The organism is uncultured Azohydromonas sp., from assembly GCF_937926365.1.
Taxonomy (GTDB): domain Bacteria; phylum Pseudomonadota; class Gammaproteobacteria; order Burkholderiales; family Burkholderiaceae_C; genus Azohydromonas.
Window position 1 is genome coordinate 1 of sequence record NZ_CALAOH010000216.1, and the last position, 52,169, is coordinate 52,169.

Sequence of the window (52,169 nt, forward strand, 5' to 3'; positions counted from 1 at the left end):
GCGGGCCCGGCCCGCGCGCCGCAGGCGCAGCCGCCGGAGTTCACCAGCGGCACCATCCGCTACAGCGGCCAGTTCGCGCTGCACGAGGGCGCCGACGGCAAGCCGCCGACCTACTCCGGACAGGGCCGGTTGACCTGGCCCAACGGCGACGTCTACGAGGGCCTGCTGGTGCACGGCCTGCGCCATGGCCAGGGCCGCTTCACCTGGGCCAACGGCCAGCACTACGAGGGCGAATGGGTGCAGGACCGCGCGCAGGGGCGCGGCCAGGTGAAGTTCCCCAACGGCGACCGCTACGAGGGCCAGGTGGTGGACGGCGTGCCCGAGGGCCAGGGCCGCATGGCCTACGCCAGCGGCGACAGCTACAGCGGCCAGTTCGCGCGTGGCGTACCCGCCGGGCGCGGCGAGTACGTCTGGCGCAACGGCCAGCGCTACGAGGGGCCCTGGAAGGACCAGCAGCCCCATGGCGTGGGCCAGCTGCGCTTCGTCAACGGCGACCTCTACGAGGGCGCGCTCGCCGCGGGCATCCCGCACGGCGAGGGCCGCATGCGCTACGCCAACGGCGACGACTACAGCGGCGTGTTCGTCAGCGGCATGCCCGAAGGGCAAGGCCGCTACGACTGGAAGAACGGCGACCACTACATCGGCGCCTTCAAGGAAGGCCGCAAGCAGGGCCGCGGCACACTGGTGCGCGCCAACGGCGAGCGCATGGAAGGCGAGTTCGACGAGGACGAGGAGTTCCGCTCGCTCGCCGCCACGCCCGCCGCAACCGTGGCCGTGGCCGACCCTGTGCCGGCACCGGCATCCAAGGCGGCGGGCGGCGGGGAGCGCAAGCGCGGCCGCTGACGCGGCCTCTCCGGCCCCAGGCAATTCCCGGTGCCCCACATGCAGGACGGCACAGGGGTTGCGCGCTTGCCGCGGCGCCATGCGCGAGAGTGCAATGGTTCCTGGGCACGCGCCGCCATGTCGCGCGCCGCGTGCCCAGCCACAGAGCCATCGCTCAAGGGGTGCGCGCATGAAGACCTTCCCTCGCACGAGGATGTCCATGAGCCTGCAGGACCGGCGGGCGTTGCCCGCGATGGAGTCCCAGGCCCGCTCTCCTGAACCCGCGACACGCCTGCGACAACGGCTGCAGCAGGCCGGCCTGTGCGCCGCCATGCTGACCGCATCGGCCCTGCACGCGGCCCCGGCCGGCGATGGCGCGGACCTGCCACCGCCGATCCGCGGCGTCGCGCCCGTTGCGGCGGCCCCCGCCGTGCCGGCGGCCCCGGAAACGGCCCCAGCTGAGGCAGCCACGGCGCCGGAAGCCGGCGGCGACTGCCTGGCGTTGACCGACCTCGCCATGGAGGCCGAGCTCAGCGCCGCCGGCGCGCAGGCGCAGGATCCGCTGCAGGAGGTCGAGCTCCTTGATGCCACCGCGCGCGCCTGGCAGGCCGCGGCCACGCGCTGCGAAGGCCGGGCACGCGCACGCGCGCTGCGCAACCTGGAGGAAAGCCGCAAGGCGGTCGCGGCTGCGCAGGAACGCCTGGGTGCCGGCCAGCCCTGCAACGCGGCGCAGGAGAACGCCCAGGCGCTGCAGGCGCTGGCGCAGCAGGCCGCCAAGGAGCAGCGCTGGAGCGACGCGGCGCGCCTGTTCCACAAGACCGAGGGCATGTGGGAGGAAGCGGTCGACCGCTGCCGCGGCGAGCAGCAGCAACTGGCGCTGACGCAGCGCACGCAGGCCAGCGCCGCCAGTCACAACGCCCAGTTCTGCATGCCGCGCCTGGAGCGTGCGCGCGCCCAGACCGAGCAGCTGAACAACGCCCCGGCCCGCCAGGCGCCGGCACAGCGCCAGCAGCTGTACCTGAACGCGGAATCGCTGTGGCGCCTGGCCGCATCGCAGTGCCGCGGCGCCGAGCAGGCCCAGGCGCTGGCCCAGGCCGAAGCCATCGTGCAGGAACGCGGTCCGCTCCTGGTCGAAATGCCGGCCGCCGCGGCCACGCCCGCCACCCTGCCCGCCCCGCCGGCCGAGCCCACAGCCGCTGCCGCCCCGCCCGTAGCCGACGCCGCGTCGGTACCGGCCGTGGCGCCCGCGACCGTTCCGACGCAGTCGCCGGCGCGGGCAGCGCCCATGGCTTCTCCCCCCCTGGCCACGCCGACGCCGTCCGTCACGCCCACGGCAACGCCGCCCGCGCCGGGCGCGAGCGCGGCATCGCTGGCACCCAGCGCCGCGATTCCCGGCGCCCCTGCGCGCACCGCGGCGGGCGCCGTCCCGGGCAGCCCGAAGGCCAGCGCCGGCGGCACCGAGGCCGCCGCCGTGGAAGACGCGGTGGTCACGCCGGTCACCGTGGACCTCGGCGGCATGCTGCTGGCGGGCCGCTTCACGCACGATCCCGGCTCCGGCAAGCCCGGCACCTGGTCCGGCCAGGGCCGCGTGACATGGAGCAACGGTGACGTCTACGAAGGCAGCCTGGCGCGCAACCAGCGCCAGGGCCAGGGCCGCTTCAGCAGCGCGAAGGGGCTGCGCTACGAAGGCGAGTGGGCGCAGGACCGGCCCCACGGCCGCGGCACGCTGAAGTTCCCCGACGGCAACGTGTACGAAGGCCAGGTCGCCAACGGCATGCCCGAAGGCACCGGGCGCATGGTCTACGCCAGCGGCGACAGCTACAGCGGCCAGTTCGAGCGCGGCGTGCCCGCGGGGCGCGGCCAGTACGTGTGGCGCAACGGACAGCGCTACGAAGGCGGCTTCCAGGGCCAGCGCCCGCACGGCACCGGCACCATGCGCTTCGCCAACGGCGACCACTACGAGGGCCCGCTGGTGGCGGGCCAGCCACACGGCGTGGGCCGCATGCGCTACGCCCGCGGCGACGTCTACACCGGCCCCTTCGTGGCCGGGCTGCCCGAAGGCCAGGGCCGCTACCAGTGGAAGAACGGCGACCACTATGTCGGTGCCTTCAAGGCCGGCCGCAAGCAGGGCCGCGGCACGCTGACCTGGAGCAACGGCGACCGCTGGGAAGGCGAGTTCGACAACGACGAGCAGTACGACGCGGGCACCTTCACCGCCGCCGGCACGCCGTCGGCCGGTGCCGTGGCGGCCACCGCCACGGTCGGCGCGGGCACCGGGCACCCGGCAGCCGCGGCCGACATGGCGCCGGGCGTGATGGGCAGGCCCACGCCGGCCGTGGGGCTGATCGATCCGGCGGCGGGAGCGCCGGCCAAGCCCTGAGCGACCCAGGGGCTGTGCGGCGGGGGGTCCCTAGAATCGGTGCATGGCCAAACCCGAGTTCAACTGCAGCGTCAAGGTGCAGTTCCTGCCGGAGCAGTCCCAAGGCGGCCAGCACGCCTGGGCCTACACCATCACCATCACCAACCGCGGCGACATCACGGCCCAGCTCGTGGCGCGGCGCTGGCTCATCACCGATGCCACCGGCCGCGTGGAGGAAGTACGCGGACTGGCCGTGGTAGGGCACCAGCCGGTGCTCAAGCCCGGCGAGTCCTTCGAGTACACGAGCTGGACCAGCCTGCCCACCCCGCAGGGCACCATGCGCGGCACCTTCTACTGCATGACCGAGGAGGCCCGCCCCTTCGAGGCCGAGGTGCCCGAGTTCATGCTGGCCCATCCGGGCGCGCTGCACTGATGCCGCGCCGCCCCAGCCCGCGCCAGCGGGTACCGCGCTGAGCATCGGCATGGCCGGTGCCCAGCCCACCTCGGCCTGGGACCTGACGGGGCTGCTCTCCGCGGCCGACCCGCGCGCGCCGCTGGCCGAGCGCCATCTCTGGCTGGTGCGGCTGCTGGAGTGGCTGCGCCACGACCCGCCGCGCCGTCTCGCCCCGGACGCCACCCCGGCCCCGCTGCTGCGGCTGCGCCACCTGCTCAACGTGCTGGAGCAGCATCCGCAGCACCGCGCGGCGGTGCAGGGGCTGATCCAGCGCTTCTGGCACGAGGTCGATGCCGCGGCGCTGTTCGCCGACTTCGGCTTCCCGCACCGCGTGCACCTGACCGGCGAGCTGCTGCGCCGGCTGCGCGAGCGGTTGCTGCCCGGCACGCCCGACACCACCGACCTCGCCGAGCTGTTCCCGCTGCTGTTCGAGGAAAGCGATGCGCAGTGGATCGAGGCCATCGACGCCGACACGCTGCAGCGCCTGGCCGTGCTCATGGCGCCGCGCGGCGGGGACGATCCCGCCGCCACGGACGGCACCCTGGACGAGGATGGCATCGCCGCCACGCCGCTGTCCGCGCCGCGCTGGCGCGACACCATGGCCGACGCCGTCACGCTGCTGGTGGGCGCGGTGCATGGCGCGGGCCTGTCGCCGCCGCTGCGCCGGCGCATGAGCCCGGCGCTGCTGGTGGAGGAGCCCTTCCGCCAGCTCACGCGCGCCAGCGAGCGGCTGCGCGACGCCGAGCTCGCCGGCGACCAGGCCGCGCTGCTGCGCGAGGCGCTGTACCTGCGCGCGCTGCTGGACGCCTGCCGGCGCGCGGCCGACAGCATCGGCGAGCACCTGGAGGAGTTCGGCGTCTCGGTGGACATCGTCTACGAGACCGAGCAGCTGCGCCTGCGCACGCTGCGCATCGAGCGGCTGCTGGATTGCCTGGTCAGCCCCGAGCCCGCGCGCGAGCTGCAGCTGTTGACGCTGCAACTGGTGCAAGGCCTGCGCGAGCGCGAGGGCGTGCGCTCGCTGCTGGCGGCGCAGTACGGGCAGCTCGCCCGCAAGATGACCGAGCGCAGCGCCGAGACCGGCGAGCACTACATCACCCGCGACCGCGCCGAGTACGCCGAGATGTTCCGCCGCGCGGCCGGCGGCGGCATGGTGATGGCGGGCACCACCTTCGTGAAGTTCGCCATCACCGGGCTGGGGCTGACGGCGTTCTGGAGCGGGCTGCTGGCGGGGATGAACTACGCCACCAGCTTCGTGATCATCATGCTGCTGCACTTCACGGTGGCCACCAAGCAGCCGGCGATGACGGCGCCGGCCATGGCGGCGCGGCTGCGCGGCAGCCACCGCGACGAGGAAGGCTTCGTGGACGAGGTGGTGCACCTCATCCGCTCGCAGTCCGCGGGCATCCTGGGCAACCTGGCGCTGGTGGCGCCGGTGGTGGTGGCGCTGCAGGCCCTGGCGTGGTGGCTGATGGACGCGCCGCTGGTGGATGCCAAGCAGGCCGTGTACGCGCTCAAGAGCCTCTCGCTGCTGGGCCCCACGCCGCTGTACGCGGCCTTCACCGGGGTACTGCTGTTCGCCAGCTCGGTGATCGCGGGCTGGGTGGAGAACTGGTTCGTCTTCAACCGGCTCGACAGCGCCATCGCCTGGAACCCGCGCATCGTGGCGCGGTTGGGGTCGGCGCGCGCGGCGCGCTGGGCGGCGTGGGCGCGGGCCAACGTCTCGGGGCTGGCGGCCAACGTCTCGCTGGGACTGATGCTGGGGCTCACGCCCGCGGTGGCGGGCTTCTTCGCGCTGCCGCTGGACGTGCGCCACGTCACCCTGTCCACCGGCCAGCTGGCCGCGGCGGCCGGCGCGCTGGGCTGGGGACTGCTGGGCGAGCCCGCTTTCTGGTGGTGCGTGGCGGGCATCGCCGTCACGGGGCTGCTCAACGTGGGCGTGAGCTTCTACCTGGCGTTCCGCCTGGCGCTGCGCGCGCGCGGGCTGCAGCACAAGGACCGCGCGCACCTGGCCGCGGCGATCCGCCGCCGCATCCGCCGCCACCCGCTGAGCCTGCTGGTGCCGGAGAGGTGATCCGGGGCCACGGCCTGGTTCACCCCTCCGGCGGAAGGCGTTTTTGCATGTCCGGCAAGCACGAGGCGAAAGAGACTCCGGCAATCATTCCTCGTCGCGCTCATGACGCTCGCCACGCTTGCGTCCGCTGAACATGGTCCACCAGACGATGAACACCAGCAGCGCCAGCGCCGCCAGCGCCTCCAGAAGCAGCAGTCCCATGGAGTAGTCTCGATCGGGAAGAGAGGCCGGCGCCTTCGCACCGGGCGGTCCGGCACATTGCATCACGTCGGGAGCGCCCTCATGGAAAGCCTCGCGCTGGTCGATCGCTTCACGCTGTACTTCGACGCTGCGCCGGCGCGCGACGCCGATGCCCGGCGCGAGGTGCTGCAGTTGCGCCACGCCGTGTACTGCGAGGAGCTGGGCTACGAGCCGCCGCGCCCCGACGGGATGGAGAGCGACGACTGCGACCCGCACTCGATGTTCGCGCTGGTGCGCCACCGCGCCAGCGGCCGTCCCGCGGGCTGCGTGCGGCTGATCACGCACCCGCACCAGCCCCCCGGCTGGCGCTTCCCTTTCGAGCGCGCCTGCGGCCAGCGGCTGTACCCGCATTACCTGGAGCCCGACCCGCAGCGCCACGACGCGGCCGTGGAGGTGTCGCGCCTGGCGGTGCACCACGACTTCAGGCGCCGCCGCGGCGACTTCCACAACCCCGTGGGCGGCAGCGCCGATGCCGCGGACAGCACCGACCGCCACTACCCGCTCATCGCCATGGGGCTGTTCCTGGCGGCTTCGGCGCTGCTGCTGCTGAATGGCATCGAGCAGACCTACGTGATGATGGAACCGCGCCTGGCGCGGCTGCTGCACAGCTGCGGGCTGCATTTCACGCGCGTGGGCGACCTGGTCGAGCACCATGGACAGCGCGCGCCCTACCGCATCCTGCGCCCGGAGCTGCGGCAGGACCTGCGTCCCGAAGGGCGCGCGCTGCAGGACTTCCTGCTGCAGACGTTGCGCTGAGCGCCGCCGCGGCCTGCGCGCGCCGCCAAAATCGCGCCATGGCTTTCTCCCTTGCCCTTCGCTCCGGGCGGCGCGGCGGCGCCGCCTCCCTCGCGCTGGCCGTAGCGGCCCTGCTGGCGGGCTGCGCCGGCGTGCCGCTGCACCCGAGCGCTCCCGCCACTCCCCCGGCCCCGGCCGGCGGGCCCGATATCGTGGCCGTGCCCTCGGCGCCCGGTGCGGCGCTGCTGCGTCCGCGCGCGCGCTGGCAGCCGGTGGACTGGTCCGAGCTTCCGGGCTGGAACGGCGACCGCGTGCTGGAGGCCTGGAGCGCGCTCAACCGCAGCTGCGAGCGGCCCAGCGCCGGCTGGGCCGCCACCTGCGCCGATGCGCTGCTCAACGCGCCTTCCGACGAGGCGTCCGCGCGCGCGTGGCTGCAATCACGGCTGCAGCCCTACCGCGTGGAAAGCCCCGAAGGCGCCGCCGAGGGCCTGATCACGGGCTACTTCGAGCCGCTGATCGAGGCCAGCCGCGTGCCGCGCGGCGGCTACGCCGTGCCGCTGCACCGCCCGCCCACGGACCTGGGCGCGCGCAAGCCCTACTGGACGCGCCAGCAGCTCGACACGCTGCCCGCGGCGCAGGCGGCGCTGCGCGGGCGCGAGATCGCCTTCGTCGCCGACCCGCTGGACGCGCTGGTGCTGCAAATCCAGGGGTCGGGCCGGCTGCGCATCACCGAGGCCGACGGCAGCCAGCGCACCGTGCGCCTGGCCTTCGCCGGCCACAACGACCAGCCCTACAAGTCCGTCGGGCGCTGGCTGATCGAACGCGGCGAGCTCCGCGCCGAGCAGGCTTCCTGGCCCGGCATCAAGGCCTGGGCCCGCGCCAACCCGCAGCGCGTGCAGGAACTGCTGTGGAGCAACCCGCGCGTGGTGTTCTTCCGCGAGGAGCCGCTGCCCGATCCGCAGCTGGGCCCGCGCGGCGCGCAGGGCGTGGCGCTCACGCCGGGGCGCTCCATCGCCGTCGATCCGCAGAGCATTCCCTACGGCACGCCGGTGTGGCTGGCCAGCACCGAGCCGCTGAGCTCGCAGGCGCTGCAGCGCCTGGTGGTGGCGCAGGACACGGGCAGCGCCATCGTCGGCGCGGTGCGCGCGGACTTCTTCTGGGGCTGGGGCGAGCAGGCCGAGCAGCAGGCCGGACGCATGAAGCAGCCGCTGCGCCTGTGGGTGCTGTGGCCGCGCGGCCAGCGGAGTTGATGCCGGGGTTGCGCGAACCGGGCTTCGCCGGGCCACGCTTATGATCCAGCGGCGCGGCAGGCCAAGTCCCTGCCGCCTGACGAGGGCCTCCCGCACCACGGTGCCGGGCTCCGCGGCTGCAGAGGGAAGCGCATGGCTGAACCGGAACACCGCAGGAGATGCTGCCGCGCAGCGCTGACGCTGGCGCTGGCCGTGGGTGCAGTCCAGGCCCAGACGCCGCCGCAGCGGCTGTCGGAATTGAGCCTGGAGGAACTGGGCGACATCGAGGTGACCTCGGTGTCGCGCCGCGCGGAGCGGCTGTCGGAGGCGCCCGCCTCGGTGTTCGTGATCACGGCGGAGGACATCCGCCGCAGCGGCGCCACCTCGCTGCCCGAAGCGCTGCGCCTGGCGCCCAGCCTGCACGTGGCGCAGCTGAGCGCCTCCTACCACGCCGTGGGCAGCCGCGGTTTCAACAGCAACACCGCCAACAAGCTGCTGGTGCTCATCGACGGACGCTCGGTGTACACGCCGCTCTTCGGCGGCGTGTTCTGGGACGCGCAACAGCTGCCGATGCAGGAGGTGGAGCGCATCGAGGTCATCAGCGGCCCGGCCGGCACGCTGTGGGGTGTCAACGCCGTCAATGGCGTCATCAACGTCATCACCCGCTCGGCCACGCAGGCGCCACGGGGCACCGAGCTGGCGCTGGGCGCGGGCAACCGCGAACGCAACTTCATGCTGCGCCAGGGCGTGACGCTGGGCGACAACAACCCGCGCCCGCTGCAGCTGTGGGCGCGCCACGTGCGCTACGAGGGCACCCGCACCGCCGCCGGCGCGGACGCGGGCGATGCCGGCACCCTCGCGCAGCTCGGCGCCCGCAGCGACTGGGAGAGCGGACGCGACCGCGCCATGGTGCAGGCCCAGCTCTATCGCGGCCGCCGCGAGCCGCCCATTCCCGGCGCGGTGGAGATCCCCGGCGTGCCCATCGAGGTCGGCCGCACCCGCTACGACGGTGGTCACCTGCTCGCGCGCTGGGAGCGCCAGCTCGGCGACGGCAGCACGCTTTCGGCCCAGGGCTACTGGGACCACACCGAGCGCCACCTGGGCTTCCGCGAAACCCTGGACACGCTGGACCTGCAACTGCAGCACGCGCTGCGCCCCGGCGCGCGGCACGCGGTGGTGTGGGGCCTGCAGTTGCGCCAGGACCGCGACCGCATGGTGGACGGCCGCGCGGTGGTGCTGCCCGAGCGCGAGCACCGCTTCAGCTACAGCCTGTTCGCGCAGGACGAGCTGACGCTGCGCGAGGGCCTGCGCCTGACGCTGGGCGCGCGCGCCGAGCACGACGGCTACACCGGCATGGAGCTGCTGCCCAGCGCGCGGCTGGCCTGGCGCGCGGCGCCGGGGCAGCTGGTGTGGGGCGCGCTGTCGCGCACCGTGCGCTCACCCACGCGGCTGGACCGCGGGCTGCTCAACCCCGGCCTGCCGCCCTCGGCCGAGGCGCCCGGCGGCGTTCCCACGGTGCGCGGCAGCACGGACTTCCGCAGCGAGGTCGCGCGCGTGGCCGAGCTGGGCTGGCGCGGCCAGCCGCGGAACGGCACCAGCGCCTCGGCCACCGTCTTCCATGCCGACTACGAGCGGCTGCGCTCGCTGGAGCTGCGCGGCTCGGAGCTGGTGTTCGGCAACGGGCTGGAGGGCAGCGTTTCCGGGCTGGAGCTGTGGGGCAGCTGGCAGGCGCGGCCCGGCTGGCGGCTGCACGGCGGCTTCTCGCGGCTGTGGCAGAACCTGCGCGTGAGCCCCGGCAGCCTGGACATGGGCAGCGTCGCGCGCACCGAGGGCGCCAACCCGGCGCGGCAGTGGGTCCTGCGCTCGCAGCTGGACCTGCCGCGCCGCGCCGAGTTCGATCTCATGCTGCGCGGCGTCTCGGCACTGGCCGACCCGGCGGTGCCGGCCTACGTGGCGCTGGACCTGCGGCTGGGTTGGCGGCCGAACGCGCGCGTGGAGTGGTCGCTGCTGCTGCAGAACGCGCTCGATCGCGGCCACGGCGAGTTCGGCAACGTGCGCACCCGCACCGAGGTGGGCCGCGCCGCCTACTTGCAGCTGGTGCTGCGGCACGAGGCGCCGTAGGCAATGGCCCGGCAGTACGGCGGCCACGCGCACGCCCCGGTCCAGACCCCGCGGCGGCGCGGGCTGTGGCGGCTGTCGGGGCTGGCGCTGCTGCTGGTGCTGCTGAGCCTGCCGGCGCCGCGCGCGCAGCCCGCGAGCGCGACCGAGTACCAGGTCAAGGCCGCGTACCTGCTCAAGTTCGGCAGCTACGTGGAGTGGCCGCCGCAGGCCTTCGAGCAGCACGACAGTCCCTTCGTCATCGGCGTACTGGCTGCCGACCCGGTGGCCGAGGAGGTGGAGCGCGCGGCCGTGGCGGCGGTGGTGGAAGGACGTCCGGTACGGGTGCGGCGCCTGGAGCAGTCCGATGCCGGCACCGCCGGCACGCACATGCTGTTCATCGACCGCTCGCGCAGCGGCCAGCTCGCCGATACGCTGGCCCTGACGCGCGGACGACCGCTGCTGACAGTGACGGAATCGGAGCAGGCGCTCGCGCACGGCGGCATGATCAATTTCGTGATCGTGGAGAACAAGGTCCGCTTCGACATCGCCCTGGCGCCGGCGGAGGCCAGCCAGCTCAAGATCAGTGCGCGGCTGCTGTCGGTGGCTCGTCGCGTGCTGAAAGGCTGAGCCATGTGGCGCGCGTCCCTGCGCTTGAAGTCGCTGGCGGTCATGCTGCTGACCACGCTGGTGTCGGTGGTGGTGGCGCTGGGTGCGATGGTGCTGTACGACCTGCAGGCCTACCACCAGGGCTGGGTGGAGGACGCCACCGCCCAGGCCGAGCTGCTGGGCACCACCAGCGCCCCGGCGCTGAGCTTCGACGACCCGCGCATGGCCCAGGAGAACCTGGACCTGCTGCGCGTGCAGCCCCGGGTGCGCGCCGCGGCGCTGTACACCGCGCAGGGCCGGCTCTTCGCCAGCTATGGCATCGGCGGGGGTGCCCCGCGCGTGCCCGCGGCACCCGAAGCCGAGGGTTCGCGCGAGGAAGACGGCGAGCTGCTGGTGTTCAAGCCCGTGCGCGACAACGGCCAGGTCGTGGGCACGGTGTTCCTGCGCACGCGCTACGAGCTGCATGACCGGCTGGTCAAGTACGGCGCCATCGCGCTGGGCGTGACGGCAGCGGCGATGCTGGTGGCGCTGGTGCTCTCGTCATGGCTGCAGCACCTGGTGACGCAGCCGGTGCTGGAGATCGCCGCGGTGGCGCAGGACGTCGTGCGCAGCCGCAACTACGCGCGCCGCGCCCGGCGCCTGAGCAGCGACGAGACCGGCGAGCTGGCGCAGGCCTTCAACGAGATGCTGGCCGAGATCGAGCAGCGCACACAGGCGCTGGAAGCCTCCAACCGCGACAAGGCGCGCGAGGTCGAGGACCGGCGTCTGGCGCAGCAGGAAGTGATGCGGCTGAACCAGGAGCTGGAGCAGCGCGTGCAGGAGCGCACGGCGCAGCTGGAAGCGTCCAACCGCGAGCTCGCCGCGGCCAGCGAGGAAGCGCAGCGCGCCAACCGCGCCAAGAGCGAGTTCCTCTCCAACATGAGCCACGAGTTGCGCACGCCGCTCAACGCCATCATCGGCTTCGGCCAGCTGCTGGCGGCCGACACCGCGGCGCCGCCGGAGCGGGTGAAGGTTTTCACCGAGCACATCGTGGGCGCGGGGCGGCACCTGCTCACGCTCATCAACGAGATCCTGAACCTGGCGCAGATCGAGTCCGGGCGGGTGTCGCTGTCGCTGGAGCCGGTGCGCATGGACGAGGTGCTGGCCGAGTGCCGCACCATGATCGAGCCGCTGGCCTCGCGCCGCGGCATCGGGCTGGAGTTCTCCGCGCAGGACGCCAACGCGGTGGTGGCCGATCGCACGCGGCTCAAGCAGGTGCTGCTCAACCTGCTGTCCAACGCCGTCAAGTACAACCGCGACGGCGGCACGGTGTGGGTGCGCTGCATCCCCGCGGGCCCGCTGCTGCGCGTGGCCGTGCGCGACACCGGCGCCGGGCTGCGACCGGAGCAGCTCACCTCCTTGTTCCAGCCCTTCAACCGCCTGGGCCAGGAGCGCGGCACGCAGGAGGGCACCGGCATCGGGCTGGTGGTGACGAAGCGGCTGGTGGAGCTCATGGGCGGGCGCATCGACGTGAGCAGCGAGCCCGGCCAGGGCAGCGAGTTCTGGATCGAGCTGCCGCTGGCGGCGCTGCAGCACCCGGCCGCGCCGGGACCGCTGGCCGACGCCGGCCACGCGCCCACGTTGTCGGAGCTCGCCACCGTACTGTGCGTGGAGGACAACCCCACCAACCTGCAACTGGTGGAGGCCATCCTGATGGCGCGCCCGGGGCTGCGGCTGCTGACGGCGCGCGACGGCGAGACGGGCGTGGCCCTGGCGCGCGCGCACCGGCCGCAGGTGATCCTGATGGACAACCACATGCCCGGCATGAGCGGGCACGATGCGCAGGCGCTGCTGTACCGGGACCCGGCCACCGCCCACATCCCCGTGATCGCCCTCACCGCCGATGCCATGCCCGAGGCGGTGCAGCAGGGGCTGGCGGCGGGCTACTTCCGCTACCTCACCAAGCCCATCGCGCCGGCGGAGCTGCTCAAGGCCGTGGACGAAGCACTGGCGCACGCGCGCTCGCACCAGGCGGCGTGAGCCGCGCGCCGCTCATACGGGCCTCACCAGGTTCTCGAACGCTGAAAGCCCGTTCGTGCTGACCCTTCGATACCTCAGGGCAGGGTGCGCCCTGCGGGCGCATCGAAGTACGAACGGGCGCTGCGGCCTGCCGCGCAGCCGGGGCCGTTCACCCTTCGATACCTCAGGGCGAACGGAATACGGGTTTGAGAGCTTTAAGGTCTCTGATCAAGCCACCGACAGCCGCTCGAACAGCACCACGTGCTCCAGCGCGGGACGGATGCCGATCCACTCGCCGACCTGGTGGTCGTGGTGCGAGGGCACGTGCGCCAGCACCAGTTCGCCGCTGTCCAGCCTCAGCGTGTAGAGGAACTCCGAGCCGCGGAAGGCCTTGCGCTCGATGCGCGCCTTCACGGGGCTGGCGTCGTCGTGCACCACGTCGTCGGCGCGCAGCAGCACCTCGCACTCGCCCGGCCCCGGCATGCCCGTGGCGGCACCGAAGGCGCCCAGCGGGGTCTCCACCCGGGGGCCCTGCGCATCGACCACCACCCGCGCCGGCGCCAGCACGCCCTGGCCGATGAACTGCGCCACGAAGCGGCTGGCCGGACGGTGGTAGAGGCTGTAGGCGTCGCCCCACTGCTCCAGCCGGCCCTGGTTCATCACGCCGATGACGTCGCCCAGCGCAAAGGCCTCCAGCTGGTCGTGCGTGACCACCAGGGCCGTGGTGCCGTTCTGGCGCAGGATCTGGCGCACGTCGTGCGCCAGCCGCTCGCGCAGCTCCACGTCCAGGCTGGAGAAGGGCTCGTCCAGCAGCAACAGCCGCGGCGCGGGCGCCAGGGCGCGCGCCAGGGCCACGCGCTGCTGCTGCCCGCCCGAGAGCTGGTGCGGCGCGCGCTCGGCGGCATGCGCCAGGCCCACCAGCTCCAGCATCTCCTGCACGCGCTCGCGCCGCTGCGCGCGCGGCCGGCCGTGCAGGCCGTAGGCGATGTTCTGCGCCACGCTCAGGTGCGGGAACAGCGCGAAATCCTGGAACACCATGCCGATGCGCCGCTCCTCGGGCGGCACGCTGCGCCCGGTGGCACCGTCGGCCAGCACCTGGCCGTCCATGCTGATGCGCCCCGCCGCCATGCGCTCCAGCCCCGCCACGGCCCGCAGCAGCGAGGTCTTGCCGCAGCCCGAGGGGCCCAGCAGCACGCCGATCTGGCCGGCCTCCAACGCCAACGACACGCCATCGACGGCGGGCCGCGCAGCGTCTCCTCGTTGATAACGGACGCTCACGTCCTGAGCTTGCAGAAACATCCGCCTATCATATCGGCGCAACGTCAATCGAAAATGGTTCTCATTCTTTTCAAGAAAATCTCCCCCGTTGGGATGGGTTGGCCGCGGGGTGGCGGCACCGGAGCCGGGGGAGCCGGTGCGGATTCAGCGAGGGCGCAGCCATGCGAGGGCTGCTGAGCCTGCTGTGCCTGCTGCTGGCGCTGCCGGTGGCTTCCGTGCTGGGCGCCTGGTTCAGCTTCGACCGCCAGGCGCTGGCCGTGCTGGAGCATCAGGCCAGCACGGTGCTGGGCGGCTACGCGCTGGAGTCGCTGTGGCTGGCGCTGGGCGTGGCCGTGGGCGTGACGGTGGTGGGACTGGGCACGGCGGTGGCGGTGGCGCTGTTCCGCTTCCCGGGGCGCCGGGTGTTCGAGTGGGCGCTGCTGTTGCCGCTGGCCATGCCGGCCTACGTGCTGGCCTACGCCTACACCGACGCGCTGCAGTTCAGCGGGCCGGTGCAGACGGCGCTGCGCGAGGCCTTCGGCTGGCAAGGCGCGCTGTGGCCCGACGTGCGCAGCCTCTGGGGCGCGGTGCTGCTGTTCGTGCTGGCGCTCTATCCCTACGTGTACCTGCTCACGCGCGCCGCGCTGGGCGAGCGGGCCGAGCACATGATGGACGCGGCCCAGTTGCTGGGCGCGGGCCTGGGGCGGCGCATCGTCACGGTGGCGCTGCCGCTGGCGCGGCCGGCGGTCATCGCCGGGGCGGCGCTGGCGCTGATGGAGACACTGGCCGACTACGGCGTGGGCGCCTATTTCGGCTTGTCCACCTTCACCACCGGGATCTACCGCGCCTGGCTGTCGATGAACGACGCCACGGCCGCGGCGCAGCTGGCGTCGATGCTGCTGATCGTGGTGGCGGTGCTGCTGACGCTGGAGCGGCGGGCGCAGTCGCGGCTGCGCTTCGCCAACACGCGCGGCGCCGCGCCGCAGGCCGGGCAGGCGCGCTCGCGCACGCTGCACGGCACGGCAGCGCTGGCGGCCATGACGGTGTGCGCGCTGCCGGTGCTGCTGGGCTTCGTGCTGCCCGCGGCGTGGCTGGGCGTGATGCTGTGGCGCGAGGCCACCGGCAGCGAGCTGGGGCTGCCGCTGGCGCGCTTCGCCGAGTGGGCCTGGGCCAGCTTCCGGCTGGCCGCGATGGCAGCCGCGGCGGCCACGGCGCTGGCGCTGGCGCTGGGCTTCGCGATGCGCCAGCGCGGCGGCGGGCGCGGCCCGGACCTGCTGCCCGTGGGCGTGCGCGTGCTGTCGCTGGGCTACGCCGTGCCCGGCGCGGTGGTGGCCATCGGGATCATGCTGCCCGTGGCCTGGGTGCAGTCGCGCTGGCCCGACCTGGGCGCGGCGGCGCTCTTCACCGGCACGGCCGCGGGGCTGCTGTTCGCGTACATGGTGCGCTTCTCCGCCGTGGCGCTGCAGAGCGTGGAGGCGGGCTACACGCGGGTGCCGTTGGCCATCGACGAAACCTCGCGCATGCTGGGCGCGGGACGGCTGCGGCTGTTCCTGCGCGTGCATCTGCCGCTGCTGTCGCGCTCGACCTGGGCGGCGGCGCTGCTGGTGTTCGTGGACGGCATGAAGGAACTGCCCGCGACGCTGGTGTTGCGCCCCTTCGGCAGCGACACGCTGGCGGTGGTGGCCTACAACCTGGCGCGCGACGAGCGGCTGGCCGAGGCCTCGCTGCCCTCGCTGGCGATCGTGGCGGTGGGGCTGCTGCCGGTGATGCTGCTGGCGCGCACCATCGGCCGTCCGGCGGGCGCGCACTGAAAGCCGGCCGCGCACACCGGGCGCGCAGCCGCTCAACGGGTCACTTGTAGCCCACGCGGTCCAGCATCTGCTGGACTTTGGCCTGGTTGGCGCCGATGGCGGCGATGGGCACCGACTCCTGTTTGAAGTCGCCCAGCGCCTCCAGCGCCGGGTTGCCCGGCTTCAGGCTACGCACCGCGGGCCACTCGTTGTTGCCGTTGGCGAAGTAGGCCTGGGCCTCGTCGCCGGCCAGGTACTCCAGGAACTTCACGGCCGCGTCGCGGTTCTTGGCATGCGCCGCGACGGCGCCGCCGGCCACGTTGACGTGCGTGCCCTCGCCCTGCTGGTCGGGAAAGACGACGCCGACCTTCTCCACCACGGCGCGGTCCTCGGGCTTGTCCGAGCGCATCAGGCGCGCGAGGTAGTAGCTGTTGGTCAGCGCCACCTGGCACTCGCCGCTGGCCACGGCCTTGATCTGGTCGGTGTCGCCGCCCTTGGGCGCGCGCGCCATGTTGTCCACCATGCCCTTGAGCCAGGCCTCGGTCTTCTCCGGGCCCATGCGCTCCAGCATCGAGCCGAACAGCGACAGGTTGTACGGATGCGCGCCCGAGCGCGTGCACACGCGGCCCTTGTTCTTGGCTTCGCCCAGCTCGGCGTAGGTGTCCACGTCCTGCTTCTTCACGCTGAGCTTGTTGTAGACCACCACGCGCGCGCGGGTGGAGAAGCCGAACCACGCCGAGCCTTTGCCACTGTCGGCGCCGCGCAGCGTGGCGGGGATGCGCGACTCCAGCAGCTGCGACTTCACCGGCGCGAACAGCCCATCCTGCTCCGCCTTCACCAGCCGCGCCGCGTCCACCAGCAGCACCACGTCGGCCGGGCTGGCGCTGCCCTCGTTCTTCAGCCGCGTCAGCACGCCGGCGTCGTCGCTGTCGATGCGGTTGATGCGGATACCGGTGGCTTTGGTGAAGTTGGCGTACAGCGCCTCGTCCGTCTGGTAATGGCGGGCGCTGTAGAGGTTGAGAACCTTGTCTTCGGCCTGGGCGCCGCCAAAGCCCGCGGCCAGGGCGATCGCGAGCAGGGCGGGACGGGCGAGTTTCTGGAGCTTCATGGTGCAGTTCCGGTGGTTGCGGACATCGGGGCGCGAACGCGCAAACGAGAACGATTCCTGTTCCCAACCGAAGTGTACCCACGGGCCCTGACGCGCGGATTGCCGGCGTGCCGCGCTTCGCCGCGGGCCGCGGCGCCTGGGGTCGCTTAGGACCTCGTTATCCCCGCGCAGGCGGTGGTCCAGGCGTCCCTAAACCGCCGCCTCCCGCACCGCGTACAGCGTGAGTTCCACGTCGTTGCGCACGCCGGTGGCTTCCATGAGCTGTGCGCGGCACTGCGCCACCTCGTGCGGCGGCATCTGCAACTCGGCGCCGATCTCGCTGACGCTGCGGCCGGAGGCCAGCAGGCGGAACACCTCGTACTCGCGCGCCGACAGCCGCTCGCGCAGCGGGGCGCGGCCCCGGCGCGCCAGCGCGCCGTCGAGCTGCGCGCCCACGTCGGGCGGAATGTGCAGCCCGCCGGCCATCACGGTGCGGATGGCCTCCTGGAACTGCGCGCCGTCGCTGCCCTTGCCCAGGCAGCCCGCGGCGCCGAGCTTCAAGCTGCGCACGGCGTATTGCTTGTCGGCAAAGGCCGAGAGCATCAGCACCGGCAGGCGTGGACAGTCGCTGCGCAGCCGCCGCAGCAGGTCCAGCCCGTCGCGGTAGGGCATCTCGATGTCCATGAGCACCACGTCGAAAGGCTGCCCATCGGCCGCGCCCACCAGGCTCAGCACCTCGGCGCCGCTGGCGGCCTCGGCCACCACCTCCGCGCCGGCCTCGGCCAGCACCTGGCGCAGCGCCTGGCGCAGCAGCGGGTGCTCGTCACACAACAGCACGCGGGTCATGACACCCCCTGCGGCAGCGGCAGTTGCAGGCGCACCGTGGTGCCGCCGCCGGGCGCGCTCGCCAGCGTGAGCCGCCCGCCCCAATGCGCCACGCGCTCGCGCAGCGCCAGCAGCCCCCAGCCGTGCGCCAGCGCCGCGGGCTCGAAGCCCACGCCGTCGTCGCCGATCTCCAGCATCACCAGCCCTGCGGGCGGGGCCTCCACGTACAGCCTCACGCGCAGCGTGCTCGCCTGCGCGTGGCGCGCCACGTTGTCCAGCAGCGCCTCGGCACTGCGGTAGACCGCGTCGGCCCAGTCCTGCGCCGAGGGTGGCAGCTCCGCCCCGGCCTGCACGTGCATGCGCACGTCGGCCTGCAGGCCGTGGCGCTGCGCGAAGTCCTGCGCCTGCCACTCCAGCGCCGCCCACAGGCCCGGCCACTCCAGCAGCCGCGGGCGCAGCGAAGTCGCCACGCGGTTGAGGTTCTCCACCGCCGCATCGAGCAGGCCGCCCAGGCTGGCGCACTTGGTCGCCAGGTCGGGCTGCTCCTCCAGGCGGCGCTCGACCCAGCCCAGCTCCAGCTTCACCGCCACCAGCAGCGCGCCCAGCTCGCCATGGAGCTGCTGCGCCAGCCGCGCCTGCGCGCGTGCGTGCTGCGCTTCGGTGTGCTGCAGCAGCCCGCGCAGCCGCGCCAGGGTGTTTCCGTCAGGGTGATGCAGGGCGTTCATGCCAGGGCTCCGGCCGGTTGTCCCGCCGTCGGCACCGCCACGGTGCCCTCGCCCTGCGAACGTGCGGACAGGCGGTCCAGCCCGGTGCGGTGGCGACGGCGCGCTGCGCGCCAGGGATGCCGAGCGTTGCGCTCAGGATGCGGGGAATTGGCAGCAAGGGGAAACATGTGCGTCTTCAGCGCAAGCCCCATGCCAGGGGAAATGCTTAAGCAAATTTGTCAAGCCGGGCGCGCGCCCGAGGCCCGCGGGCCCAGGTGCGACAGCGGCAGCGCCGCGCCGGCCTTGATTTCGCCCAGCGAGAAGCTGGTGTGGATGTCCTTCACGTGGGGCAGGTTCAGCAGCGTGTGGGTGGCGAAGCGCGCGAAGGCGTCGAGGTCGGTGGCCATGACCTGCAGCTCGAAGGTGCCCGCGCCGCTGATGTAGTGGCACGCGGTGACCTCGGGCAGCCGGCGCAGCGCCTCCTCCAGCTCGCGCGTGGCGCTGCCGGTGTTGCGGTCGGCGTCCACGCGCACGAAGGCCAGCACGCCCAGGCCGATGCGGCGACGGTCGATCTCGGCGCGGTAGCCCGTGATCACGCCGCGCTGCTCCAGCGCCTTGACGCGGCGCCAGGTCGGCGCCGCCGACAGCCCGATGCGCTCGGCCAGCTCGGCGTTGGACAGCCGCGCGTCGCGCTGCAGCTCGTCCAGGATCGCCACGTCGTAGCGGTCCAGCCCCGCCACGCCGGCGGCCGTGACCGGCGCCGCCGCGCCCTCCCCGGCCGGCACGGCCGCGGCCCCCGAAAGAGGGTGCGCGACGCCCACGCCGGACGGGCCGCTTGCGCTGCGGGTTTTCCCTGAATTGCTTGTTTTCGAGGCCATCTTTTCTCCAATGAATGCTTCAGAGAAAGATTCTTGCGCAAATCCCCGGCATCCCGGCAAAGAACGCAAGCCCTTGCCGCGCGTCAAAACCTAGACTGCCGCGATTCGATCACCGCCCTTGGAAGGAGCCGCCACGATGAACGCCCCCCTGCCCGAAGCCGTGCGACTGGCCCTGGAGAAAGTCACGCTGGAAGACAAGTACGCGCTGGAGCGCGGACGCGCCTTCATGAGCGGCGTGCAGGCGCTGGTGCGGCTGCCCATGCTGCAGCAGCAGCGCGACGCCATGGCCGGGCTCGACACGGCCGGCTTCGTCAGCGGCTACCGCGGCAGCCCGCTGGGCGGCGTGGACCAGGCGCTGTGGGCCGCCAGGAAGCACCTGGCGGCCCACCAGGTGGTGTTCCAGCCCGGGGTGAACGAGGAACTGGCGGCGACGGCGGTGTGGGGCACGCAGCAGTTGGACCTCTACCCCGACAAGCGCAAGCACGACGGCGTGTTCGGCCTGTGGTACGGCAAGGGGCCGGGGGTGGACCGCAGCGTGGACGTGTTCAAGCACGCCAACCTGGCCGGCACGGCGCGCCACGGCGGCGTGATCGCGGTGGCCGGCGACGACCATGTGGCCAAGAGCTCCACCGCGCCGCACCAGAGCGACCACGTGTTCAAGGCCTGCGGGCTGCCGGTGTTCTTCCCCTCCAGCGTGCAGGACATCCTCGACATGGGCCTGCACGCCTGGGCGCTGAGCCGCTTCTCGGGGCTGTGGGTGGGGATGAAGACGATCCAGGAGGTGGTGGAGTCCAGCACCACGGTGGACATAGCCCCCGAGCGCGTGCGCATCGTGCTGCCCGAGGACTTCGAGATGCCGCCCGGCGGGCTGCACATCCGCTGGCCCGATCCGCCGCTGGTGCAGGAGGCGCGGCTGATGGACTACAAGTGGTACGCGGCCCTGGCCTACGTGCGCGCCAACCGCCTGAACCACGACGTCATTTCCGGGCCCCACGACCGCTTCGGGATCATCGCCAGCGGCAAGGCCTTCAACGACACCTGCCAGGCGCTGTCCGACCTGGGGCTGGACGAGGACAGCTGCCAGCGGCTGGGCATCCGGCTGCACAAGGTCAACGTGGTGTGGCCGCTGGAGGCCAACATCACCCGCGCCTTCGCCCAGGGGCTGCAGGAGATCCTGGTGGTGGAGGAGAAGCGCCAGGTCATCGAGTACCAGCTCAAGGAGGAGCTCTACAACTGGCGCCCCGACGTGCGCCCCAACGTGCTGGGCAAGTTCGACGAGCCCGAAGGGGACCTCAGCGGCGGCGAGTGGAGCCGGCCCAATCCCAGCGACCACTGGCTGCTGCGCGCGCAGGCCGACCTCACGCCGGCCCTCATCGCCAAGGCCATCGCCCGGCGGCTGAGGAAGCTGGGCGTGGACGCCGATACCGCCGCGCGCATGGACGCGCGGCTGGCCGTGATCGAGGCCAAGGAGAAGAGCTTGGCCGCGCTGGCCGCCCCCGACGCGGCGGCGGCGCAGGCCGAGCGCAAGCCGTGGTTCTGCAGCGGCTGCCCGCACAACACCAGCACCCGCGTGCCCGAAGGCTCGCGCGCGGTGGCGGGCATCGGCTGCCACTACATGGTCACGTGGATGGACCGCGCCACCAGCACCTTCACGCAGATGGGCGGCGAAGGCGTGCCCTGGGTGGGCCAGGCGCCCTTCACCACCGAGCCGCACGTGTTCGCCAACCTGGGCGACGGCACCTACCAGCACAGCGGGCTGCTGGCGATCCGCCAGGCCATCGCCGCGGGCGTGAACATCACCTACAAGATCCTGTTCAACGACGCCGTAGCCATGACCGGCGGGCAGCCGGTGGAGGGACAAATGCGCGTGCCGGAGATGACGCAGGAGCTGCGCGCCGAGGGCGTGAAGCGCATCGTCATCGTCACCGACACGCCCGAGGCCTACCGCGCCATGCCGGGCCTGGCCGAGGGCGTCACGGTGCGCGAGCGCACCGAGCTCGACGACGTGCAGCGCGAGCTGCGCGAGGTGGCCGGCTGCACGGTGCTGATCTACGCCCAGACCTGCGCGACTGAAAAACGCCGCCGCCGCAAGCGCGGGACGATGCAGGAGCCGGCCAGGCGCGTGGTGATCAACGAGGCCGTGTGCGAGGGCTGCGGCGACTGCGGCGACAAGAGCAACTGCCTGTCGGTGGAGCCGGTGGAGACCGAATTCGGCCGCAAGCGCCGCATCAACCAGAACAGCTGCAACCTCGACTACTCGTGCACGCAGGGCTTCTGCCCCAGCTTCGTGACGGTGGAAGGCGGCACGCTGAAGAAGCCCAAGCCCGACAAGGCGCAGGACCCCGAGGCGCTGGCGCCCATCCCCGAACCGGCGCTGCCGCCCGCCGCGCAGGCCTGGGGCATCGTGGTGGCGGGCATCGGCGGCACGGGCGTGATCACCATCGGCCAGCTGCTGGGCATGGCGGCGCACCTGGAGGGCAAGGGCATCGTCACGCAGGACGCGGCCGGGCTGGCGCAGAAGGGCGGCGCCACCTGGAGCCACGTGCAGATCGCCGATTCGGCAGCGGCCATCCACACCACCAAGGTGGACATGGCCAAGGCCGACCTCGTGATCGCCTGCGACGCCATCGTCGCGGCGCTGCCGGCGACGCTGGCGGTGATGCACCCGGGCCGCACCGGCGTGGCGCTCAACACCCACGGCGCGCCCACGGCGGCCTTCGTGCACCAGCCCGACTGGCAGTTCCCGCTGGGCCCCTGCCAGGACACGATCGCGCAGCAGGTCGGGCGCGAGCGGCTCCTGGCCTTCGACGCTGAACAAGTGGCGGTGAAGCTGCTGGGCGACTCGATCTACACCAACCCGCTGCTGCTGGGCGTGGCCTGGCAGATGGGGCGCATCCCGCTGCAGCGTGCCTCGCTGCGCCGGGCCATCGAGCTCAACGGCGTGCAAGTGGAGAAGAACCTGCGCGCCTTCGAATGGGGCCGGCGCTGCGCGCACGATCTGGCCGGGGTGCAGGCGCTGTTCCAGGCGGCGCAGGTCATCAGCATCGTGCGCCGGCCGGCGCTGGAGGAGCTGATCCAGCGCCGGGTGGACTTCCTCACCGGCTACCAGGACGCCGCCTATGCGCAGCGCTACCGCGAGTTCGTGCAGCGCGTGCGCGAGGCCGAGCAGCCGCTGGCCAGCACCCGGCTGACCGAGGCCGTGGCGCAGGGCCTGTTCAAGCTCATGGCCTACAAGGACGAGTACGAAGTCGCGCGGCTGCACACCGACCCGGCGTTCGAGCAGCAGCTCGGCGCCTTGTTCGAGGGCGACTTCAAGGTGGTGCACCACATGGCGCCGCCGCTGCTGGCGAAGAAGAACGCGCGCGGCGAGCCGGTCAAGCAGTCCTACGGGCCGTGGATGCGCGGTGCTTTGAAGCTGCTGGCGCGCATGAAGGGGCTGCGCGGCACGGCGCTGGACGTGTTCGGCCGCACGGCCGAGCGGCGCGAGGAGCGCGCGCTGATCGGGCAGTACCGCGCCTGCATCGAGGAGCTGCTGGGCGGGCTGACGGCGCAGAAGCTGCCGCTGGCGCTGCAGATCGCGCGCATCCCGCAGCAGATCCGCGGCTTCGGCCACGTGAAGGCACGCCACCTCGCCGCGGCGCGGCGCGAGTGGGACGCGCTGATGGCGCAGTGGCGCTCGGAAGGGGTGAGGAAGGCGGCTTGACCGGCGCGGCCCCATGAGAAAGGCCCGGAGCCCACTGCGGTGGCTCCGGGCCTTTTCGTTGCGCGGATCAAACCAGTAACCCCGTCACACCCGCGAAGGCGGGTGTCCACGAACACCGGGCGGCGTCCCGAGGCACGTGGATGCCCGCCTTCGCGGGCATGACGGGTTCTTTGGTCGCTATCGCGTGAGCTGAACTTAGGACGAGGTCTTGAGCTGGTTGTCCACCTTGCTCACGCCCTTGACGCCCTTGACCAGCTCGGTGGCATGGCTGCGCGCGGCGCTGTCGGGGGCGGTGCCGGTGAGCTTGACCACGCCGTCCTTGGTGTCCACGTTGATGTCCAGCGCGCTGAGCTTGGCATCGGCGGCCAGCGTGGTCTTGACGCGGGCAGTGACGGCGGCATCGCCGGCCAGGTCCTTGGCGTCGCCGGCCAGTTCGACCGCCTTGTCCTTGGTGGCAGCAGCAGCCGCCGCCACCTTGTCGCCCGCGGCGTCCGCCGCGGCAGCCACCTTGTCACCCGCCGTGTCGGCCGCCGCGGCGGCCTTCTCCCCGGCGGTGTCGGCTGCGGCAGCCGCCTTGTCCTTGGCCTCGCCCGCCGCTTCCTTGATGTTGTCGGCCGCATTGCCCATCGCCGCCGAGGCGGTCGCCGCGGCACCGGAGGCCGTGGTCACCGCGTCCGGCGCGGGCTGATCTCGAACCACCGCCTCGGCGGGCTTGTTGGCGTCGGACTGCGGACTGCAGCCGGTCAACACGCCCACCAGGGCGGCAGCGGCAAAGACAACGGGGCGCAAGCGCAGATCGAGCATCTCGGGACTCCTGGATCGAAGTGACACACAGCCGCTCCAGGCAAGCCGTGCGCCCGCTCAAGCCCGTGGGCCCTGCGCCGGGGCCGCGGCCCAGACCGCCGGACGGCTGGAGGAGCCGGGCGCGCGGGTGCCGATCTGCAGCGTGGGCGCCAGCCGCCCGACCTCGAAGCCGCGCTGGCGCAGTTCGGCCATCAGTGCCGCCCAGGCGTCCGGATCGACCTGCGGCTGGCGCGAGAGCACGCGCTGCAGCGTGCCCTGGCGGTCGCTGACCACGGCGATGCGGTAGCCGGGGTCCAGCGCCACTATCCAGTGGTCCTGCCGCCCCGCGGGCAGCCAGCGCAGCCCAGCCGGCAGCCAGCTCACCTCGAAGCGCCCCGGCCCCTGCGGCCGCGCCAGCCCGCGCACCCGCGCGGGGCTGCCGTCGCTGCGGCGGCAGTGCTGCGTCAGCAGCAACCGCCGGCCCGGCTCGGGCCTCACGTCGGTCACCACGTCAGCCACGCAGCCGCGGCGCCCGGGGTCGCCGGCATGCGCGAGCTCGTACCAGACGCCGCTGTAGCGGCCCAGGTCGAGCACCGGCACGGTGTCTATGGGCCCCGCGGCAGCCGTGGCCGGGTGCAGCCAGACACCGGCCAGCGCCATCAGCAGCGCTGCCAGCAGCAGCAGCCACTGCACACCTCGCGGCACGCGCCGCGAGGACGGAGAGGAAGGGAGAGCGAGGCGCTGCATGGCGTGCTCCTGAAGGCCTGTGCGCCGCGGGCGCTGTGCCCTGCAGCATGGAGCCCACTCTAGGACGGCACACCAAAGCCGGCTGTAGTCAGGGCTCGCCAGCGCTTGTCGGACGCTTCCCACAGCACTGGCAAGCCGCCGGCCCAGTGCTGCCACCGGCCTCGGGAGCCGGCCAGTGCGCCGCGGCGTACACATTCCTTGCGCGCCATCGAGGGACAGCATTCAGCTTTTCTGAAATACAGCCTCAAGCCCACTGAAGCCGGGGGTCTGTGACAGTTTGGATACTGCCGTCATCGCCATCCGCCGCGTACCGCCACCGCCATGCCCGAATCCGCCGTTTCCCGCTACAGCACGCCCGCCGTGGCACTGCACTGGCTGCTGGCCGTGCTGATCACCGGCACCTTCGCGCTGGGCCTGTACATGCACGAGCTGCCGGTGTCGCCGCAGCGGCTCAAGCTCTACAGCTGGCACAAGTGGGCCGGCGTGGTGATCCTGGCGCTGTCGGTGCTGCGGCTGGTGGTGAGGCTGCGCTCGCCGCGCCCGCGCGAGCTGGCCATGTCCGGCTGGCAGCGCAGCGCGGCACACGCCACGCACCATGCGCTGTACCTGCTGTTCTTCGCCGTGCCGCTGGCGGGCTGGGCCTACAGCTCGGCCTCGGGCTTCCCGGTGGTGTTGTTCGGCGTGCTGCCGCTGCCGGACTTCGTGCCGGTGGACAAGGAACTCGCCGCGACGCTCAAAGGTCTGCACAAGACCCTGGCGCTGACGCTGGGCGCGCTCGTGCTGCTGCACCTGGCGGCGGTGTTCAAACATCAACTTATCGACCGCGACGGGCTGCTCGCCCGCATGGGCTTCGGCCGCGCCTGAGCCCGGCCTGCCAACCCCGACCCCCCGAATTCCCGAGGATGCCTTCCATGTCCCTGCGTTCCCTGTCCCTGCTGGCCCTGGCCGCGGCGCTGAGCACCCCCGCCTGGGCCCAGACCGCGCCCAAGCCGGCCGCCAGCCCGAAGCCCGCCGCTGCCACATCCGCCGCGCCCGCGCAGCTGGTGGCTGCGCAGAGCGAGGTCGCCTTCACCAGCCGCCAGATGGGCGTACCGGTGGACGGGCGCTTCCGCCGCTTCGAAGCGCAGGTGCAGTTCGACCCCAAGAAGCCCGAGACCGCGCGCATCGCGCTGAAGGTGGACCTGGCCAGCATCACCATGGGCGCGCCCGAGAGCGAAGCCGAAGTGGTCAAGCCCGAGTGGTTCAACACCGCCAAGTTCCCGCAGGCCACCTTCACCTCCACCGCCGTGAAGGCGCTGGGCGGCAACCGCTACGAGGTCGCGGGCCAGTTCGCGCTCAAGGGCATCACGCGCGACATCGTGGTGCCGGTGACGCTGGCCGCGGCCGGCGCCAACACCGTCGCCACTGGCGGCTTCACGCTCAAGCGGCTGGAGCACCGCATCGGCGAAGGCGAATGGGCCGACACCTCCATGGTCGCCAATGACGTGGCGGTGAAGTTCAAGCTCACCCTCAGCGGCATCGCCCCGCTCTGACCCCCGCAGGCCCGCACCACCGCGGGTCCCGCACCGGTTCTCGCGCGCCGGGCGCTGCCCGCGCGTGCCCCTGCAGTACCTGCGATCCCCCGCAATCCCAACCAGAACCCGCAAGGAGTCCCCATGAAGAAGATCCTCGCCCTGGCCGCTCTGGCCGCCACCACCGCGGCCACCGTGCTGCCCGCGCAGGCCGCCACCTACGCCATCGACCCGACGCACACCTTCGTCACCTTCGAGTTCCCGCACTTCGGCACCTCGACCAACCGCGGGCGCTTCGACAAGAAGGAAGGCACCGTCGAGTTCGACCGCGCCGCGCGCACCGGCCGCGTGGAGCTGACGCTGGAGACGGGTTCCGTCAGCAGCGGCGTCCCCGCCTTCGACAAGCACCTGCGCGCCGACGACTTCTTCGCCTCCGAGCAGTTCCCCACCGCCAAGTTCGTGGCCGACAAGTTCACCTTCGACGGCGACAAGGTCACCGAGGTGGCCGGCCAGCTCACGCTGCGCGGCAAGACCAACCCGGTGGTGCTCAAGGCCAACCGCTTCAACTGCTACCAGAACCCCATGCTCAAGCGCGAGGTCTGCGGCGGCGACTTCGAGACCACGCTGCAGCGCAGCCTCTGGGGCGTGAACTGGGGCCTGAACATGGGCGCGCCCGACAACGTGAAGCTGGTGATCCAGGTCGAGGCCATCAAGCAGTAATGCCTTTTTGGTCCGTGCGCGCCCGCCTCCGCGGGTATGACGGGCTGCATGAAATCGCCGCGCCGTCCCCAGGCTGCGGGGCTTTTTCATGGGCCACCCGGCCTCCCCAAGTTGGTGCCTTAGGTCGAATCGGGGATTGAGGCAAGCCGCGTTCCTTCCTCCGGAATTCGCCACTCACTCGGGGTCCGGCCGGCCGCAAGGTCTGCCTTCACCGCATAAGCTTCCTCGCATGGATTCCTTTGAACTCGGAATGGACCGGAGGACAGAACGATGAGCGACCAAGGTTGGGTGCGATTCGCCGTCGCGTTGGCGGCACTGGGACTGCTGCTGGTGCAATCCCTCACGAACTGACGGACCGGTTCAGGCATTTGCCGAGGGGTCCGGCTTCACGGCCGGACCCCTCGGCGTTTGGGGAGGCTGGCGGGCCGGTATGGCGTCCAGGGCTCGCCGGCCTGACGGCCCGTTCGCACTGAGGTATCGAAGTGCGAATCCGCAAGGCAGAGGTGGCTGCACCCCGACAGGGGCCGTTCATCCTTCGATCCGGCCAACGGCCGGACCCTGCCCTGAGGTATCGAAGGGTCAGGACGAACGGAATACGGGTTTGGAAAATCGATGAACCCCGTACCAAGGACTCAACACGCCGGCTCGGCCCGCCCTTGCCCTTCCTGCGCCGGCGACGGCACCACCACCCCGCCGTCGCGCAGCAGCGCGGCCATGCGCCGCGGCGGCAGCGGGTGCGACAGGCAGAAGCCCTGGAACAGGTCGCAGCCCAGCGCCAGCAGCCGGCAGCGGTCCGCCTCGCGCTCCACGCCCTCGGCCACCACGCGCATGCCCATGGCATGGGCCACCCGCACCATGGTCTCCACCAGCAGCGCGGCATCGGCGCGGTCGGCCACGCCGTCCACGAAGACGCGGTCGATCTTGAGCTTGTCGCAGCGCAGCCGCAGCAGGTAGGCCAGCGAGCTGTAGCCGGTGCCGAAGTCGTCGATCGCCAGCGCGTAGCCGCGCGACTGCAGCGCCCGCACCACGGAGACGGGGCTGTCCAGGTCCTCGAACACCGTGGACTCGGTGAGCTCGAATTCCACCTCCCGCGGCGTCAGCCGCAGGGTGTGCAGCTGCTGCAGGAAGCGCTCGCGCTGCGCCTCCTGGCGGCACTGGTGCGAGCTCAGGTTCAGCGCCACCGGCGGGCAGTGCAGGCCCTCGTCGGCCCAGGCGTCCAGGTCGAGCCGCAGCCGCTTGAGCAGCACCAGCCCCAGCTCGCCCACCAGCCCCGCCTCCTCCAGCACCGGAATGAACTGCCCCGGCGGCACGGGACCGCGCTGCGCGTCCTGCCAGCGCGCCAGCCCTTCCACGCCCTGCAGCCGGCCGTGGCCGTCGAACAGCGGCTGGTAGGCCAGCGTGAATTCCTCGCGCGCCAGCGCCAGGCGCAGCGCCTGCGCCAGCTCGCGGCGCTCGCGCTGCGCCTCGCCCAGCGCCGGGGTGTAGCGGCTCCACGCGCCCTTGCCGGCATGCTTGGCCTGGTACATCGCCATGTCGGCGCAGGCCAGGGCGCCCTCGGCCGTGGCGGCATCCTCGGGCAGCAGCGCCAGGCCCACCGACACCCCCACCTTCAGCGACACGCCCTCGTGCTCGATGCGCCGCGGCAGCACCTCGACGATGCGCTGCGCCACGCTGCTGGCGATGCGCTGGTCCACCGGCGCGCGCAGCAGCAGCGCGAACTCGTCGCCGCCCAGGCGCCCGACCTCGTCGTGCGAGCGCACCAGCGACTGCAGCCGCTGCGCCACCGCGCGCAGCACCGCGTCGCCCGCGGCATGGCCGCGGGTATCGTTGATGAGCTTGAAGTCGTCCACGTCCAGGCACATCAGCGCCGCCGGCGCACCCGAGGCCGCCACGTGCGCCAGCTCGGACGTGAAGCGCTCGCGGTTGGCCAGGCCGGTGAGCACGTCGTGGTGCGCGAGGTAATGCGTGCGCGCGTCGGCCGCGCGCACCCGCGCGCGCTGGCGGCGCGAGGCCAGCGCCACCACGCTCAGCGCCAGGGCCATGATCAGCACCGCCGCCAGCATCACCGAGGCCAGGCCGCGCCACGTCGGCGCCCGGAAGGCCCGCACCCGCAGCTTGCCCACCACCGGACCGTTGTCGCCCGACACCGTCACCTCGGTGGCGAGGGAGCCACCGTGGCGCTCCAGCCAATCGGGCGCCGCGGCGCGGCGAAACTCCGCCAGCGTGTGTCCGTCGCTGCGCAGCAGCTGCGCCGAGGCCACCGCCGGCGCGGCCTCGAAGGCCGCCAGCAGCACGCGCGCCTCGGCCGCGTCATCGAACAGCAGCGCCGCCGCCGTGGTGCGCCCCACCAGCTCGGCCTGCGTGCGCAGCGCCTCCTGCTGGCGGTGGTCGAGCTGCAGGTACTCGAACAGCCCCAGCAGCAGCGCCACGATCAGCATCGCGGCACAGGCCAACAGCGTGTCGCTGCCACGGCGCAGCAGCAGCCCCGGCCCTTTCACCACGGCCTTCAAGGCAAGCCCTCCATGTGCACGAAGCGCGCCAGGCGCAACAGCCGCGCGTTGATCTCCAGCCCCGCGCGGCGCGCCGCCTGCAGATCCACGTCGAAGACGATGCGTCCCTGGAGCGGCTGCAGGTTGAGCGTGACGCCGCGCTCGGACAGGCCGTGGCTGTCGCCCACCCACAGCAGCCCGCGCGGCGCCGGCACGGGCAGCAGCACATCGGCGCCGACGTAGGCGACATGGCAGCCCGCCACGGCCGCAGCCGGCAGCGCCAGGGGGGGCTTCGGCCCGGCCGTCGTGCTTGCGACCGTGCCGCTGCCCGCACCGGCGGTGCCACCCGCGCTGCTCGTGACCACTGCGCGGCGCAGTTCCACGTGCCGCCCGTTGAGCTCGCGGTGCTGCCACTCGCGCAGCTCCTCGGCCAGCGGTCCGGGCGACAGCAGGCACAGCTGCAGCGTCTGCGCGGGGCCGGCCTCGCCCGGCCAATCGACGAACTGCAGCGCGCGCCACAGGATTTGCGCCTTGAGTTCCACCTCCGGCAGCGGCTGCGCCCGCGCCGCCGTCACCGCTGTCACCGCCAGCAGCGACAGCAGCAACAACGGCAGCAGCAGCACGGCCAGGCCCGGAAAGCGGATGGAGGGCAACGGCATGGCAGTGCGGCGCGCGCTCAGAAGGCCTGCTGCCAGTCGATCTCGATGCGCCGGCGCTCGCGCGGGAAACGCGCCAGCGCCACATCCGGCGCGGCCGGGTCCCAGGTCCGGGCATCGAAGAGGTTGAGCACGCGCAGCGCCAGCGTGTTGTCCGGGCGCGGCTGCCAGCGCAGCACCGCGTCCAGCGTGGTCAGCGAGGGCACGTTGGACGCGCGCCGGCCCAGTGCCTGCCACTGCAGCGCGGCGGACCAGGCCGGCCGCGGCAGCGGCAGCAGCAGGTGGCCCTTGAAGATCCAGCGCGGCGAGTTGCCGAGCGCGCCCTGCGCCGATTTCGCCTTCTGCAGCGACACCGAGGTGCGCCACTGCACGCTCGCGCCGAGCAGCCCTTGCGCCTCCAGGTCCAGGCCGTGGCTGTGCACGTGCGACAGGTTCCGGTACTGCGACGCCTGGTCGCTCACAGGCACGAAGTCGATGAGCTCGCTGAACCGGTCGCGGTAGAGGTGCAGCGCCACGCGGCTGCGCGTGCCCACGGCGCGCTCCCAGGCCAGCGCCACCGTCTGCACGCGCTCGGGCCGCAGCGCCGGGTTGGGGATCTGCGAAGCCCCGTCGTCGTCATAGAAGCGCTCGGCCAGGTTGGGCACGCGGAACCCGTGCCCGAACAGCAGCTTCAGCGCCTCGTGCTCGCTGGGCCGCATCACCAGCGCCAGGCGCGGCGAGAAGGCCGGGTCGAAACCCTGCACCCAGTCCATGCGTACGCCCGAGGTCAGCGACCAGCGCTCGGACAGCCGCCAGTGGTCCTGCGCGTACACCGCGCCCTGCTTCTGCGTGTCGTGCCGGTCCAGGTAGAAAACCAGCGGAGCCTCGTCGAAGTTTTGCTGGCGCGCGTTGTAGATGCGCCGCGCCTCGGCCCCCAGCGTGAGCTCGTGGTTGATCCAGCCGCGCCACTGCAGCCGCGTGTCCAAGCCGGCCCAGTTGCCGCCCACGGCGTCGCGGTTGATCAGCGGCACCAGGGTGTCGTACACGTAGCGCCCGTCGAAGGTGCTGCGCGAGAGGTTCATGCGCACGGCGGCGCGCCAGTCGTCCACCCAGGCACCATCCCAGGCCAGCTCGGCGAAGTGGTAGCGGTCGGTGAAGCGGGTGCCGGGCACGCCCGGCGGCGTGTCGTAGGGGGCCGTGGCCAGGTCCTTGACACGCTCCTTGCTGCCCAAGGTCAGGCGCCAGCCCCCAAGCCGCGCCTTGGCGAACAGGCTGTGGTAGCGCGTGCCGTCGAGCCCGGCCACGCGGCCGTCGGGCGCGGCGGGGCCGACGAGTGCCGGGTCCTGCAGCGTTTCGCCGTCGCTGCGGTGCAGCGCCAGTCCGATGAAGAGGTCCGCCGCGCCCGCGTGCCAGCCGTGGCTCAGCACCGCGTCGCGCGTGTTCCAGGAGCCCAGCCCGGCGCGCAGGCGCAACCCCGGTGCGTCGCGCCCGTCGAGCGTGACGGCGTTGACCACGCCCAGCAGCGCGTTGCCGCCGTAGACGGAGGAGGCCGGCCCGCTGACCAGCTCCAGCCGCTTGACCCAGTCGGCCACGATGGGGAACTCCCAGTCCGGCAGCGCCTGGTCGTAGACGGCGTCGTTGACGCGGTAGCCGTCGATGCTCATGAGCAGCCGCGCGTTGTAATCGCCCGGGCGGCTGAAGCCGCGCAACCCGACGGTGCCATAGCCACGGTTGGAGCCGAGGTAGATGCCGGGCAGCCGCTCCAGCATCTCCGCCAGCGTGCGGTGCCCCAGGGCCGCGGCCTCGGCGCGGGTGATGGCGCTGACCACCGCCGCGGCGTCCAGCGCCGACTCCAGCTGGCGCGAGGCGCCTTCCACCTCGGTCCCCAGCAACGCCTCCAGGTCGCGCAGCGCCTCGGGCGGCTGCGCCGGCGCGGTTTGCGCACCGGCTGCGGCGGCGGCCAGGGCCAGCAGCCAGACCGCGGATCGGGGGAACAGCGAAGTCATGAAGTCGTCGGCGGCACACGGCGCCGCCTGCAGGCAATCGAACGGAACGTCCGTTCATCGGCCGCGCGACGCCGGGCTTGAGCGCGATCACCCCCTGGATTTCCCCTGCGCGGCATGCGCCGCGCAGCAAATCACACCGGTGCCTGGGCCGTCTTCGCCGCGAGCTGCGCACGCAGCTTCTTCAGCCGCTCGCGCGGGTCTTCCTTGGTGGCGGACTCGTTGAGCTTCATCTCGGCGATGAAGCGGCTGGGCAGCGCCTGCACCGTCTCGCGCCCGCGCTTGCGCCGGCGCAGCACGCTCACCGCCAGCACGCGGCGCGCGCGCGTGATGCCCACGTACATCAGCCGCCGCTCCTCTTCCAGCCGCTCCGGGGTCATGTCCTCGTCCTCGCTGCGGAAGGGCAGCAAACCCTCGTTGACGCCGGCCAGCACCACGTGCGGCCACTCCAGGCCCTTGGAGGCGTGCAGCGTGGAGAGCGTCACCACGTCCTGCTCGGTGCCACGCTCGGCCAGGCTGATGATCACGCTGATGCTCTGCGCCACCTCCAGCACCGTCTTCTTCTCGCTCTCGAAGGTGCCGCCCTCCTGCGTGATCTCGCCGCCACAGCGCCGCGCCACCCAGTCCACGAAGTCCATCACGTTGTTCCAGCGCGCCGCGGCCAGCTTCTCGCTGTCCTCGCCGTCGTGCAGGTGCTTCTCGTAGCCGATGTCGGTGAGCCACTCCAGCAGCAGCTTGCGCGCGTCCTCGTTGCCGCTGGTGTGGCGGGCGCGGTACTCGAACTCGTTCACGTAGCGGCCGAACTCGTGCAGGCCGTCGATGGCCTTGCGATTCAGCGCCGTGGGCAGGCTCTCGGCGAACAGCGCCTCGAACATCGAGAGCTTCCACTTGCCGGCGAACTCGCCCAGGTTGGCCAGCGTCTGGTGGCCGATGCCGCGCTTGGGCGTGGTCACCGCGCGCAGGAAGGCGGGGTCGTCGTCCTGGTTCACCAGCAGCCGCAGCCAGGCGCACAGGTCCTTGATCTCGGCACGGTCGAAAAAGCTCTGGCCGCCGGAAACCTTGTAGGGAATCTGCGCCGCGCGCAGCTTCTGCTCGAACACGCGCGCCTGGTGGTTGGCGCGGTAGAGGATGGCGAAGTCCGCGAACTTCAGGTCCGGCCCGCCCTGGGCGCGGATGCTCTGGATGAAGGCCACGGCGCGCTCGGCCTCGTGCTCCTCGCCGTCGCACTCCAGCAGCCGCACCGGCTCGCCGTCGCCGAGCTCGCTCCAGAGCTTCTTCTCGAACAGCTTGGGGTTGGCGGCAATGACGTTGTTGGCCGCGCGCAGGATGGCGCCGGTGGAACGGTAGTTCTGCTCCAGCGGGATGATCTTGAGCTGCCGGAAGTCTTCGGGCAGCCGGCGCAGGTTCTCGATGGTGGCGCCGCGCCAGCCGTAGATGCTCTGGTCGTCATCGCCCACGGCGGTGAAGTGGCCGCGCCGGCGGTCGTCCGGGTGGTCCACCAGCGCCTTGAGCAGTTCGTACTGCACCGAGTTGGTGTCCTGGTACTCGTCCACCAGCACGTGGCGGAAAGTCTCCTGCCACTTCAGCCGCGCCTCCTCGTCCTTGAGCAGCAGTTTCAAGGGCAGCCCGATGAGGTCGTCGAAGTCCACCGCCTGGTAGGCAGCCAGCCGTTCCTCGTAGAGCTTCATCACACGGGCGACGAGTTGCTCGTCGGCACTGGTGGCCGCCGCCATGGCCTGGTCGCTGTTGAGACCCTGGTTCTTCCAGAGGCTGATGGTCCACTGCCACTGGCGCGCGGTCTTGTTGTCGGTGCTGCCGCCCACGTCGCGCAGCACGCCCAGCACATCGTCGGCATCCAGGATGGAGAACTGCGCCTTGAGCCCCAGCCGCTGCCCGTCCTCGCGCAGCATGCGCACGCCCAGGGAGTGGAAGGTGCTGACCACCAAGTCCTTGGCCGCGCGCGGCCCCACCAGGCCCTTGGCGCGCTCGCGCATTTCCTGGGCCGCCTTGTTGGTGAAGGTGATGGCGGCGATCTGCCTGGGCTCCAGCCCGTGCTGCAGCAGCCGGGCGATCTTGTGCGTGATCACCCGCGTCTTGCCCGAGCCCGCCCCGGCCAGCACCAGGCAGGGACCCGTGAGGTGGTGGACGGCTTCGAGCTGGGCGGGATTGAGGGTGTCGGCCATGGGGCAGGTGCGCGGCGGCGGGGGGTCGGAAAAGCGGGCGCGCATGATAGCCACGCCCCACCGCGACCGAGCCCAAGTCCGACACCGCCGCGGCGGCGGCCGCGGCAGGCGTCACGCCGCCGGCCGGCATGGTGTAGGGCGCCGCACGCCGCCGCCGTCCCGCCGCGTGGTTCGCGGCGCCCAGCCCCGGGCGGTGGGCCCGGACCCGGCCGCCATACTCGCCGCCCATGCAAACGATCCTGGGCATCACGCTGCCCTTCTTCGCGCTGATCCTGTGCGGCGGCGTGGCGGCGCACCGGCGCTGGCTGCCGCCGGCGGCGGTGCCGGGGCTCAACGTCTTCGTGCTGTATTTCGCCCTGCCCTGCATGCTGCTGCGCTTCGGCATGCGCATCCCGGTGCGCGAACTGCTCGACCCGGCCGTGCTGCTGCTGTACGCGGCCTGCACGCTGGCGGTGGTGCTGGTGGCGCTGCGCTGGGCCGGCGCCCGGCTGCCGGCGCCGGACGCTGCCTTCGGCGCACTGGTGGCGGGCTTTCCCAACTCCGGCTTCATCGGCGTGCCGCTGCTGGTGGCGCTGCTGGGCGACGCGGCGGCGGGCCCGGTGATCGTCTCCCTGCTGGTGGACCTGACGCTGACCTCCTCGCTGTGCATCGCGCTGGCGCAGCAGGACAAGAGCGACTGGCGCCGGCTGCTGCTGCGCCCGCTGACCAACCCGCTGCCCTGGGCCATCGCCGTGGGCGCGCTGCTGTCGGCGCTGCAGTGGCGGCTGCCCGGCCCGGTGGACACGCTGGTGCGCATGCTGGGCGACGCCGCCAGCCCCGTGGCGCTGTTCACCGTGGGCGCGCTGCTGGCGCTGTCCCCGCCCGCGCATGCCGGCACGCAGGGCGTACTGCCCAGCGTGGCGCTGAAGCTGCTGCTGCACCCGGCGCTGCTGTGGGTCATGGGCAACGCGGCGATCGCCCTGGGGATTTCCCTTGATCGCAACGCCCTGGTGGCGCTGACCCTGGCCGCCGCGCTACCCAGCGCCAGCAACGTCACGCTGCTGGCCGACCGCTACGGCGCCGATGCCGGCCGCGTGGCGCGCATCGTGATGATTTCCACGGTGCTCGCATTCCTCAGCTTCACCACCCTGGCCTGGAATTTCGGGGCCACTGCGAGCGGGCTGAAATAACTTCGACATACCCGCCGCCGCCGCTATGGCCACGGGCCCGCACGCCTTTCCCGCAAGGGCTTTGGGCCGCGGGCCGGGCAACCTGCCCGGCGCGTGAGCTTCGAGCACCAAGTGCTTGAGCCGTGGTGCTTTTCCCCACCTGTCCACCGGAGCTGTGGACAACTTTGTGGGCAAGCTGGCGATGGCGCCTCCAAGTGCTTGATTCCATGGGTCCATGGCCCCGTGTCCACTCTCGGGGCAAGCGCATACACCCCATATGGATCAAAGACTTAGCACCGCCTGAAAACAGCACGGACACGACTGTTCCAGGACGGTTGCAGCACCCACGCCTCGGCCCGTGCTGGGGATAAATCCAGCGACACTAGAGAGGGCGGCCCCGGGAATATCGGCCACCGCGTCGGCGGAGTTTCCGAATATGGGCCGTGGTGCCGGCCTGCCCTTCTTTTTCGGGTCCTCGGCGTGGGTGGCGCGGCGAGTTATTCAAAGGCCCGCGCCTGTACACCGAAACTGTGGACAAGTCAGTGAGCAAGCTGCCGATGAGGGACTTAAGTGCTTGATGGGCATGGCTCCAAAGCCATCTGCACATTTTTTGATCAACCGCGACCTTGCCCATGCGAATCAAGCACTTAGCGCACACGGGACAGTGGAAAGGCGGGAGGCCGGTATTTTCCGAACAGCGCTGGGCCTAGAGCCGAAACGGTAATTCGCATCGCCCGAATGACGGTGCAACTGTAACGAGCACCCACGCCACTTGTATTCTCCCGCCGCCGCGCGCCGCCTGTGGACAACTTTGTGCGCAAGCTGCAGAAGAGTGGTGCAAGTGCTTGTCATCACAAGGCGGTGAACGCTCGCATGCGCACTGTGCAGAGCTTCGATAAATGTTATGCATCAAGGATTTACAAGCACCCCGCCGCCCCACGGAGGTGCGCTGTACGCGGCCAGCAGCGCGCCCGCACGCGAATTTCGGGGTGGGGACAAAACTGTTTGTCAAGGCCTGCGGGAACGTCCAGCACGTCGCGGTTTTGGTGTCAAGCCGTTGCCGCGGCGGCCGTTCTGTGACACCAGCCTCATGCGCCGCCTGAAGGAAAGCGTGCAAGCGGCTGATTAGGCGCTGCTTTTTCCACTCTTCCACCGAATCTGTGGATAACTCTGTTGTCAAGCTGCTGGGCAGTGGCCCAAGTGCTTGATTCACCATGGCGGCGCGGCCGCTGCACACGTATGAGGCAGCTTCCGCCCAGCCAGCCGGTGGCCAAGAGGCCCCTGGGCCGCCGCTACAGCCGGTTGCCAAACTTTCTGGCGGCGAAGGGCCTGTCTCACCCTGGCACCGGGCAACGGCGTGCGCCGGGCGTGGAATTGGGCTTGCAATGGTGCCGCCCCTCGCGACGCACCGGCTCTTCGGTCTCTTTACGCATCCCGTCCTTGTTCCTGCGGAGCACGGGCGAAGGCGCCTCGCGGGCGTTGTCTAATCAAGAAAGCGGGCGGCTGAGAGCAGACGCCCGCTTCCCGTTTCCCCAATTCCTTGAACTCTCCCGTCCCGTCAACGAGCAGGGTAAGACCGGGCGGTGAACCGCGAGCCTTGGACCAGCGGCTTGCGAAGAGAACCATGTCCAGCCCCCATTTACGAGTCTTCCTGTCCGCCGTGCCGGCGGAATTCCAGAGTTACCGCGATGCGCTGCGCGACGGCCTGGTCAGCCCGGACCTTGGCCTGAAGGCGCAGGAGGATCCCGGCACCAGCGACACCGGGACGCTGGACCTCCTGGACCTGCTGGACGAGCACATCCGCCAGTGCGCGCTGGTGCTGCACCTGGTGGGCGACATGACCGGGGACACGGCGGGGCTGTTCTCGGGGGCGCTGATGCATGTGCGCTACCCGGATTTCGGCCAGCGCTTCCCGGTGCTGCAGCCCTTCCTGGCGGTGGACGGCCCATCCCTGCCCTACGCGCAGTGGGAAGCCTGGCTGGCGCTCTACCACGGCAAGCGGCTGCTGATCGCGGTGCCGGAGTCCGGGGCCCCCAGGGATTCGATCCATGTGGACAACCCGCGGCAGCAGGCGCTGCAGCGGGCGCACTTGGCGCGGCTGGCGGCGCTGGGGCGGCATCCGCAGGTCTACTTCGCGTCGCCGCAGCGGCTGGTGGAGCAGGTGTGGGAAGCCGGGCTGCTGGACCTGCTGCTCGAGGCGGGACGGATGCGGCGCGTGCACGCGCTTCCCGGCCACAGCCTGGGCGCGCTGTTCAGGGGCCGTGACGACCTGATGGAAACGCTGGCGCGACGCTTCGGCGCGGTGCCCCGGCGCACGGACGGTCCGGCCACCGCGCTGGCGCTGACGGGTCCGGTGGGCGTGGGCAAGACGCGGCTGGCGCTGGAGTACGCCTGGCGCCGCCAGGGCGAGCACCCGATGCTGCTGCTGGTGGACGCCGGCAGCCCGCGGGCGCTGCGGCACCAGCTTGCGGCGCTGTGCGGCCCCGCGGCGCTGAACCTCGCCGAGCGGCACGAGCCGACGCAGGAGCGGCGGCTGGCGGCGGTGCTGGCCTGGCTGCGGCGCCAGCCCGGGTGGCTGCTGATCCTGGACGGCGTGGACACGGCGGAGGCGGCCGAAGCCGTCGAGGCGCTGCTGCCGCAGTTGGCCGGCGGGCACGTGCTGGTGACCGGCTGCGCATCGGGCTGGGGCGAGGCGGTCCAGGCGCAGCCCGTGGACGCGCTGTCCCCGGCGGCGGCGGCGGAATTCCTGCTGCTGCGCACGCAGGCAGGCCGGCAGGTGCAGCCGGACGACGAGGCGAGCGCTTTGGCGCTGGCCGCCGAGCTGGAGCAACTGCCCCTGGCGCTGGAAATGGCCGGGGCCTGCATCGCGCATCGGCGGTCGAGCCTGACGCAGTACCTGGTGCAATGGGGGTGGCACCGCGACGAGGCGCGGGCCTGGTTCGATGCGCGGCGGTCGCACTGTCCCGCCGCCGTCGCGATCGCGTGGCAGGCCTCGTTCGGGCTGCTGAACCCGCCCGCGCGGCGGCTGCTGCAGCGGCTGGCCTGGCTGGCGCCGGCGCCGATTCCGCAGGCGCTGCTGGACGTGGCGCCGCCGGGGCGGGCGGATGACGAGGGCGATCCCGGGGACGCGCTGGCGGAGCTGGCGGCGTACTCGCTGGCGGTGCGCGACGGCGACCGGCCCGTCTTCACGCTGCACCGGCTGGTGCAGGAGCTGACGCGGCGGCAGCAGGGGCCGCGGCGGGCCGGCGTCGCGGTCACGCGGATGTGGCGTTGGCTGGCACGGCGTTTCCCGCGCGCGTCCGGACACCGCCGCTGGCGCGGCGTACCGGCCGCGAGCGCCCTGCCGCAGGCCCTGGGCTGGATTGAGGACGCTGTCTTCCTGGGCGATCCGATGGACGCGCGCGGCTGGCCGCTGCTGGACCTGCTGGCGCCGCACGCGTTGGCCGCCATGCACTGGGCCGACGAAGCCGGCATGGCGGGCGCGACGGGCGGGCTGCTGGGCCAGACCGGGATGCTCTTCTACGCCCAGGCACGCCACGCCGAGGCCGAGCCGCTGATGCGCCGTGCCGTGGCCGTGGCCGAGGCCGGCTTCGGCCGGCAGCACCTGCGGGTGGCGACGGCCCTCAACAACCTGGCGCAGTTGCTGCAGGACACGCAGCGCCTGGACGAAGCGGAGACGTGCATGCGCCGCGCCCTGGCCATCGACGAAGCCCGCCTGGGCCGGGAGCACCCCGGCGTGGCGCTGCGCCTGAACAACCTGGCCCTGCTGCTGAAGGCCGCAGGCCGCCCGGCCGAGGCCGAGCCGCTGCTGCGCCGCGCGCTGTCCATCGACGAGGCGCGCCTGGGCCAGGGGCACCCGGCCGTGGCGCGCGACCTGGGCAACCTGGCCGCGCTGCTGAAGGCCACGAACCGCCCGGACGAAGCCGAGCCGCTGCTGCAGCGGGCCGTGGCCCTGGCCGAGGCCGGCGCCGGCCCGGCGTCCGTGGAGGCCGCGATCCCCCTGGGCAATCTGGCGCTGCTGCTGCACCACGTCCGCCGCCTGGACGAGGCCGAGCCGCTGATGCGCCGCGCGCTGGGCCAGTTCAGCGCCAGCCTGGGCGCTGGGCATCCGTACGCCAGCACCGTGCGGCGGCACTACACGGCGCTGCTGCGGGAGCAAGGGCACGGGGAAGAGGAGATCGAGGCGGCGCTGGCGGAGTTGGGCGCGGGAGAGTAGGCGGGGAAGCAGGCCAGAGGAAGGCTGCACAGCGTTGGCCATGAGCCCCCGTTCCGCCTACTACCTCGTCATCCCCGCCTGCGCGGGCATGACGAAGTAGACGGGCAGCCACCTGTGCTTCGTCCTGCCTGGAGCCTCTTCCTCGGCACAGGGCAGCTGCGCGAAAGCCGCTCTCCCCCTCAAATCCCCAGCGGATCCACATCCACCGCCCAGCGCAGCACCCCCTTGTGCACCGAGCGCAGCCCGTGCAGCACCGGCAGCCACTGCGCCAGCAGCCGCTGCAGGGCCGCGCGCGAGGGCGACTCCAGCAGCATCTGCATGCGCTCCACGTCCGCCACGCGCGCCACCGGCGGCGGCACGGGCGGGTAGATCAGTACTTCCGCCGCCTCGGCGAAGTCGCTGGCCCGCGCCGCCGCGTCCTCCAGGAAGGCCGCCGCCGCCTCCGGCGTGCGCGCCTCCGCGCGCAGCAGCGCCAGGTGCGTGAAGGGCGGCAGCCCCGCCATCTCGCGCTCCTGCAGCTGCGAGGCGGCGAAGCTCTCGAAATCGTGCCGGCGCAACGCGGCGTAAAGGGCATGCGTGGGATGCCAGGTCTGCAGCCACATCTGGCTGCGCGCGGCCTGGCGCGCGTCGCGGCCGGCGCGGCCCGCCGCCTGCATCAGCAGCGCGAACAGCCGCTCGGGCGCGCGGAAATCGCTGGCGAAGAGCGCGCTGTCCGGGTTCACCGCCGCCACCAGCGTGATGCGCCTGAAGTCGTGGCCCTTGGCGATCATCTGCGTGCCCACCAGCACGTCCACCTCGCCGGCATGCACCTCGGCCAGCCGCGCCTGCAGCGAGCCGGCGGCGCGCGTGGTGTCGGCGTCGATGCGCGCCACGCGCGCCTCGGGCAGCGCCTGCGCGATCTGCTCCTCCAGCCGCTCGGTGCCCCGGCCCAGCGGCTGCAGGTCCAGGTTGCCGCACTGCGGACAGGCGCGCGGCACGCGCTCGGTGAAGCCGCAATGGTGGCAGCGCAGCGTGCGGTCGCTGCGGTGGAACACGCGCCAGGCGCTGCAGTGCGGACAGCCGCTCTTCCAGCCGCATTCGGTGCAGTGCAGCACCGGCGCGTAGCCGCGGCGGTTCAGGAACAGCAGGCTCTGCTCGCCCAGCGCCAAGCGCTCGCGCAGCGCGTCCACCAGTTGCGGCGACAGCGCCACCGTCACGCCGTGCGCGCGCGGCAGCAGGTTCATGTCCACCAGCCGGACCTCGGGCAGCGCGCCACCGCCGATGCGCTGCGCCAGGTCCAGCCGCCGGTACTTGCCTTGCAGCGCGTGCTGCCAGCTCTCCAGCGAGGGCGTGGCCGAGCCCAGCAGGACCGGCACGCGCTCCAGCCGGGCGCGGTAGACGGCCAGGTCGCGCGCGGAGTAGCGCGCTCCTTCCTGCTGCTTGTAGGAGGGGTCGTGCTCCTCGTCCACGACGACCAGGCCCAGCCGCGGCAGCGAGGCGAACACCGCCAGCCGCGTGCCCAGCACCAGGTCCGCCAGCCCCAGGTGCGCCAGCAGCCAGTTTTTCAATCGCTGCGCGGGCGTCAGGCCGCTGTGCAGCGACACCAGCCGCCGCCCCTTGAAGCGCTCGGCAAAGCGCGCCTCCAGCTGCGGCGTGAGGTTGATCTCCGGCACCAGCACCAGCGCCTGCCGCCCCGCCGCCAGCGTGTGCGCGGCAGCCTGCAGGTACACCTCGGTCTTGCCGCTGCCGGTGACGCCGTGCAGCAGGTAGGTGCCCTCGGCCGCGCCGGTGACGGTTTCGACGGCGGCGCGCTGCGCCTCGGTCAGCGGCGGCGCCTCGGCGCCGGACGGTCTTGTCGTTTTCGCCGTTTCCGCGTCCGCCGCCGCGGGTGGCACCTCTGCCGAATTTGCCGACTCTGCCGATTCGCCTTCGTCCTCAGCCTCGTCGTCCGCCGCCGCGGTGCCCTGCTCCACCGCCTTGCGCAGCCGCGTGATGCGCCGCGCCAGCTTGGTGTCGTCGAGCTTGCGCAGTTCCGGCGGCAGCACCGACAGCGCCACCTCGCCCAGCCCGCGCTGGTAGTAGGCGGCCGTGAAGGCCACCAAGCGCCGCCACGCGGCCGACAGCGGCGGCAGCGCGTGCAGCACGTGCGCCACGGGACGCAGCGCGGCCTCGTCCAGCGCGGGCGACGCGGGATCGGGCGGCGGCGCGTCCCACACCAGACCCGGCACCTCGCGCCGGCCCAGCGGCACGCGCACCAGGCTGCCGGGCGGCAGCGGCTCGCCCAGGTAGTCCAGCAGGCCACCCAGGCCGCTGTACTGCGGCGCCTCGACGGCCACCGCCAGCCGTTCAGTCATGCGTTCCAGACAGGCTGTGGATAACTTTGTGGGAAAGCTGCGCGCCGCAGGTTCACAGGCTGTGCGCAGCCGGGGCATTCACCGTACCGCAACCTGCAACACGGAGAAATTCATCAATCAGATCAACGGTTTAACGCTATTCCGCGGTATCCGGCCAATCCGAAATGATGCTTTCGGCAGCTCCAGATCGCAGAGCTGATTTGGTGGACAAGTCAAGCCCTGCGAATCAAAAAACGGCTGCAGATTGCGTTCAGGCCGGCGCGCGCAGGCGGCGCGAGTGCGCGTGCACCGTGTCCACCAGCACCTTCACGTGCTCCGGCGGCGTGTACTGGCTGATGCCGTGGCCCAGGTTGAACACGTGGCCGCCGAAGCCGCCATCGGCCCGCTGCGGGTTGCCGAAGCTGTCCAGCACGCGCTTGGCCTCGGCCTCGATGGCCTCGGGCGGGGCGAACAGGACGTTGGGGTCCAGGTTGCCCTGCAGCGCGACGCGGTCGTCCACGCGGCGGCGCGCCTGCGCCAGGTTCACGGTCCAGTCCACGCCCAGCACGTCGGGCACGGCGTCGCCGCCGAGCATGTCCTCCAGCCACAGGCCGCCGCCCTTGGTGAAGACGATGTGCGGGATGCGCTGGCCCTCGTGCTCGCGCTTGAGCTGCCGCAGCACGCGCTGGGTGTAGGCCAGGCTGAACTGCTGGAAGGCGCCGTCGGCGAGCACGCCGCCCCAGCTGTCGAACACCATCACCGCCTGGGCGCCGGCCTCGATCTGCGCGTTCAGGTACGCCGCCACGGTATCGGCGTTGAGGGACAGGATGCGGTGCATCAGGTCCGGGCGCGAATACAGCATGGACTTGACCAGCCGGTAGTCGTCGCTGCCCGCGCCTTCGACCATGTAGCAGGCCAGCGTCCAGGGGCTGCCGGAGAAGCCGATCAGCGGTACGCGGCCATTGAGCGCCTTGCGGATGGAGCTGACCGCGTCGAAGACGTACTGCAGCTTGGCCATGTCCGGCACTTCGAGCTTGGCCACGGCCGCCTCGTCCCGCACCGGGTGCGCGAAGCGCGGGCCCTCGCCGGCGGCGAAGCTCAGGCCGAGGCCCATGGCATCGGGCACGGTGAGGATGTCGGAGAACAGGATCGCGGCGTCGAGCGCATAGCGCTCCAGCGGCTGCAGCGTCACCTCGGTGGCGAAGGCCGGGTTGGTGGCCAGCCCCATGAAGCTCCCAGCCTGCGCACGCGTGGCGCAGTACTCCGGCAGGTAGCGCCCGGCCTGGCGCATCAGCCACACGGGCGTGTGTTCGGTGGGCTGGCGCAGGCAGGCGCGCAGGAAACTGTCGTTGGCAAGCGGTGCGGTCATCCCGCGATTATCCCGCCCCGCCATCCCCCGTCCGGGTGCGCCACATGCTGGGATAGCATCCCCGGGGAATCCCATCACGGAGGAACGGATATGCGCATGCGCTGGCTTCTGGCCTGTCTCGCCGCCCTGCTGCTCTCGGGCTGCGGCTACAACCAATTCCAGGTCCTGGACGAGCAGACCAAGGCGGCCTGGGCCGAGGTGCTCAACCAGTACCAGCGGCGCGCGGACCTGATCCCGAACCTCGTCAACACGGTCAAGGGCGAGGCCAACTTCGAGCAGGAGACGCTGACGCGCGTCATCGAGGCCCGCGCCAAGGCCACCAGCGTGCAGGTCACACCCGAGACGCTGAACGACCCGCAGGCGCTGCAGCGCTTCCAGCAGGCGCAGGGCGAGCTCTCCAGTGCGCTGTCCAGGCTGCTGGTGGTGAGCGAGCGTTATCCGAACCTGCGCGCCAACCAGGGCTTCCAGGACCTGCGCGTGCAGCTCGAAGGCACGGAGAACCGCATCACCGTGGCGCGCAACCGCTACATCAAGACCGTGACCGACTACAACGTGCTGGCGCGCAGCTTCCCCACCAACCTCACGGCCATGGTCTTCGGCTACCAGCCCAAGGCCAGCTTCACGGTGCAGAACGAGGCCGAGATCTCCCGCCCGCCCAGCGTGGACTTCGGCACCCCATCGCGCAGCACCCCGCCCGCGACGACCACGCCCACGGCGCCGACGGCGCCCTCGCTGCCGGCCAGCCCGGCCTCGCGCTGAGGCGGCCATGGAGCGCCGCCCCTGCGCTGCCGTCCTGCCGGGCCCGGGGCGGGCGGCGCTGACGCTGTTCACGCTGCTGGCCCTGCTGTGCGCGCTGCTGCTGCCACGCCCGGCCGCGGCGCAGGACGTGCTGCCGGTGCCCGCGCTCAGCGGCCGCGTCATCGAGCAGACCGGCACCCTGGGCGCCGGGCAGCGCCAGGCGCTGGAGGCGCGGCTGGCCGAGCTGGAACGCGAGACCGGCACGCAGCTGGTGATCCTGATGGTGCCGACCACGATGCCGGAGGACATCGCCGCCTACGCGCAGCGCGTGGCCGACCAGTGGAAGATCGGCCGCCGCGACGTGGGCGACGGGCTGCTGCTGGTGGTGGCCAAGAACGACCGGCGCGTGCGCATCGAGGTGGCCAAGGCGCTGGAGGGCGCGATTCCGGACCTGGCGGCCAAGCGCGTGATCGACCGCGCCCTCACGCCCGCCTTCCGCGCCGGCGATTTCGCGGGTGGATTGAGCGCGGCGGTGGACGAGCTGGCCGAGCTGGTACGCGCGGAAAAGCTGCCGGCGCCGGCCTCCTCGCCCGACGGCTGGAGCGGCGCGCACTCGGGCTCGCCGCGCGACGCCGAGCGCGGGCTGCAGCTGGAAGACCTGGGGCTGTTCTTCTTCATCGGCGTGCCGGTGATCGGGGCGGTCTTGACCGGCGTGCTGGGCCGCAAGCTGGGCTCGGTGGCCACCGGCGGCGCCGCGGGCGGATTGGCCTGGCTGTTCGGCGGCAGCCTGGTGCTGGCCATCGCCGCGGCCGTGCTGGCGCTGGTGCTGGTGGGCGTGCTGGGCATCGGCTCCTCGGGGCATCGTGGGCGCGGCGGCCGGGGCGGACCGCCGATCATCTTCCCCGGCGGCGGCTGGGGCGGTGGCGGCGGGAGCTGGGGTGGCGGCGGGGGCGGCTTCAGCTCCGGCGGCGGTGGGGATTTCGGTGGCGGCGGCGCCTCGGGGAACTGGTGATGAACCGACTGACGCGGTTGTTGAAGCACCGCCTCTTCGACGAGGCCGACGCGCACAAGGCGCTGGACGACGCGGCGCTGGAGCGCATCGGCGAGCGCGTGCGCGAGAGCGAGAAACACCACAGTGGCGAGATCCGCGTGTGCGTGGAGGCGGGGCTGCCGCTGTCCTACCTGTGGCGCGGCGCCAGCGCGCGGGAGCGGGCGGTGGCGATGTTCGGCAAGCTGCGCGTGTGGGACACCGAGGCCAACAACGGGGTGCTGATCTACCTGCTGCTGGCAGAGCACGCGATCGAGATCGTGGCCGACCGCGGCATCGACCGGCACGTGGGCGCGCAGGGCTGGCAGCGCATCCTGGAAGGCATGCGCGCGCAGTTCCACGACGGGCACTTCGAGGCCGGGCTGCTGGCGGCGGTGGAGGCGGTGGATGCGCTGCTGGTGCGGCATTTCGCGCTGCAGCCGGGGCAGGTGAATCCGAACGAGCTGCCGGACGCGCCTTGGAGAGTGTGAAGAGGCACGGCTCAACGCCGCAGGACGAAGCACGGGCGGCATCCTGATTGACTCGTCATTCCCGCGCAGGCGGGAATCCAGGCGGCCCCACGCCAGAGCGAAGCCAGAGCGTAGCGAAGCGAACCTGAAATCAACGGCGCGCCATGCCATCTGCTGACGGCCGGCTTGGGGACCGCCTGGACTCCCGCCTTCGCGGGAGTGACGAAGTAGGGTGCAAGCAGGCTCGGCTTGCGAGATGCCTCGGGTAAGAAAACCCGCAACCTATCGGTGGCTCGCCGGTACAAGCCCACAACGCCGTGCGACTTCGTCATCCAGCTCCGTGAACACCCGTCCCTTCTTCAATCTCGCCTTCCTCCGCCCCCTCGCCCTCCTTTTCCTGCTGGCCTTGCTCCAGGGCTGCTCCGTCCTGCAAGGCGGCAAGCTCTGGGCGCCGCAGGCCTTCGGCTTCGAGCGCATCGCGCCGGACCTGTACGTCGAGGCCGGCGCCGACGCCGCCACCCGCGCCCGGCTGCTCGAAGACCGCAGCCAGGCCGAGGCCGCCGTGCGCGCCGCTTTCGGCAGCGTGTTGTCCCGCCCCGGCGTGCATGCCTGCGTCACCGAGCACTGCTACGAGAGCTTCGGCGGCCGGGGCTCCACCGCCAAGGTCTATGGCGACCGCATCCTGCTGTCCCCGCGCGGGCTGGACCGGCATTTCCTGGCCCACGAGTGGACCCATGCCGAGATCCACAAGCGCCTGGCGCTGCACGCCTGGTGGAGCCTGCCGCGCTGGTTCGATGAGGGACTGGCGGTGGCGGTCAGCGAGGCGCCCGCGCATTCGCAGGCGCACTGGCAGCAACTGCTGGCGGCCGGCATCCGGGTGCCCACGCCGCGCGAGCTGCGCGCCATCAGCAGCTTGTGGCGCTGGGAAGCGGCCGTGCACAAGTACGGCGATGGCGGCAACGCCCAGCGCCGCGCGCGGGGCGAGCCGGAGCTCCAGCCGCTCTACACCGCCGCGGGACAGGAAGTACGCCCGTGGCTGAAGGCGCACGGCACACCGGGGCTGCTGGCGCTCATCGCGGGCCTCAACGCCGGCGAGCCTTTCGAGGCTCTCTACGACGCCACCGCGGCGCCCTGACGCGGCGCTGCCCGGCGCGCTCAGCCGCCCGGCTGCTCCAGCGCCCGCCGGATGAACTGCTTCGGCACCGTGGGCTTCGGCACGCGCACGTCAAACCAGCTGCGCACGTCGGCCTCCACCAGGTTGCCGTGCATGAAGTTGTAGATGGCCTTCTTCAGCGCCCGGCCCAGCGCGTCGTGGTCGGTGCCCGTGGGGTCGATGAAGCCCACGTCGTTGCGGGCGAATCCGCCTTCGGGCACGGGCTTGAGCTTGATCCCGAACGCGTCCGGGTTCCGCCCCACCGGCGAATGCACCGTGCAGGCGAAGCGGTGGAAGAAGCCGGAGTGGATGCAGCCGTTCTCGAACAGCTGGCGCACATACTCCAGCGCGTCCACCGTGTCCTGCGTCGTCTGCGTGGGGAAGCCGTACATCAGGTAGGCGTGCACCATCACGCCGGCATCGGCGAAGGCGCGCGTCACGCGCGCCACCTGCGCCACCGACACGCCCTTGTTCATCAGCTTGAGCAGCCGGTCCGAAGCCACCTCCAGGCCGCCGGAGATCGCGATGCAGCCGCTCTCGGCCAGCAGCTCGGCCAGCTCCGGGGTGAAGGTCTTTTCGAAGCGCACGTTGCCCCACCAGGAGATGCGCAGGTCGCGGCGCAGCAGCTCCGTGGCCAGTGCCTTGAGCGCCTTGGGCGGCGCGGCCTCGTCCACGAAATGGAAGCCGGTCTGCCCGGTCTCGTTGACGATGGCCTCGATGCGGTCGGCCAGCACGGTGGCTTCCGCGCCCTCGTAGCGCGCGATGTAGTCCAGGCTCACGTCGCAGAAGCTGCACTTCTTCCAGTAGCAGCCATGCGCCACGGTGAGCTTGTTCCAGCGCCCGTCGCTCCAGAGCCGGTGCATGGGGTTGAGCATGTCCAGCAGCGACAAGTAGTCCCGCACCGGCAGACCGTCCCAGGTGGGCGTGCCGACCTCGGCGAAGGGGACGTCCGGCTCGGGAAAGTTCACGTAGCGCACCGCGCCGTCGTCGCGCACGTAGGTGCGCACCAGGCGCTGGCGCGAGCGCTTCCCTTGCAGGTGCTCCAGCAGGGCCAGCAGCGGGCGTTCGCCGGCGTCCAGCGTCACGAAGTCCACGTGGTCGAACAGGCGCGGCTCCTTCAGCTCGCGCAGCTCGGTGTTGACGAAGCCGCCGCCCAGCACGACAGCAACGCCCGGCCGGGCCGCCTTCACCACCTGCGCGATGCGCAGCGCGCCATACACCGAGCCCGGGAAGGGCACCGACAGCAGCACCACGTCGGGCTGGTGCTTCTCCAGCGCCTCCAGCGTCAGCTCGCGCAGCGTGTCGTCGATCAGGTTCGGCGGCGTCGCCAGCGCGTCGGCCAGGCCATCGAAACTGGCCTGCGCCGCCGCCAGCGACTCGGCGTAGCGCACGAACTCGAAGCGCGGGTCGATGGCCTCGCGCAGCACGTCCGCCAGGTCGTCCAGGTACAGCGTGGCCAGGTGCTTGGCGCGGTCCTGCAGCCCCAGCGCGCCGAAGGCCCAGCCCAGGGGATCGCCCTCCTCGTCCCCATACACCTCCAGCGCCTGGAAGCGCGGGCCTTCGGGCAGGAAGCCGCGTGAGGCGATGCGGTGCGCCAGCGTCGGGTCACAGCCCTGCAGGAACGCGAGGGTGCGGTCCGCCGTGCCGGCGTAGTCGTCGAAGCGCTCCAGGAAGGCCTGCACGCGCGGCGTGCGCTTCTTCGGTGGCACCGCCTCGATGGCCGCGCGCAGCCGCCGCAGCCCGGCGCCCGACAGCAGCCGCAGCACGAGCTTCAGGGCCAGGTCGTCCTGCGCCGCCGCGATGCCGCGGCCGCGCAGGAAGCCGGTGAGGTAGGCGGTGGACGGGTACGGCGTGTTGAGCTGCGTCATCGGCGGGATGAGCGACAGCACGCGCGGGCCGGCGGCGGATTCGGGCTGGGCGGACATGGGGCGTGGGGCCCGTTCGCCCTGAGCTGGTCGAAGGGCCGTGACCTGCACGGCGGCAGGGCTTCGACGGGCTCAGCCCGAACGGGAGTTGAAGCGGAGGGTCGCGCAATGGCGCGCGGCCGCCAGTAAACACGAAGCCCGCCGGGCATGCGCCGGGCGGGCTTTTGGATTCGGCGGGCGCCGCAGCAGCGGCGCTCCCGGCGGGCCTGGGAAGGCTTACTTGCGGCGGAACTTGCGCAGCGCGGCAAGCTGGGCCGCCATGGTGGCGAACTCGCTCTGGGCGGCGGCGAAGTCGATGTCGCTCTTGGCGTTGCGCATCGCCTCTTCGGCCAGGCGCTTGGCCTCGTTGGCCTTGGCCTCGTCGAGGTCATGGCCGCGGATGGCGGTGTCGGCAAGCACCGTGACGCCACTGGGCTGCACCTCCAGGATGCCGCCGGCGACGAACACGAACTCCTCCTCACCGTTGTCGGCGCGCTCGATGCGCACCGCGCCGGGCTTGATGCGGGTGATCAGCGGCGTGTGGCGGGGCAGGATGCCCAGCTCGCCGTTCTCGCCCGGCAGCGCGACGAACTTCGCCTCGCCGGAGAAGATCAGCTCTTCGGCGGAGACGACGTCGACGTGAATGGTTGCCATGTGCGGGGTCCTTGATGCGAAAAGGAAGAGGCTGCGTCGTGGAAGCAGCGGCCGCTACCGGGAGGTTGCGGCCGCGACGACCATCACGACGCCAGCTTCTTGGCCTTCTCGAAGGCCTCGTCGATGGTGCCGACCATGTAGAAGGCCTGCTCGGGCAGGTGGTCGCACTCGCCGGCCACGATCATCTTGAAGCCGCGGATGGTTTCCTTCAGCGGCACGTACTTGCCCGGCGAGCCGGTGAAGATTTCGGCCACGTGGAAGGGCTGCGACAGGAAGCGCTGGATCTTGCGGGCGCGGGCCACGGTCAGCTTGTCCTCGGGGGCCAGCTCGTCCATGCCCAGAATGGCGATGATGTCGCGCAGTTCCTTGTAGCGCTGCAGGATGCCCTGCACCGAACGCGTCGTCGTGTAGTGCTCTTCGCCGATGACGTTGGGGTCGATCTGGCGCGAGGTCGAGTCCAGCGGGTCCACGGCCGGGTAGATACCCAGCGAGGCGATGTCACGCGACAGCACCACGGTGGCGTCCAGGTGGGCGAAGGTCGTGGCGGGCGACGGGTCGGTCAAGTCATCCGCAGGGACGTACACGGCCTGGATCGAGGTGATCGAGCCCACCTTGGTGGAGGTGATGCGCTCCTGCAGGCGGCCCATTTCCTCGGCCAGCGTCGGCTGGTAGCCCACGGCGGAAGGCATACGGCCCAGCAGGGCGGACACTTCGGTACCGGCCAGCGTGTAGCGGTAGATGTTGTCCACGAAGAACAGCACGTCACGGCCCTCGTCGCGGAACGACTCGGCGATGGTCAGGCCGGTCAGGGCCACGCGCAGACGGTTGCCCGGCGGCTCGTTCATCTGGCCGTACACCATGGCCACCTTGGACTTGGACAGGTCCTCGTCCACCACCACGCCCGACTCCATCATCTCGTGATAGAAGTCGTTGCCCTCGCGGGTACGCTCACCCACGCCGGCGAACACGGACAGACCCGAGTGCGCCTTGGCGATGTTGTTGATGAGCTCCATCATGTTCACGGTCTTGCCCACGCCGGCGCCGCCGAACAGACCCACCTTGCCGCCCTTGGCGAACGGGCAGATCAGGTCGATCACCTTGATGCCGGTTTCGAGCAGTTCCTGCGACGGCGACAGCTCGTCGTAGGCCGGGGCCTTGCGGTGGATGGAGGCGGTGAGCTCCTGGCTCACGGGGCCGCGCTCGTCGATGGGCGTGCCCAGCACGTCCATGATGCGGCCCAGGGTGGCCTGGCCCACCGGCACCATGATCGGGTTGCCGGTGTTGGTCACCATCATGCCGCGGCGCAGGCCGTCGGACGAACCCAGGGCGATGGTGCGCACCACGCCGTCGCCGAGCTGCTGCTGCACTTCCAGCGTCAGGGCCGAGCCTTCCATCTTGAGGGCGTCGTACACCTTGGGCATCTGGTCGCGCGGGAACTCCACGTCCACCACGGCGCCGATGCACTGAACAATCTTGCCTTGTGCCATTTGTATTTCCTTGAATTCAACGAATCGGTCAAACCGCGGCGGCGCCGCTGACGATCTCGCTCAGCTCCTTCGTGATCGCGGCCTGGCGGGTCTTGTTGTAGACCAGCTTGAGCTCACCGATCAGGTTGCCGGCGTTGTCGGTGGCGGCCTTCATGGCCACCATGCGTGCGGACTGCTCCGAGGCCATGTTCTCGGCCACGGCCTGGTACACCAGGGCCTCGATGTAGCGCGTGAGCAGCTCGTCGATGACGGTGGCTGCATCGGGCTCGTAGATGTAGTCCCAGCCGCCGGCCTGGCGCTCGGCGGGGGTCTGCTCCAGGCGCGAGGCGGCCAGCGGCAGCAGCTGCTCGACCACCGGCTCCTGCTTCATCGTGTTGATGAACTTGGTGTAGCAGAGGTACACCGCGTCCACCTTGCCCTCGACGAAGGCGTCAAGCATCACCTTGACCGGGCCGATGAGCTTCTCCAGCTGCGGCGTGTCGCCGAGCTGCGTCGCGTGCGAAACGACCGGAACGTTGATGCGGTTCAGGAAGCTGAAGCCCTTGTTGCCGATCGCAACCGCCTGCACCTTCACGTTCTCGCTCTGCAGATCACGCATCTTGTTCGTGATCGCGCGCAGCACGTTGGTGTTGAGGCCGCCGCACAAGCCCTTGTCGGTCGTCACGACCACGAAGCCCACCGCCTTCGCGGAGCCTTGCGCGCGCATGTAGGGCGAGCGGTACTCCGGGTTGGCCTGGGACAGGTTGGCCGTGATGTTGCGAATCTTGTCGGCGTACGGACGCGCAGCGCGCATCCGTTCCTGCGCCTTGCGCATCTTGGAGGCGGCGACCATTTCCATGGCCTTGGTGATCTTCTTGGTGTTCTCCACCGACTTGATCTTGCCGCGTATTTCCTTGCCTACCGCCATGGACGGGCTCCTTCTCGGACTTGTGCTATGGCGGGACTCAGGCGAACGACTTCTTGAACGCGGCCACGGCAGCGGTCAGCTGGGCTTCCGCGTCCTTGTCCATCGCCTTGTCGCTCTCGAGCTTGGCCAGCAGCGGGGCATGGCTGGTCTTCAGGAACTGGTGCAGACCGCTCTCGAAGGCCAGGATCTTCTTGACGTCCACGTCGTCCATGTAGCCCTTGTTGACCGCGAACAGCGTGGCGGCCATCAGGCTGATGGGCAGCGGCTGGTACTGCGGCTGCTTGAGCAGTTCGGTCACGCGGGCGCCGCGGTCGAGCTGCTTGCGGGTGGCTTCGTCCAGGTCCGAGGCGAACTGCGCGAACGCGGCCAGCTCACGGTACTGCGCCAGGTCGGTACGGATACCGCCGGACAGGCCCTTGATCAGCTTGGTCTGGGCGGCACCACCGACGCGCGACACCGAGATACCGGCGTTGATGGCGGGGCGGATACCGGCGTTGAACAGGCTGGTTTCCAGGAAGATCTGGCCGTCGGTGATCGAGATCACGTTCGTCGGCACGAAGGCGGACACGTCGCCTGCCTGCGTTTCGATCACGGGCAGCGCGGTCAGCGAACCGGTCTTGCCCTTGACGGCGCCGTTGGTGAACTTCTCGACGTAGTCGGCGTTCACGCGGGCGGCACGCTCCAGCAGACGGCTGTGGAGATAGAACACGTCGCCGGGGAAGGCTTCGCGGCCCGGGGGACGGCGCAGCAGCAGCGACACCTGGCGGTAGGCAACGGCCTGCTTGGACAGGTCGTCATAGACGATCAGCGCGTCTTCGCCGCGGTCGCGGAAGTACTCGCCCATCGTGCAGCCGG

At 71.6% G+C, this 52,169-nt stretch carries 37 protein-coding genes and 1 pseudogene; 20 read left to right on the top strand and 18 right to left on the bottom strand.

Going from position 1 to position 52,169, the window contains the following annotated elements; translation table 11 throughout:
- From Q0741_RS23760 to Q0741_RS23800, 9 genes are all read left to right on the top strand, one after another.
- On the top strand, window positions 1–843 hold an 843-nt coding region (locus Q0741_RS23760; protein ID WP_298235670.1), incomplete at its 5' end, for a hypothetical protein.
- Window positions 844–1,012: 169 nt separating this feature from the next.
- Window positions 1,013–3,202 carry a hypothetical protein gene (locus tag Q0741_RS23765; RefSeq protein ID WP_298235671.1) on the top strand — a complete coding sequence of 730 codons (2,190 nt, stop codon included), beginning with the start codon at window positions 1,013–1,015 and terminating at the stop codon, window positions 3,200–3,202.
- Between the two features lie 43 nt (window positions 3,203–3,245).
- Window positions 3,246–3,614, top strand: a complete 369-nt coding sequence (gene apaG, locus Q0741_RS23770; protein ID WP_298235672.1) for a Co2+/Mg2+ efflux protein ApaG — start codon at window positions 3,246–3,248, stop codon at window positions 3,612–3,614.
- A gap of 49 nt (window positions 3,615–3,663) precedes the next feature.
- Window positions 3,664–5,706 (top strand): recombinase, encoded by a 2,043-nt coding sequence (locus tag Q0741_RS23775; protein ID WP_298235673.1) that lies wholly within the window; start codon window positions 3,664–3,666, stop codon window positions 5,704–5,706.
- Window positions 5,707–5,988: 282 nt separating this feature from the next.
- Complete coding sequence (locus tag Q0741_RS23780; protein WP_298235674.1) at window positions 5,989–6,702, top strand: PEP-CTERM/exosortase system-associated acyltransferase; 714 nt, start codon at window positions 5,989–5,991, stop codon at window positions 6,700–6,702.
- A gap of 38 nt (window positions 6,703–6,740) precedes the next feature.
- Complete coding sequence (locus Q0741_RS23785; RefSeq protein ID WP_298235675.1) at window positions 6,741–7,931, top strand: MltA domain-containing protein; 1,191 nt, start codon at window positions 6,741–6,743, stop codon at window positions 7,929–7,931.
- Between the two features lie 132 nt (window positions 7,932–8,063).
- Window positions 8,064–10,031 (top strand): TonB-dependent siderophore receptor, encoded by a 1,968-nt coding sequence (locus Q0741_RS23790; RefSeq protein WP_298235676.1) that lies wholly within the window; start codon window positions 8,064–8,066, stop codon window positions 10,029–10,031.
- Window positions 10,032–10,034: 3 nt separating this feature from the next.
- Window positions 10,035–10,637, top strand: coding sequence for a YfiR family protein (locus Q0741_RS23795; RefSeq protein WP_298235677.1), 603 nt, complete (start codon window positions 10,035–10,037; stop codon window positions 10,635–10,637).
- 3 nt (window positions 10,638–10,640) lie between these two features.
- The gene (locus Q0741_RS23800) at window positions 10,641–12,635 is read left to right on the top strand and encodes an ATP-binding protein (protein WP_298235678.1); all 1,995 of its coding nucleotides are present in this window, start codon (window positions 10,641–10,643) and stop codon (window positions 12,633–12,635) included.
- A 207-nt stretch (window positions 12,636–12,842) separates the two neighbouring features.
- On the opposite strand, the gene Q0741_RS23805 is transcribed toward Q0741_RS23800, so the two are convergent.
- Window positions 12,843–13,913, bottom strand: coding sequence for an ABC transporter ATP-binding protein (locus Q0741_RS23805; protein WP_298235679.1), 1,071 nt, complete (start codon window positions 13,911–13,913; stop codon window positions 12,843–12,845).
- Window positions 13,914–14,053: 140 nt separating this feature from the next.
- Here Q0741_RS23805 and Q0741_RS23810 point away from each other — a divergent pair, with 140 nt between their 5' ends.
- Complete coding sequence (locus tag Q0741_RS23810) at window positions 14,054–15,682, top strand: iron ABC transporter permease (protein ID WP_298235680.1); 1,629 nt, start codon at window positions 14,054–14,056, stop codon at window positions 15,680–15,682.
- 40 nt (window positions 15,683–15,722) lie between these two features.
- On the opposite strand, the gene Q0741_RS23815 is transcribed toward Q0741_RS23810, so the two are convergent.
- From Q0741_RS23815 to Q0741_RS23830, 4 genes are all read right to left on the bottom strand, one after another.
- Complete coding sequence (locus Q0741_RS23815) at window positions 15,723–16,769, bottom strand: extracellular solute-binding protein (RefSeq protein WP_298235681.1); 1,047 nt, start codon at window positions 16,767–16,769, stop codon at window positions 15,723–15,725.
- Between the two features lie 189 nt (window positions 16,770–16,958).
- Window positions 16,959–17,594, bottom strand: a complete 636-nt coding sequence (locus Q0741_RS23820) for a response regulator transcription factor (protein ID WP_298235682.1) — start codon at window positions 17,592–17,594, stop codon at window positions 16,959–16,961.
- Window positions 17,591–18,298, bottom strand: a complete 708-nt coding sequence (locus Q0741_RS23825) for an ATP-binding protein (protein ID WP_298235683.1) — start codon at window positions 18,296–18,298, stop codon at window positions 17,591–17,593. The genes Q0741_RS23820 and Q0741_RS23825 overlap by 4 nt, the downstream gene beginning before the upstream one ends.
- Window positions 18,299–18,516: 218 nt before the next feature.
- Window positions 18,517–19,017 carry an Lrp/AsnC family transcriptional regulator gene (locus tag Q0741_RS23830; protein ID WP_298235705.1) on the bottom strand — a complete coding sequence of 167 codons (501 nt, stop codon included), beginning with the start codon at window positions 19,015–19,017 and terminating at the stop codon, window positions 18,517–18,519.
- 274 nt (window positions 19,018–19,291) lie between these two features.
- Between Q0741_RS23830 and Q0741_RS23835 the strand changes: the two genes are divergently transcribed.
- Complete coding sequence (locus Q0741_RS23835) at window positions 19,292–22,858, top strand: indolepyruvate ferredoxin oxidoreductase family protein (protein WP_298235684.1); 3,567 nt, start codon at window positions 19,292–19,294, stop codon at window positions 22,856–22,858.
- A 195-nt stretch (window positions 22,859–23,053) separates the two neighbouring features.
- On the opposite strand, the gene Q0741_RS23840 is transcribed toward Q0741_RS23835, so the two are convergent.
- Complete coding sequence (locus tag Q0741_RS23840; RefSeq protein WP_298235685.1) at window positions 23,054–23,662, bottom strand: BON domain-containing protein; 609 nt, start codon at window positions 23,660–23,662, stop codon at window positions 23,054–23,056.
- A gap of 57 nt (window positions 23,663–23,719) precedes the next feature.
- A complete protein-coding gene (locus Q0741_RS23845; protein WP_298235686.1) occupies window positions 23,720–24,388 on the bottom strand; it encodes a lipocalin family protein in 669 nt (222 codons plus the stop codon).
- Window positions 24,389–24,709: 321 nt separating this feature from the next.
- Between Q0741_RS23845 and Q0741_RS23850 the strand changes: the two genes are divergently transcribed.
- The 3 genes from Q0741_RS23850 to Q0741_RS23860 all read left to right on the top strand — a co-directional run bounded on the left by Q0741_RS23850 (window position 24,710) and on the right by Q0741_RS23860 (window position 26,619).
- Window positions 24,710–25,252, top strand: coding sequence for a cytochrome b (locus Q0741_RS23850; RefSeq protein ID WP_298235687.1), 543 nt, complete (start codon window positions 24,710–24,712; stop codon window positions 25,250–25,252).
- 47 nt (window positions 25,253–25,299) lie between these two features.
- Complete coding sequence (locus tag Q0741_RS23855) at window positions 25,300–25,920, top strand: YceI family protein (RefSeq protein ID WP_298235688.1); 621 nt, start codon at window positions 25,300–25,302, stop codon at window positions 25,918–25,920.
- A 123-nt stretch (window positions 25,921–26,043) separates the two neighbouring features.
- Window positions 26,044–26,619, top strand: a complete 576-nt coding sequence (locus Q0741_RS23860) for a YceI family protein (RefSeq protein WP_298235689.1) — start codon at window positions 26,044–26,046, stop codon at window positions 26,617–26,619.
- 632 nt (window positions 26,620–27,251) lie between these two features.
- On the opposite strand, the gene Q0741_RS23865 is transcribed toward Q0741_RS23860, so the two are convergent.
- The 4 genes from Q0741_RS23865 to Q0741_RS23880 form a co-directional block, all read right to left on the bottom strand.
- A complete protein-coding gene (locus Q0741_RS23865) occupies window positions 27,252–29,120 on the bottom strand; it encodes an EAL domain-containing protein (protein ID WP_298235706.1) in 1,869 nt (622 codons plus the stop codon).
- Between the two features lie 5 nt (window positions 29,121–29,125).
- Window positions 29,126–29,767 carry a YfiR family protein gene (locus Q0741_RS23870; RefSeq protein ID WP_298235690.1) on the bottom strand — a complete coding sequence of 214 codons (642 nt, stop codon included), beginning with the start codon at window positions 29,765–29,767 and terminating at the stop codon, window positions 29,126–29,128.
- Between the two features lie 17 nt (window positions 29,768–29,784).
- Entirely contained in the window at window positions 29,785–31,749 is a 1,965-nt protein-coding gene (locus Q0741_RS23875) for a TonB-dependent receptor (RefSeq protein WP_298235691.1), read from the bottom strand.
- 131 nt (window positions 31,750–31,880) lie between these two features.
- Window positions 31,881–33,929 carry an ATP-dependent helicase gene (locus Q0741_RS23880; RefSeq protein ID WP_298235692.1) on the bottom strand — a complete coding sequence of 683 codons (2,049 nt, stop codon included), beginning with the start codon at window positions 33,927–33,929 and terminating at the stop codon, window positions 31,881–31,883.
- Window positions 33,930–34,156: 227 nt separating this feature from the next.
- Here Q0741_RS23880 and Q0741_RS23885 point away from each other — a divergent pair, with 227 nt between their 5' ends.
- Together Q0741_RS23885 and Q0741_RS23890 are read left to right on the top strand one after the other, a co-directional pair.
- Window positions 34,157–35,098, top strand: a complete 942-nt coding sequence (locus Q0741_RS23885) for an AEC family transporter (protein WP_298235693.1) — start codon at window positions 34,157–34,159, stop codon at window positions 35,096–35,098.
- A 1,603-nt stretch (window positions 35,099–36,701) separates the two neighbouring features.
- Window positions 36,702–39,293, top strand: a complete 2,592-nt coding sequence (locus Q0741_RS23890) for a tetratricopeptide repeat protein (RefSeq protein ID WP_298235694.1) — start codon at window positions 36,702–36,704, stop codon at window positions 39,291–39,293.
- 179 nt (window positions 39,294–39,472) lie between these two features.
- Here Q0741_RS23890 and Q0741_RS23895 read toward each other — a convergent pair whose 3' ends face one another.
- On the bottom strand, window positions 39,473–41,626 hold the full coding sequence (locus Q0741_RS23895; protein WP_298235695.1) for a primosomal protein N': 2,154 nt from the start codon (window positions 41,624–41,626) through the stop codon (window positions 39,473–39,475).
- Window positions 41,627–41,876: 250 nt separating this feature from the next.
- Window positions 41,877–42,974, bottom strand: a complete 1,098-nt coding sequence (gene hemE, locus Q0741_RS23900) for a uroporphyrinogen decarboxylase (RefSeq protein ID WP_298235696.1) — start codon at window positions 42,972–42,974, stop codon at window positions 41,877–41,879.
- 96 nt (window positions 42,975–43,070) lie between these two features.
- Here hemE and Q0741_RS23905 point away from each other — a divergent pair, with 96 nt between their 5' ends.
- The 4 genes from Q0741_RS23905 (at window position 43,071) to Q0741_RS23920 (ending at window position 46,344) form a co-directional block, all read left to right on the top strand.
- Window positions 43,071–43,733, top strand: a complete 663-nt coding sequence (locus Q0741_RS23905; RefSeq protein WP_298235697.1) for a LemA family protein — start codon at window positions 43,071–43,073, stop codon at window positions 43,731–43,733.
- A gap of 7 nt (window positions 43,734–43,740) precedes the next feature.
- A complete protein-coding gene (locus tag Q0741_RS23910; RefSeq protein ID WP_298235698.1) occupies window positions 43,741–44,724 on the top strand; it encodes a TPM domain-containing protein in 984 nt (327 codons plus the stop codon).
- Entirely contained in the window at window positions 44,724–45,230 is a 507-nt protein-coding gene (locus Q0741_RS23915) for a TPM domain-containing protein (protein WP_298235699.1), read from the top strand. The genes Q0741_RS23910 and Q0741_RS23915 overlap by 1 nt, the downstream gene beginning before the upstream one ends.
- A 319-nt stretch (window positions 45,231–45,549) precedes the next feature.
- Window positions 45,550–46,344, top strand: coding sequence for a hypothetical protein (locus tag Q0741_RS23920; protein WP_298235700.1), 795 nt, complete (start codon window positions 45,550–45,552; stop codon window positions 46,342–46,344).
- Window positions 46,345–46,364: 20 nt separating this feature from the next.
- Here the strand turns inward: Q0741_RS23920 and Q0741_RS23925 are convergent, their stop codons facing one another.
- The 5 genes and pseudogenes from Q0741_RS23925 to Q0741_RS23945 form a co-directional block, all read right to left on the bottom strand.
- On the bottom strand, window positions 46,365–48,287 hold the full coding sequence (locus Q0741_RS23925; protein ID WP_298235701.1) for a radical SAM protein: 1,923 nt from the start codon (window positions 48,285–48,287) through the stop codon (window positions 46,365–46,367).
- A gap of 216 nt (window positions 48,288–48,503) precedes the next feature.
- Entirely contained in the window at window positions 48,504–48,920 is a 417-nt protein-coding gene (locus tag Q0741_RS23930) for a F0F1 ATP synthase subunit epsilon (protein WP_298235702.1), read from the bottom strand.
- An 83-nt stretch (window positions 48,921–49,003) separates the two neighbouring features.
- Window positions 49,004–50,407 (bottom strand): F0F1 ATP synthase subunit beta, encoded by a 1,404-nt coding sequence (atpD, locus tag Q0741_RS23935; RefSeq protein WP_298235703.1) that lies wholly within the window; start codon window positions 50,405–50,407, stop codon window positions 49,004–49,006.
- Between the two features lie 28 nt (window positions 50,408–50,435).
- A complete protein-coding gene (gene atpG / locus Q0741_RS23940) occupies window positions 50,436–51,314 on the bottom strand; it encodes a F0F1 ATP synthase subunit gamma (protein ID WP_298235704.1) in 879 nt (292 codons plus the stop codon).
- 37 nt (window positions 51,315–51,351) lie between these two features.
- A pseudogene (locus Q0741_RS23945) lies at window positions 51,352–52,169 on the bottom strand (F0F1 ATP synthase subunit alpha); the annotation flags it as partial.

Coding starts and splice junctions, on each gene's coding strand:
- Q0741_RS23765 (WP_298235671.1), top strand. CDS start 1,013: ATGAAGACCTTCCCTCGCACGAGGATGTCCATGAGCCTGCAGGACCGG.
- apaG (WP_298235672.1), top strand. CDS start 3,246: ATGGCCAAACCCGAGTTCAACTGCAGCGTCAAGGTGCAGTTCCTGCCG.
- Q0741_RS23775 (WP_298235673.1), top strand. CDS start 3,664: ATGGCCGGTGCCCAGCCCACCTCGGCCTGGGACCTGACGGGGCTGCTC.
- Q0741_RS23780 (WP_298235674.1), top strand. CDS start 5,989: ATGGAAAGCCTCGCGCTGGTCGATCGCTTCACGCTGTACTTCGACGCT.
- Q0741_RS23785 (WP_298235675.1), top strand. CDS start 6,741: ATGGCTTTCTCCCTTGCCCTTCGCTCCGGGCGGCGCGGCGGCGCCGCC.
- Q0741_RS23790 (WP_298235676.1), top strand. CDS start 8,064: ATGGCTGAACCGGAACACCGCAGGAGATGCTGCCGCGCAGCGCTGACG.
- Q0741_RS23795 (WP_298235677.1), top strand. CDS start 10,035: ATGGCCCGGCAGTACGGCGGCCACGCGCACGCCCCGGTCCAGACCCCG.
- Q0741_RS23800 (WP_298235678.1), top strand. CDS start 10,641: ATGTGGCGCGCGTCCCTGCGCTTGAAGTCGCTGGCGGTCATGCTGCTG.
- Q0741_RS23805 (WP_298235679.1), bottom strand. CDS start 13,913: ATGTTTCTGCAAGCTCAGGACGTGAGCGTCCGTTATCAACGAGGAGAC.
- Q0741_RS23810 (WP_298235680.1), top strand. CDS start 14,054: ATGCGAGGGCTGCTGAGCCTGCTGTGCCTGCTGCTGGCGCTGCCGGTG.
- Q0741_RS23815 (WP_298235681.1), bottom strand. CDS start 16,769: ATGAAGCTCCAGAAACTCGCCCGTCCCGCCCTGCTCGCGATCGCCCTG.
- Q0741_RS23820 (WP_298235682.1), bottom strand. CDS start 17,594: ATGACCCGCGTGCTGTTGTGTGACGAGCACCCGCTGCTGCGCCAGGCG.
- Q0741_RS23825 (WP_298235683.1), bottom strand. CDS start 18,298: ATGAACGCCCTGCATCACCCTGACGGAAACACCCTGGCGCGGCTGCGC.
- Q0741_RS23835 (WP_298235684.1), top strand. CDS start 19,292: ATGAACGCCCCCCTGCCCGAAGCCGTGCGACTGGCCCTGGAGAAAGTC.
- Q0741_RS23840 (WP_298235685.1), bottom strand. CDS start 23,662: ATGCTCGATCTGCGCTTGCGCCCCGTTGTCTTTGCCGCTGCCGCCCTG.
- Q0741_RS23845 (WP_298235686.1), bottom strand. CDS start 24,388: ATGCAGCGCCTCGCTCTCCCTTCCTCTCCGTCCTCGCGGCGCGTGCCG.
- Q0741_RS23850 (WP_298235687.1), top strand. CDS start 24,710: ATGCCCGAATCCGCCGTTTCCCGCTACAGCACGCCCGCCGTGGCACTG.
- Q0741_RS23855 (WP_298235688.1), top strand. CDS start 25,300: ATGTCCCTGCGTTCCCTGTCCCTGCTGGCCCTGGCCGCGGCGCTGAGC.
- Q0741_RS23860 (WP_298235689.1), top strand. CDS start 26,044: ATGAAGAAGATCCTCGCCCTGGCCGCTCTGGCCGCCACCACCGCGGCC.
- Q0741_RS23870 (WP_298235690.1), bottom strand. CDS start 29,767: ATGCCGTTGCCCTCCATCCGCTTTCCGGGCCTGGCCGTGCTGCTGCTG.
- Q0741_RS23875 (WP_298235691.1), bottom strand. CDS start 31,749: ATGACTTCGCTGTTCCCCCGATCCGCGGTCTGGCTGCTGGCCCTGGCC.
- Q0741_RS23880 (WP_298235692.1), bottom strand. CDS start 33,929: ATGGCCGACACCCTCAATCCCGCCCAGCTCGAAGCCGTCCACCACCTC.
- Q0741_RS23885 (WP_298235693.1), top strand. CDS start 34,157: ATGCAAACGATCCTGGGCATCACGCTGCCCTTCTTCGCGCTGATCCTG.
- Q0741_RS23890 (WP_298235694.1), top strand. CDS start 36,702: ATGTCCAGCCCCCATTTACGAGTCTTCCTGTCCGCCGTGCCGGCGGAA.
- Q0741_RS23895 (WP_298235695.1), bottom strand. CDS start 41,626: ATGACTGAACGGCTGGCGGTGGCCGTCGAGGCGCCGCAGTACAGCGGC.
- hemE (WP_298235696.1), bottom strand. CDS start 42,974: ATGACCGCACCGCTTGCCAACGACAGTTTCCTGCGCGCCTGCCTGCGC.
- Q0741_RS23905 (WP_298235697.1), top strand. CDS start 43,071: ATGCGCTGGCTTCTGGCCTGTCTCGCCGCCCTGCTGCTCTCGGGCTGC.
- Q0741_RS23910 (WP_298235698.1), top strand. CDS start 43,741: ATGGAGCGCCGCCCCTGCGCTGCCGTCCTGCCGGGCCCGGGGCGGGCG.
- Q0741_RS23915 (WP_298235699.1), top strand. CDS start 44,724: ATGAACCGACTGACGCGGTTGTTGAAGCACCGCCTCTTCGACGAGGCC.
- Q0741_RS23925 (WP_298235701.1), bottom strand. CDS start 48,287: ATGTCCGCCCAGCCCGAATCCGCCGCCGGCCCGCGCGTGCTGTCGCTC.
- Q0741_RS23930 (WP_298235702.1), bottom strand. CDS start 48,920: ATGGCAACCATTCACGTCGACGTCGTCTCCGCCGAAGAGCTGATCTTC.
- atpD (WP_298235703.1), bottom strand. CDS start 50,407: ATGGCACAAGGCAAGATTGTTCAGTGCATCGGCGCCGTGGTGGACGTG.
- atpG (WP_298235704.1), bottom strand. CDS start 51,314: ATGGCGGTAGGCAAGGAAATACGCGGCAAGATCAAGTCGGTGGAGAAC.